At 58.0% G+C, this 57,671-nt stretch carries 45 protein-coding genes, 3 tRNA genes and 1 pseudogene (2 of these 49 cut by a window edge); 27 read left to right on the top strand and 22 right to left on the bottom strand.

Features of this window, described 5'->3' with window-relative positions; translation table 11 throughout:
* Positions 1-81 carry the start of a hypothetical protein gene (locus AC5LBQ_RS00500; protein ID WP_493264297.1) on the bottom strand. 120 nt of this gene lie to the left of the window's left edge, so the window shows 81 of its 201 coding nt (coding positions 1-81); its start codon is at positions 79-81; the stop codon falls past the left edge of the window.
* Positions 74-301, bottom strand: coding sequence for a hypothetical protein (locus AC5LBQ_RS00495; RefSeq protein ID WP_493264296.1), 228 nt, complete (start codon positions 299-301; stop codon positions 74-76). The genes AC5LBQ_RS00500 and AC5LBQ_RS00495 overlap by 8 nt, the downstream gene beginning before the upstream one ends.
* A gap of 32 nt (positions 302-333) precedes the next feature.
* On the opposite strand from AC5LBQ_RS00495, the gene AC5LBQ_RS00490 reads away from it, so the two are divergent.
* Entirely contained in the window at positions 334-795 is a 462-nt protein-coding gene (locus tag AC5LBQ_RS00490; protein ID WP_491680422.1) for an HIRAN domain-containing protein, read from the top strand.
* Here AC5LBQ_RS00490 and AC5LBQ_RS00485 read toward each other — a convergent pair.
* Positions 792-1,013 (bottom strand): hypothetical protein, encoded by a 222-nt coding sequence (locus AC5LBQ_RS00485; protein WP_493264295.1) that lies wholly within the window; start codon positions 1,011-1,013, stop codon positions 792-794. The two genes, AC5LBQ_RS00490 and AC5LBQ_RS00485, sit on opposite strands and share 4 nt — an antisense overlap.
* Positions 1,014-1,116: 103 nt before the next feature.
* Between AC5LBQ_RS00485 and AC5LBQ_RS00480 the strand changes: the two genes are divergently transcribed.
* Positions 1,117-1,431, top strand: a complete 315-nt coding sequence (locus AC5LBQ_RS00480) for a helix-turn-helix domain-containing protein (protein ID WP_493264304.1) — start codon at positions 1,117-1,119, stop codon at positions 1,429-1,431.
* On the opposite strand, the gene AC5LBQ_RS00475 is transcribed toward AC5LBQ_RS00480, so the two are convergent.
* Positions 1,393-1,465 (bottom strand) — tRNA-Lys (locus tag AC5LBQ_RS00475). The genes AC5LBQ_RS00480 and AC5LBQ_RS00475 overlap by 39 nt on opposite strands.
* 132 nt (positions 1,466-1,597) lie before the next feature.
* Positions 1,598-2,098 carry an HIT family protein gene (locus AC5LBQ_RS00470; RefSeq protein ID WP_493264294.1) on the bottom strand — a complete coding sequence of 167 codons (501 nt, stop codon included), beginning with the start codon at positions 2,096-2,098 and terminating at the stop codon, positions 1,598-1,600.
* Between the two features lie 87 nt (positions 2,099-2,185).
* On the opposite strand from AC5LBQ_RS00470, the gene holA reads away from it, so the two are divergent.
* Positions 2,186-3,274 carry a DNA polymerase III subunit delta gene (gene holA, locus AC5LBQ_RS00465; RefSeq protein ID WP_493264293.1) on the top strand — a complete coding sequence of 363 codons (1,089 nt, stop codon included), beginning with the start codon at positions 2,186-2,188 and terminating at the stop codon, positions 3,272-3,274.
* A gap of 43 nt (positions 3,275-3,317) precedes the next feature.
* Here the strand turns inward: holA and AC5LBQ_RS00460 are convergent.
* Together AC5LBQ_RS00460 and AC5LBQ_RS00455 are read right to left on the bottom strand one after the other, a co-directional pair.
* Positions 3,318-3,992: pseudogene (locus AC5LBQ_RS00460) on the bottom strand (ComEC/Rec2 family competence protein); the annotation flags it as partial.
* A 975-nt stretch (positions 3,993-4,967) separates the two neighbouring features.
* A complete protein-coding gene (locus tag AC5LBQ_RS00455) occupies positions 4,968-5,975 on the bottom strand; it encodes a helix-hairpin-helix domain-containing protein (protein ID WP_493264292.1) in 1,008 nt (335 codons plus the stop codon).
* Between the two features lie 180 nt (positions 5,976-6,155).
* Between AC5LBQ_RS00455 and AC5LBQ_RS00450 the strand changes: the two genes are divergently transcribed.
* Entirely contained in the window at positions 6,156-7,631 is a 1,476-nt protein-coding gene (locus AC5LBQ_RS00450; RefSeq protein ID WP_493264291.1) for a hypothetical protein, read from the top strand.
* Positions 7,632-7,639: 8 nt separating this feature from the next.
* Here AC5LBQ_RS00450 and AC5LBQ_RS00445 read toward each other — a convergent pair whose 3' ends face one another.
* The 6 genes from AC5LBQ_RS00445 to AC5LBQ_RS00420 all read right to left on the bottom strand — a co-directional run bounded on the left by AC5LBQ_RS00445 (position 7,640) and on the right by AC5LBQ_RS00420 (position 14,455).
* The gene (locus AC5LBQ_RS00445; RefSeq protein WP_493264290.1) at positions 7,640-8,533 is read right to left on the bottom strand and encodes a metal ABC transporter permease; all 894 of its coding nucleotides are present in this window, start codon (positions 8,531-8,533) and stop codon (positions 7,640-7,642) included.
* A complete protein-coding gene (locus tag AC5LBQ_RS00440) occupies positions 8,530-9,336 on the bottom strand; it encodes a metal ABC transporter ATP-binding protein (protein WP_297346739.1) in 807 nt (268 codons plus the stop codon). Before AC5LBQ_RS00440 ends, AC5LBQ_RS00445 begins: the two co-directional genes overlap by 4 nt.
* Positions 9,333-10,271, bottom strand: a complete 939-nt coding sequence (locus AC5LBQ_RS00435) for a metal ABC transporter substrate-binding protein (protein ID WP_493264289.1) — start codon at positions 10,269-10,271, stop codon at positions 9,333-9,335. Before AC5LBQ_RS00435 ends, AC5LBQ_RS00440 begins: the two co-directional genes overlap by 4 nt.
* Before the next feature lie 89 nt (positions 10,272-10,360).
* Positions 10,361-13,282, bottom strand: coding sequence for a leucine--tRNA ligase (locus AC5LBQ_RS00430; protein ID WP_493264288.1), 2,922 nt, complete (start codon positions 13,280-13,282; stop codon positions 10,361-10,363).
* A gap of 223 nt (positions 13,283-13,505) precedes the next feature.
* Positions 13,506-13,769 carry a 30S ribosomal protein S20 gene (gene rpsT, locus AC5LBQ_RS00425; protein ID WP_295027654.1) on the bottom strand — a complete coding sequence of 88 codons (264 nt, stop codon included), beginning with the start codon at positions 13,767-13,769 and terminating at the stop codon, positions 13,506-13,508.
* A gap of 203 nt (positions 13,770-13,972) precedes the next feature.
* Positions 13,973-14,455 carry a hypothetical protein gene (locus tag AC5LBQ_RS00420; RefSeq protein WP_493264287.1) on the bottom strand — a complete coding sequence of 161 codons (483 nt, stop codon included), beginning with the start codon at positions 14,453-14,455 and terminating at the stop codon, positions 13,973-13,975.
* Between the two features lie 428 nt (positions 14,456-14,883).
* Here AC5LBQ_RS00420 and lepA point away from each other — a divergent pair, with 428 nt between their 5' ends.
* The 8 genes from lepA to AC5LBQ_RS00380 all read left to right on the top strand — a co-directional run bounded on the left by lepA (position 14,884) and on the right by AC5LBQ_RS00380 (position 27,425).
* On the top strand, positions 14,884-16,734 hold the full coding sequence (gene lepA, locus AC5LBQ_RS00415) for a translation elongation factor 4 (protein WP_493264286.1): 1,851 nt from the start codon (positions 14,884-14,886) through the stop codon (positions 16,732-16,734).
* Positions 16,734-17,681, top strand: coding sequence for a tRNA (guanosine(46)-N7)-methyltransferase TrmB (gene trmB, locus AC5LBQ_RS00410; RefSeq protein WP_307741306.1), 948 nt, complete (start codon positions 16,734-16,736; stop codon positions 17,679-17,681). The genes lepA and trmB overlap by 1 nt, the downstream gene beginning before the upstream one ends.
* On the top strand, positions 17,681-18,934 hold the full coding sequence (gene hemW / locus AC5LBQ_RS00405) for a radical SAM family heme chaperone HemW (protein WP_493264285.1): 1,254 nt from the start codon (positions 17,681-17,683) through the stop codon (positions 18,932-18,934). The genes trmB and hemW overlap by 1 nt, the downstream gene beginning before the upstream one ends.
* Positions 18,935-19,064: 130 nt before the next feature.
* The gene (locus tag AC5LBQ_RS00400; protein WP_493264284.1) at positions 19,065-20,504 is read left to right on the top strand and encodes an ATP-binding protein; all 1,440 of its coding nucleotides are present in this window, start codon (positions 19,065-19,067) and stop codon (positions 20,502-20,504) included.
* Positions 20,505-20,806: 302 nt separating this feature from the next.
* On the top strand, positions 20,807-22,099 hold the full coding sequence (locus tag AC5LBQ_RS00395; protein WP_493264283.1) for an ATP-binding protein: 1,293 nt from the start codon (positions 20,807-20,809) through the stop codon (positions 22,097-22,099).
* 85 nt (positions 22,100-22,184) lie between these two features.
* Positions 22,185-22,442 carry a type II toxin-antitoxin system RelB/DinJ family antitoxin gene (locus tag AC5LBQ_RS00390; protein ID WP_282921199.1) on the top strand — a complete coding sequence of 86 codons (258 nt, stop codon included), beginning with the start codon at positions 22,185-22,187 and terminating at the stop codon, positions 22,440-22,442.
* Positions 22,443-22,749: 307 nt separating this feature from the next.
* Positions 22,750-27,303, top strand: a complete 4,554-nt coding sequence (locus AC5LBQ_RS00385; RefSeq protein WP_493264282.1) for a cell wall-binding repeat-containing protein — start codon at positions 22,750-22,752, stop codon at positions 27,301-27,303.
* The gene (locus tag AC5LBQ_RS00380) at positions 27,303-27,425 is read left to right on the top strand and encodes a hypothetical protein (protein WP_307741302.1); all 123 of its coding nucleotides are present in this window, start codon (positions 27,303-27,305) and stop codon (positions 27,423-27,425) included. Before AC5LBQ_RS00385 ends, AC5LBQ_RS00380 begins: the two co-directional genes overlap by 1 nt.
* A gap of 42 nt (positions 27,426-27,467) precedes the next feature.
* On the opposite strand, the gene AC5LBQ_RS00375 is transcribed toward AC5LBQ_RS00380, so the two are convergent.
* Positions 27,468-28,619 carry a hypothetical protein gene (locus tag AC5LBQ_RS00375; protein ID WP_493264281.1) on the bottom strand — a complete coding sequence of 384 codons (1,152 nt, stop codon included), beginning with the start codon at positions 28,617-28,619 and terminating at the stop codon, positions 27,468-27,470.
* Entirely contained in the window at positions 28,616-29,521 is a 906-nt protein-coding gene (locus AC5LBQ_RS00370) for a hypothetical protein (RefSeq protein WP_493264280.1), read from the bottom strand. Before AC5LBQ_RS00370 ends, AC5LBQ_RS00375 begins: the two co-directional genes overlap by 4 nt.
* A gap of 200 nt (positions 29,522-29,721) precedes the next feature.
* Here AC5LBQ_RS00370 and hrcA point away from each other — a divergent pair, with 200 nt between their 5' ends.
* The 8 genes from hrcA (at position 29,722) to ilvD (ending at position 38,739) form a co-directional block, all read left to right on the top strand.
* Entirely contained in the window at positions 29,722-30,759 is a 1,038-nt protein-coding gene (gene hrcA / locus AC5LBQ_RS00365) for a heat-inducible transcriptional repressor HrcA (RefSeq protein WP_282921203.1), read from the top strand.
* A 70-nt stretch (positions 30,760-30,829) separates the two neighbouring features.
* The gene (dnaJ, locus tag AC5LBQ_RS00360) at positions 30,830-31,951 is read left to right on the top strand and encodes a molecular chaperone DnaJ (RefSeq protein WP_297346558.1); all 1,122 of its coding nucleotides are present in this window, start codon (positions 30,830-30,832) and stop codon (positions 31,949-31,951) included.
* The gene (locus tag AC5LBQ_RS00355) at positions 31,948-32,844 is read left to right on the top strand and encodes an RsmE family RNA methyltransferase (RefSeq protein WP_493264279.1); all 897 of its coding nucleotides are present in this window, start codon (positions 31,948-31,950) and stop codon (positions 32,842-32,844) included. The genes dnaJ and AC5LBQ_RS00355 overlap by 4 nt, the downstream gene beginning before the upstream one ends.
* 2 nt (positions 32,845-32,846) lie before the next feature.
* Positions 32,847-33,857, top strand: coding sequence for a PhoH family protein (locus AC5LBQ_RS00350; RefSeq protein WP_491680508.1), 1,011 nt, complete (start codon positions 32,847-32,849; stop codon positions 33,855-33,857).
* Positions 33,858-33,859: 2 nt separating this feature from the next.
* The gene (gene ybeY, locus AC5LBQ_RS00345; protein WP_493264278.1) at positions 33,860-34,312 is read left to right on the top strand and encodes an rRNA maturation RNase YbeY; all 453 of its coding nucleotides are present in this window, start codon (positions 33,860-33,862) and stop codon (positions 34,310-34,312) included.
* An 8-nt stretch (positions 34,313-34,320) separates the two neighbouring features.
* A complete protein-coding gene (locus AC5LBQ_RS00340) occupies positions 34,321-35,601 on the top strand; it encodes a hemolysin family protein (RefSeq protein WP_297590738.1) in 1,281 nt (426 codons plus the stop codon).
* A gap of 42 nt (positions 35,602-35,643) precedes the next feature.
* Entirely contained in the window at positions 35,644-36,651 is a 1,008-nt protein-coding gene (gene era / locus AC5LBQ_RS00335; protein ID WP_493264277.1) for a GTPase Era, read from the top strand.
* A gap of 207 nt (positions 36,652-36,858) precedes the next feature.
* Entirely contained in the window at positions 36,859-38,739 is a 1,881-nt protein-coding gene (gene ilvD / locus AC5LBQ_RS00330) for a dihydroxy-acid dehydratase (protein WP_493264276.1), read from the top strand.
* A gap of 25 nt (positions 38,740-38,764) precedes the next feature.
* On the opposite strand, the gene AC5LBQ_RS00325 is transcribed toward ilvD, so the two are convergent.
* Entirely contained in the window at positions 38,765-39,829 is a 1,065-nt protein-coding gene (locus tag AC5LBQ_RS00325) for a serine hydrolase (RefSeq protein WP_493264275.1), read from the bottom strand.
* A gap of 15 nt (positions 39,830-39,844) precedes the next feature.
* Positions 39,845-42,679, bottom strand: coding sequence for a DivIVA domain-containing protein (locus AC5LBQ_RS00320; protein WP_493264274.1), 2,835 nt, complete (start codon positions 42,677-42,679; stop codon positions 39,845-39,847).
* A 238-nt stretch (positions 42,680-42,917) separates the two neighbouring features.
* On the opposite strand from AC5LBQ_RS00320, the gene AC5LBQ_RS00315 reads away from it, so the two are divergent.
* The gene (locus AC5LBQ_RS00315) at positions 42,918-43,367 is read left to right on the top strand and encodes a ribose-5-phosphate isomerase (protein WP_295028515.1); all 450 of its coding nucleotides are present in this window, start codon (positions 42,918-42,920) and stop codon (positions 43,365-43,367) included.
* Between the two features lie 80 nt (positions 43,368-43,447).
* Here AC5LBQ_RS00315 and AC5LBQ_RS00310 read toward each other — a convergent pair whose 3' ends face one another.
* Positions 43,448-46,243 carry a DEAD/DEAH box helicase gene (locus AC5LBQ_RS00310; protein ID WP_493264273.1) on the bottom strand — a complete coding sequence of 932 codons (2,796 nt, stop codon included), beginning with the start codon at positions 46,241-46,243 and terminating at the stop codon, positions 43,448-43,450.
* On the bottom strand, positions 46,243-47,025 hold the full coding sequence (locus AC5LBQ_RS00305) for a fumarylacetoacetate hydrolase family protein (RefSeq protein WP_307741291.1): 783 nt from the start codon (positions 47,023-47,025) through the stop codon (positions 46,243-46,245). The genes AC5LBQ_RS00310 and AC5LBQ_RS00305 overlap by 1 nt, the downstream gene beginning before the upstream one ends.
* A gap of 630 nt (positions 47,026-47,655) precedes the next feature.
* Between AC5LBQ_RS00305 and gltX the strand changes: the two genes are divergently transcribed.
* From gltX to AC5LBQ_RS00280, 5 genes are all read left to right on the top strand, one after another.
* Positions 47,656-49,209, top strand: coding sequence for a glutamate--tRNA ligase (gene gltX, locus AC5LBQ_RS00300; RefSeq protein WP_493264272.1), 1,554 nt, complete (start codon positions 47,656-47,658; stop codon positions 49,207-49,209).
* A 111-nt stretch (positions 49,210-49,320) separates the two neighbouring features.
* Complete coding sequence (locus AC5LBQ_RS00295) at positions 49,321-50,946, top strand: methyl-accepting chemotaxis protein (RefSeq protein WP_493264271.1); 1,626 nt, start codon at positions 49,321-49,323, stop codon at positions 50,944-50,946.
* A 62-nt stretch (positions 50,947-51,008) separates the two neighbouring features.
* Complete coding sequence (locus tag AC5LBQ_RS00290) at positions 51,009-52,694, top strand: methyl-accepting chemotaxis protein (protein WP_493264270.1); 1,686 nt, start codon at positions 51,009-51,011, stop codon at positions 52,692-52,694.
* A gap of 63 nt (positions 52,695-52,757) precedes the next feature.
* Positions 52,758-52,828: transfer RNA gene (locus AC5LBQ_RS00285), tRNA-Gln, on the top strand.
* A 1-nt stretch (position 52,829) separates the two neighbouring features.
* Positions 52,830-52,905, top strand: a tRNA-Glu gene (locus AC5LBQ_RS00280).
* Between the two features lie 69 nt (positions 52,906-52,974).
* Here AC5LBQ_RS00280 and mcrC read toward each other — a convergent pair.
* From mcrC to AC5LBQ_RS00265, 3 genes are all read right to left on the bottom strand, one after another.
* Positions 52,975-54,072: a 5-methylcytosine-specific restriction endonuclease system specificity protein McrC gene (gene mcrC / locus AC5LBQ_RS00275; protein WP_493264269.1), complete on the bottom strand. Its 1,098-nt coding sequence runs from the start codon at positions 54,070-54,072 to the stop codon at positions 52,975-52,977.
* On the bottom strand, positions 54,069-55,766 hold the full coding sequence (locus AC5LBQ_RS00270) for an AAA family ATPase (protein WP_493264268.1): 1,698 nt from the start codon (positions 55,764-55,766) through the stop codon (positions 54,069-54,071). Before AC5LBQ_RS00270 ends, mcrC begins: the two co-directional genes overlap by 4 nt.
* 98 nt (positions 55,767-55,864) lie before the next feature.
* A complete protein-coding gene (locus AC5LBQ_RS00265; protein WP_493264267.1) occupies positions 55,865-56,593 on the bottom strand; it encodes an IclR family transcriptional regulator in 729 nt (242 codons plus the stop codon).
* Between the two features lie 144 nt (positions 56,594-56,737).
* On the opposite strand from AC5LBQ_RS00265, the gene leuC reads away from it, so the two are divergent.
* Positions 56,738-57,671, top strand: partial view of a 3-isopropylmalate dehydratase large subunit gene (leuC, locus tag AC5LBQ_RS00260; RefSeq protein ID WP_493264266.1) — the 5' portion only. Its footprint extends 467 nt past the window's final position; 934 of the gene's 1,401 nt are visible here — the first part of the coding sequence; it begins with the start codon at positions 56,738-56,740; the stop codon falls past the right edge of the window.

The following is a 57,671-nucleotide window of genomic DNA, read 5'->3' as shown; positions in this document are numbered from 1 at the left end:
CAACCCGGCCAGCCTCTCTACCGCTTCCGGCAGTTCCTGCCTCAAAGTCGCTAAGTCCATGTCCCTCAAAACGTCAGCCACGGCACTCACCCCAAAACTCGGACTCTCCCAGGGCGTCAATAAGCGCATCAACAGCGCCCACGGTCAGCCCGTAAGTATCGCCGAAACGGTCAATCGCAAGACCCCGGCAATGCGCAAGCGCCTCCTGAGCCTCCACTAAAGCCGCCCTCAAATGCCGCTCCACACGACCCACGGCAATGGATTCGTACAACGGAGTTATCATTGCCCCTGTTCCATACATTTGCTTTCCCTTTCGCTGCTATCGTGGGTGTTATGGGTTTTAAAGAATTTGCCGAAAAGGCTGCTAAGACGTCCCTTGATTTGTCTATCAAGGCCGGCAAGGCCGGATTCCAAGCCGTTAAGGATCACCGCGCCCGCGCTCAGGGGTATGACGTCGAGGTGGAAACCGATGGTTTTAACATTGCCGGCGCCACGTTTCACCAAAGCGCGCTTAGAAAATTTGCGAAATGGTGTGGCGTAACCCGTGACGGTTCCCACGTTTCGGTTCAAGTAGCATTGCAACCGGATAAAGGCAACAAAGCCGATAAAGACGCTATTGCAGTTATCAGTCCGAAAACTTCCGAGTTGCTGGGATATGTTCCCCGTGACGTGACGCCAAAAATTTGGGCTGTCGCACCCAAGACCGGGCGCGGGAAAACTTGGCAAATAGTCGCACCAGCCGAAATGTTTTGGTGGGATAACAAGCAAATTTACCTTATTCGGATCTACGCCTAGCACTTCGCACCGTCCGAACTACCAAGCGCCGGAACGTCTACACCCATACGCGCTAAATCGTCAGCCTCGGAAAGCGTCCAGGGGTTTTTCCCGGATATTTTGGCCTGCAAGGTTGAACGATTGATACCGAAGTCGCGCGCGAAAGCGCTGAGACTCTTCCGATGTGTAAAAGCGTAGAGACGGACCGCGTCGCTCACGTACTCATTGATTAGCTTCATGGTTGCCAGTTTTGCACTTTATACGCAAAACTACCTTTAGACACGCCGATGTATTCACAATAAATTCACATTATTTTGCGCGTAGCGTGCTAAACTTACTTACATGACGAACACACTAGCGCCGACAATGCAAACAAGTCTAAACCTTACTTCAATTGCGACCGTGAACATTCGCGCACTTTGCGCCCGTAGTGGCTACTCTGCGTCCGACCTTGCGCGTGCCCTAAAAATGAACCGCACGGCTTTGGGATATCGTTGGCGCGGTCAGACCGATTGGAGACTGGAAGAACTAGAGCAAATTGCCGTTGTGTTTGGAACTACACCGTGGGACTTGATTACCCCGGCGTTCGGGGATAAATGGAACCCAAATACAAAACAGTACGCCATCAGGGACTCGAACCCTGAACCCACTGATTAAGAGTCAGTTGCTCTGCCAATTGAGCTAATGGCGCTTTGCGTTTTTGGCGCGGTTAACTATGCTAACGCTCCGGGCGGGGATTCACAAATTGAATGTGCCCCAACCCGGGGTTTAGCTAGCGCGGATTCGGTGCGTTGCCGCCAGTCCGCTATCTCGCACGGCCCGGCTATCCCAGGGATTCCAAAGATTCGGGGACGTTCGCGCCAAAGCCCAGTTCAATCAGGGCGCCGCGCAGTTTGTCGCAGCTGGCTTTGATAGTGTCCGCAGAGCCCGCCGCTTTGGCATCGGGATGCAGCACCCGCATGGAATCGGTCGGAATGACATGAATATGCAGGTGGGGGACATCGAAACCGGCGACGACAATCAAGGCGCGCGACACGTTGAACGCATCGCGCCCGGCTTGTCCAATAATCTGAGCCACCTGGGACAGGTGCGCAATCAAAGCCGGGTCGGCGTCCAGATAGTTGTCGACTTCCTCACGCGGCACCACCAGCATATGACCGTCACTGCGCGGTTCGATGGTGGCGAAAACGACGCACTGCTCATCTTGCCAGACAAAGTTTCCGGGGATTTCGCCGTTGATAATTTTCGTAAATACGCTGGCCATGAGGCGTTCCTTTCGTTCGCAGAAGTCCGGTCGGGCGGTTTTTGTGTTCAGCGAGCGCATCAGGTGGGGGCGGATAGCCCTCCCGGTGTCGCTCCGCTTTTATAGTAGGGGAATTTTTGTCTCGCGGGGGGCATGTAGAGTTAAAGCGTGGCAACAAAGAAGAATGCTCAGAGAGGCTCCCGGGCTGGTTTCGAGCCGTGGTCGCGCGCGGAGCTGGCTCCGGTGGTGCTGCTGCTGGGCAAACAACGGGTTTTCGCCCAGCGCGCCATAGCCAGCCTGCGCGCTGCGGCCCTGGACAGCGCCGAAAAGGCCGGGGCGATGGAACCCCCGGAAATCACCGAGGTCAACGCCCGGACTTATGAATCGTCCCGCCTGAGCCAACTGACTTCCCCCTCCCTCTTCGGGGGGATGCCGCTGGTCATCGTTCCCGGACTGGAACAGGCCAACGCCGAGTTGCTCCAGGATTTAGAAGCCTACCTAGCTAGCCCAGCGCCGGATGCCTACCTGGTGCTGTGGCACGCGGGAGGAAACCACGGGAAAAAGGTCTTGGACCTGTGCAAAAAGGGTGCCGCGAAAGTCTATGCCTGCGATGAGCTGCGCTGGCCGGAGGAGAAAGCTCAGTTCCTCCAGGCCGAGGCCGGTCGGTTGGGGCGTCCCATCAGCCAGGATGCAGTAGCGGCGCTGGTGGCGGCGCTGGGAGACGAATTCGAGGAATTGCTCTCTGTGACGACCCAGCTGTTGCAAACAGTAGGGGATCCCGCTCAGCCGTTGAGCCTGGCTGAGGTTGATCAGTACCTGCAAGGGCGGGTGGAGGCGACTGGGTTTAATGTCGCCGATGCGGCCGTGACCGGCAATGTTGGCGAAGCGTTGCGCCTGTTGCGCCACGCTTTGGCCACCGGGGTAGCGCCGGTGTTGATTGTTTCGGCGATGGCCACGAAACTCCGCCAGATTTTGACCTCGTTTTCTACCCAGTTGCCTCCAGCGGTAGCGCAGATGGACCTGGTGGACCCGCCTAAGCCCCTGTTCGGGCGCATTGCCCAGGGAATCCGCGCCGTTGCGCCGCGCTGGGACGATGAGCGGCTGGGCTTAGCCATCTTGGCGGTTGCCCGCGCGGACGAAGCGGTAAAAGGGGCTTCGCGGGATCCCGAATACGCCCTGGAAGCCATGGTCTTGGCGGTGTGCCGATACGCCAGCGGCGTGCGCGAGCCAGTTGGGACGCCACCCATGCGAAGCTGAGTGCCACAATCAACAGCCCGGTCACGCCCGCCGCCGGGTTTTCCAACCAGTCGACTTCCGCTCCCGGTCGACTGGCAAAGAACCTGGCCACGCCGGCAATCCACGCGGCAGCCCACCCGGTTACGTGCGCCGTGCCCTGTTCCAATAACCGCACCGGCATCGCAATAACGGCAAATGACGCGGCCGGGAGTCCCGCCAAGGCTGCTAGTGCGACCAGCCCCAGACCTCCCACGGTCACTATGGAGGACACCGCCCCGGTCAACAGGTTCGCTGGCAGGGAGTAAACCTGCAGCTTCCCGCGCATGACCAGCATTAATGGCGCACAAGCCAGCTGCGCACTGAGGGAAACAGCCAGCGGCAGAGCAATCAGGCGCGGCAAAAACCGGGCGCACCAGGCCGCCAAGTATGGCCCGCCGGTCACGATGGCGCCGGTCGCTACTACCGACAGGGCAAAGCCCCAGGAAGTCGCCTGGAATGGCTGCACCAGCAGCATTCCGATGATGGCCGCGGACAGGGAGGACATCGAGCGGGAGGGGCGGGCTATCCCCAGCCCCACCAGTGTCAACACCCCCATCGCCGCCGCGCGGGTGACAGAGGCGGAACCTTCCAGCATGGCCAGGAAAATCCCCATAATTCCCGCTGCCACTACGACTTGCACCCCACGGCGTTTCCGAGCGGTTAGCCCCAGCGCCACGGCCAGCACCACGCTGAGATGCATTCCAGACACGGCAGTCAGGTGTGATAAGCCTGCTACCTGCATAGATTTGCGGTCCAGGGGGTCTTGGACGGCAGTCAGCCCCAGGCTCATCGCCATAATCATTCCCGCCGTTGATTCCGAGAGTCCCGCCGTGGCCTCACTTAGGCGCTGGCGCACCGCGTTGACAAACACAAAACGCCCGGTTGGAGGCCCGATAATTTCAGGAGCGGTCGGAGACTTCGCATAGCCCAAGTACTGGGTGGACAGATCCCGACTGGCCAGGCCGGTGCGCAGACGTACCCACGAACCGAGGGGGATACCTTCCCAGCCAGCCCCCTTGACCTGCAACAGGGCGCGAGTGGGGTAGGTTGAGCCGTGCCAAGTCAGGCGGGTCGCTTTGAGGTCAACACGGTAACTGTCCCTCCAGCTCAGTTTCGGAGTCGAGACAACCTGGGCTTTCACGTCAAAACGGGCGGTTGGGTGAGTGCCAATCACGGCCAGAGCATCGCGCGAACCGAGTTCCAGACGTAGCGCCAGCGTCCCAAAAACGATGGCAATGACCAGGGCGGTAATCAGCAGCGTGGCCAGCCCGGAGCCGCGTGGAAACAGGCGGTGGCGCCGGCGGGCGGGTGTTTCCGTGGCGCGTTTCCCCACGCGAGTGGGCGGTTCCGGGTAGCGATTAACCGCGCAACCAGGCATTTCAAAGTCGCGTTTCCCCACGCGGATGGGCGTGAGCGTGCCACGCCTGCCCCCACGGGCTTGTGACCGGTGCAACCACCCCAACGCACCCGCCGCTACGGCCGCGACCAGGGCAAACCCGACGCTCACCACCAGCGCGACACGCTCCCCGCGGCTTCCCGCCACCAACAGCGCGACCCACAGACTCACCGCCGGAATCGCCAAGCGCAAATCCAGCGGGGCGGGGCGATAGTCCCGGTCGGTGCGCAGCCGCCGGACAATGAACGCTGTTTCGCACTGTGCAGTCATCACGAATCCTCACACGCACACGTGGTCGCGCAGGCGCGCCATCAGCGCCGGGCCGATCCCGCTGACTTCGTCGAGCTGATCCACCGAAGCGAAACGCCCGTTGGACTCGCGGTAATCCAAAATGCGTTGCGCCAGGGCGGGGCCGATGCCGGAAAGGGTCTGCAGAGCGCCCAGGTCCGCCGTGTTCAGGTTCACTTTTTCGCCATCATTCCCCGCTGACTTGGTGCCCGAGCCCGGTGCGCTGCCCGTGTTTCCGCCCGCGCCCGGCGGGGGAGTTTCTCCAGGCCGGACGACATAGATCATTTCGCCATCCGTGAGCGGTCGAGCCAGGTTCAGGGTGCCCAAATCCGCTTCGGGAAGGGCTCCGCCCGCCGCCTCCAAAGCGTCGGCCACTCGAGACGGGTCCGCCAGGTGAACCACTCCGGGGTGGCTCACCGCTCCGGCCACGTGAACCACGACTTCGGCGCCGTTATTGCCAGGAAGATACAGGTGCGGGGCGGCACCCGGCGAGGGCGAAGCACCGTCCTTTCCCGTCGCGGTATTTCCGGACTTCCCCTCAGCCGCAGCCAGCGCGGCACCCGGGCCCGCAGAGCTGCCCGTTTTGGAATCCGTTTTTCCCGTGGCGTCCCCGGACAGCACCCCGTCGGGAGGTGGCGTGGGCGGGGCGGCAAACACCTGCCAACCCACCACCAAAAGCCCGCTTACCAGCATGAACGCCGCAATTAGAGTCGCTACCCGCGGGCTGGGCGCCAGGCGTAACCGCTGCTCGCGCTCGGCGATGGGCCTGACCTGGAGACTGCTTTCAAAGCCCTGAACCAGGTCCTCAGCCCGCCCAGCCAGGTTACCGCGAGTCGGCGGGTTCCCCTCCGCGCCAAAATCGGGGGGTGGCGCGGGATGGCGCGCGGTTCGGTAATCCGGCTCGGCATCGTCCAGATAGCCCACGCCCGCGGCTCTGGCCCGCTCAAAAACACTGGCAGTGAGCCGGTCGCGGTCCGTTTGTCCAAACTTATTTAGCATCCTGGCTGCCTCCTCTATCGTGCCGGGAACTGTCCGCCCCTTGCTTGTGAAACTAATCGCGACCCACCGGCGCGGAAAGTCGAAAATGTTTTACCTGTGGAAAACCCGGAATTGCCCTCCCCTGTGGAAAACTTCTCGAAAGGCAGTTTTTCGTTGCTATAGCCGGGATAAACTGAAGCAGTGAAAAAACAGAAACCGGATTTAAGCGATTCTGCGGCCGCGGTGCGCCAGCCCCGCTTGGTCGAACGCATCATTGGCGCGGTCATTCTGGCCCTGGCGGTGGTGGTGTTGGTGACCGCCACGACACAGTGGCTTGGTGATACCGCCCGGATTCGCAGCAACGCGGAAGTGAAGATAATCACAACCGTCGCCCCATTGAAAGAAGCCTGGACCCTGGCAATGCCCGCGAAAATGAAAGATCCGCGCACGGTGCAGGTGTGGGACTACGCCGATTCCCAAGACTCTTTGGCGGCCCAGGACGCCGCTACCGGTGTGACCGCTAAATTGGCTGAAAACGAACAGCTTGTGCTGGTCAAAGGCACTGATGGCAAGGCTCAAACCCAGGCTATTGCGCTGATAGACGAAACGACTGGCACCGCGAAATGGTCGAAAACCTACGATGACCTGCCCCTGGACTATTGCCTGAAACAGCTGTGGCAGAGCTCGATTACCTGCGAATCGGATGCCGCGAAAAAGGTGGTGCGTATCGATTCCAGCGGCAATGTTGTGGTGGGGGACTTGCCGCAGGGTATTTGGGATTTAGCGACCGGCGAGCACGTTTTGGGAGCCATTTTTGACCAGTTCCTGGTGGTTCCTATCGCGGTTGCGGAAGGAAATTCGGCTGGAGTACAGGCGGTGTACGTCACGCCGGACTTTGCGTGGAAAGGCAAGTTCCCGCTCATGGTGCCAAACGCCCAGGCTGCCCAGCCCCTATCGGTGCAAACTCGGGGGTCGGTGACCTTGCTGGGGGTGACGACTTCGAATCAAGACGGGTCTAACCGGCAAAATACCTGGAGTTATTCCCAAATTATCAACATGAAAATCGGTTCTCTCGACACCTCGAAACTGGGGTCTGCCCCCCAGATTTCCATGTTGGAAGCCGGTTTTTTTGCCTCCGCTGACCCGCAAAGCGCCGCTGAGGTTCATTGGCAAATTCACGGTTCTGACGGTGGTGTAGTGGGGGAGGGCCAGTGCCCCTCTGTAGCCGCTCAAGCCCTGCACGACCAACTGCGCGCCGGGCTGCGGCTGGATACTGACAGTGCTCTGACCGCCTTGAAATCCGGGAAAGTTCCCGTCCTCATGCCCGACCGGACGTATTTCCTGGGTGCGACCGGGGAAACCTGCGCGTCCTGGCCCGGTTGTGCGGCAAAAACCTGGACTACCGGGGACGGCGTGGCCATTAATCTGAAAGCTCCAGGGGCTCCGCTGGCCTCTGACGGGACAAAAGCCGTGTTCACCGAAGGTAACGGCGGGCTTTTGAGCTACGGAGTCGTCGACGGAAAATTCCTCTGGGAAGGCGTTGCCCCACCCTTGAAAGATGCTGCCACCAGCGGGGATATGTTTGTTTTCGGGTCTGGGTTGGGCCAGTTGGCACAGCTGGGCGACCTCAACAAGGGCAGCGCCAAGGCTGTATTGCGCTACCTCACTCTGCCCTAGAGGGTTGCCTAAGAAGCAACCTGTTGAGGTTCCGGGTCAGGGTTGGGTACGGCAGTCTGCGCGCCATGATAGCGCTGTAGCCGCTGCTGCCGAAGCAAATCAACCAGCCAAACGATTAGGAACAACACTCCCTCAAGCAGCACGACCGTGGCTCCTGAAGCCGTATCGAACCAGTAGGAAATATAGGCTCCCAGCACGACGCAGGATACGGAAAGCAAAGGAGCTATCCATAACATAGCGTTGAACCGGTTTGTGAGCAGCCGAGCGGTTGCGCCAGGGGTAATCACCAGTGCCACGATGAGGATTGCGCCCACTGCCTGCATCGCCACCACGACCGTCAAAGAGAGAGCTACCAGCAACAAAGTCGCCAACCAGGTTGTAGAGATGCCGATAGTGTGGGCATGAGTCTTGTCGAAGGCATACAGCACTAAATCCCGCTTTTTGTATAACAACAGCACCAGAGCGAGTGGACTCAATATCAAGACCTGCCACATATCGGCTCTGGTGATACCGAGCATGTCGCCAAACAAAATATGGTGCAAATCGATATGACTGGGGAACAGGCTGATTAGAACCAGGCCGGAGGCAAACATAGTTGTGAATACCACCCCAATAGCTGTGTCTTCCTTGACCCGTCCGCGCCCCCGCACTGCGCCAATCAATCCCACCACCAGCAAAGCTGCCACGAGGGCACCTATTGCAAAAGGCGTTCCCAACAGGTAGGACACGACAATCCCGGGAAGAATTGCGTGCGACAGGGCGTCACCTAACAGTGACCAGCCAATTAGGACCAGCCAGCAGGACAACACGGCACAAACTGCTGCCGCGACTCCGGTGACGATGATGCCGCGAAGCATAAACTGCTGTGTCCACATTTCGATTAAGATTTCATAAAAATTCACTGTCCACCTCCCGACGCGGCGGGATTTAATCCAAACGCTTTCGCGAGATTCTGTGGGTCCAAGGCTCCAGCAGGATTGCCTTGATAAACCACGCGGCGATATAACAAAACCACCTCATCGCAGAGCTTTTCCAAAGAAGCCAAATCATGGGTTGAAACCACCACAGTGGTCCCTTTTGCAGAAATTTTTCGCAGTAAATCAACGATATTGGTTTCTGAGTATTTGTCTACTCCGGCAAACGGTTCATCGAGGAGCAGGAGCGGTGCGCCTTGGGCAATTGCGCGCGCGATAAACACCCTTTTCTTTTGACCGCCGCTCAACGCTCCAATTTGGCGCTGTTGCAAATCTTGCAATTCCACCATTTCTAACGCGGATTGCACCGCTGCCAGATCTGCAGATTTGGGACGACGGGTCGGTCCCATAAATCCATATCGCCCCATCATGACGACTTGGTTTACGTTAACCGGGAAGTCCCAATCGATTTCCTCGTTTTGTGCAACATAACCAATCAGTCGCTGTTTCCGGGCTTGGTTTGCGTCAATTCCGGCAACTTTAATGCTGCCCTTTTGATACGAAACGCTGTTGGTGATGGCTTTGAACAGTGTCGATTTCCCCGATCCGTTCATCCCTACCAGACCACAAATTTGACCGCGCGGCACGGTTAAACTGGCACCTTCCAGTGCCACATTAGCCCCGTAACGAACATGCAAATCTGAGACTTCTAATATAGGTGGGGCTGATTTTGAGCTGGACTCAGTTTCAGACCCGCCTGGCGCTATGCGGTTGTCGAGAGTGTCACTCATTTCTGAGTCAACCCTTGGGTAATCAGATCTGCGTCGTAGCGCAACAGATCCAGATAGGTCGGAACGTCTCCATCTGCGTCTGACAAGGAATCAACATACAATTCCCCACCAAATTTCGCTCCCGTAGCTTCCACAACGGGTCGCATTTTGTCTCCCACGGTGGACTCGCAGAATACTGCGGGAACGTGGTTTCGCTTCACGTAGTCTTCCACTTCCGCTACGCGAGAGGGAGTGAGGGCTCCTTCGGCATTTACGCCCCACAGGAATTTCTCGTTTAGGTTATAGTCCCGAGTCAAATACGAGAAAGCTCCCTCACAGCTGACCAAAGTGCGTTGTGACGCGTCGAGATGAGAAAGAGTGGAGGTGATGTCCTCGCCGACTTTTTCAATCTTGGCGCCATACTGTTCGGCATTTTCCTGGTACTCGGAGCAGTTCTGGGCATCTAAATCGCAGAAGGCTTTTGCCATATTTTTCACGTAGAGGGCGCCGTTTTTCGGGCTCATCCAAGCGTGGGGATTGGGCTTACCCTTGTAGTCGCCTTCGGTTATCGGAATAGGCTCCACGCCCTGCGAAACATTGACCTTTTTGGCATCCAGGTCGGTGGTAAACTTCGTGAACCAGCGTTCCAAATCCAGCCCGTTATTTAAAATCAGTTTCGCTTTCTGCGCCGACTTTAAGTCCGAGGGCGTGGGTTGATAATCATGGATTTCCGCCCCAGGTTTGGTGATAGAGCGAACTTCCAGGTGGTCTCCGGCAACGTTTTGAGCCATGTCCTGCAACACGGTAAATGTGGTGAGGACCAGGGGCTTGCCTTGTGTGGCCGAATCCGAGCTGGCGCTGGGTGTCCCGCTGCACGCGCTGAGAGAGGCTCCCAGGCACAAAATCGCAGCTACAGTCAAGGTTTCTTTAATTTGCTTGTTTTTAATTCTCTTCATGAGCATAGCCTAAGTTAGGTATACCTAACTTTGCAAGCCGGAAACCGTTGAAATCCCGTAATTTAGCGAATTTTTTGTACTGACAAATCCTACAAAACCAGGGACACGAGCTTCGGGGCGCGCACGATAATCCGCTTCGGTTCGCGCCCGTCCAGCAACTTCACCACGGCCGGTTCCGCCAGGACTTTCGCCTGCAAATCCGCCTCGGAAATCTCGGGGTCCACCGACACTTTCGCGCGCACCTTGCCCGCCACCTGAACCACGCAAGTGACCTCCTCAGCCGCCAACAGCGACTCATCGGTCACGACGGGGAACGTGGCACGGGCGATTCCGCCCTGGTGACCCAAGCGCTCCCACAGCTCCTCCGCAATGTGCGGAGCGATGGGGGCAACCATCACGACCAGCGCTTCTGCGGCCTCACGCGGCACCTGGGACAGTCCGGTGAGGTGATTGTTCAGCACAATCATCTTGGCGATAGCCGTGTTCACGCGCAGATTGTCGTATTCCACAGTGACATCGTGAATGGTGCGAGCCAGCACTTTCGCGGTCGCCAAATCCGGGGCGTCGTCGCTGACGGTGAGCGCGCCGGTGTTTTCATCGACGATATTGCGCCACAGCCGCTGCAGGAAACGCTGGGAACCGACCACCGCACGAGTGTCCCACGGGCGGGACATATCCAGCGGCCCCATCGACATTTCGTAAACCCGGAATGTGTCCGCGCCGTAATCCGCGCACATCTGATCAGGGGTGACGATGTTCTTTAGCGACTTGCCCATCTTGCCGAACTCGCGGTTGACGGGCTGGCCCTGCCAGGTAAAGCCGTCCTCTTCGCTGCCCTCCACTTCGTCAGCCGGGACGTATTGCCCGCGCGAATCCGTGTAGGCGTAGGCCTCGATCATGCCCTGGTTGAACAGGCGATGGAACGGCTCTGAACTGGAGACATATCCCAAGTCGTAGAGGACCTTGTGCCAAAAACGCGCGTACAGCAGGTGCAGCACCGCGTGTTCCACGCCGCCCACGTACAAATCCGTGCCGCCGCTGAGGTTGCCCGCTTCGGGACGCGGGCCCATCCAGTAGGCTTCGTTGTCGGGGCTGGCAAAAGCCGTGGGGTTGTCCGGGTCGGTGTAGCGCAGCTCGTACCAGCACGAGCCCGCCCAGTTCGGCATGGTGTTTTGGTCACGAGTGTAGGTCTGCTTGCCTTCGCCCAGGTCCAGCTCGACAGTCATCCAGTCCGTAGCGCGGCCCAGCGGAGATTCCGGGGTGGAGTGGGCGTCGTCGGGGTCAAAAGTCCGGGGCCGGAAGTCCGACACTTCGGGTAGCTCCAGGGGGAGCATCTCCTCCGGCAGGGCGTGAACCCGCCCGTCAGAGCCGTAAACCACGGGGAAAGGCTCGCCCCAGTAGCGTTGCCGGGAAAACAGCCAGTCACGCAGACGGTAGGTCACGGTCTTTTCGCCCCGCCCGGTTTTCGCCAGCCAGTCGCTGATTTTTGCGATAGCCTCGGCCTTGCCCAGGCCGTTCAGGCTGATTTCGCTGTTGGCGGAGTTTTCGATGACGCCGTCGCCGGTCCAGGGTTCCGTCTGTACATCCAGGCCGTCCGGGCCGGAAATAGTTTGGATAATGTCCAGGTTGAACATCCGAGAAAAGGCGTGATCGCGCTCGTCGTGGGCGGGCACAGCCATAATCGCACCGGTGCCGTACCCCATCAAAACGTAATCCGCCACGAAAATCGGCACCAGGGAACTATTGACCGGATTCGTCCCAAAAATGCCGGTAAACACGCCGGTCTTTTCGGTGAAGTCGGTTTCCGCAGTCCGTTCACTGTCGCTCTTTGCGCTGGCTTGCGCCCGGTAGGCCGCCACCGCTGCGCGCGGGGTCGCGTATCCGCCGGTCCACTCCGGGCGGGTTCCCTCCGGCCAAGCGTCCGGCACCTGCAACTCCGCGTCCGCGCAGTCCTCGGCCCCCACCAGCGGGTGTTCCGGGGAAATGACCATGAAAGTCGCGCCAAACAGCGTGTCGGGCCGGGTTGTGAAGACCTGCAACGTCTGCGGCTGCGGCCCTTGACCAGCCTCGACCTGGAAGTTTACGGTGGCGCCAAAGGACTTGCCTATCCAGTTGTGCTGCATGGTGCGGACCTTATCGGGCCAGTCAATCGTGGCTAGGTCCGCATCCAGCCGGTCTGCGTAGCGGGTGATGCGCATCATCCACTGGCGCAGTTTCGTCTTAAACACGGGGAAGTTGCCGCGTTCGGAACGCCCCTCGGCGGTGACTTCTTCGTCCGCCAGCACCGTGCCCAATCCCGGCGCCCAGTTCACCGGCGCGTAAGCCACGTAAGCTAGGCGCTCGGCATCAATGAGTTCCGCCTGTTCCACCGCGGAAAGTTCGGCCCAAGCCCGCCCGTCCGGGGTGGGGCGGGTGCCGTCCTCGTACTGCTTCACAAGGGTGGTAATCGGCCGAGCCGCGCCCTTTCCGGAGCCGTCGCGGCGCGGAGCCTCCGGGTCATACCAGGAGTTGAAAATTTGCAGGAAAATCCACTGGGTCCACTTGAAATAGTCCGGGTCGGTCGTGGCGAAAGAGCGCCGCCGGTCGTGGGACAAACCAATGCGAGCCAGCTGTTTGCTCATGTTGGCGATATTGTCATGCGTGGTGATGGCTGGGTGCTGGCCGGTTTGCAGGGCATATTGCTCGGCGGGCAGGCCAAACGCATCGTAACCCATGGTGTAGAGCACGTTCTTGCCCTGAGCGCGCTGGTAACGGGCCACCACGTCGGTGGCGATATAGCCGAGCGGGTGTCCCACGTGCAGACCTTTGCCGGAGGGGTAGGGGAACATATCGAGGATGAAGTATTTTTTGTGTTTTGCCAGGTCGCCGGCCAAGGAGCCGCTGGGGTTATCCGCGTTAAAAGCGCCGGTTTCGTCCCAAATCCGTTGCCATTTTGCTTCCAGGTCCCCCGCCATCTCAGCCGTGTAGCGGTACTGCGGGGTGTCTGGGGTTTCCGGGGTATTTTCAGCCATTATTCCTCTTCTTTCCGACAATCAACGTATCCAGTTTAGACCAGATGATATACGCGACTTAAACCGATTAGTTTGCGCGCTGTGTTGGGTGCGAACTAACGCCTTTGCAGCATTTTTGTGGCGGGGGTTCGGGACACGCAGCGAGTATCCCCTGACTTTTAGGAGTGGGCAAAAGGAAAACGCCCACCGAGGTGGACGTTTTCAAATAGCTTAGAGAAACCGGTTACTGCATGGCAGCAACGCGGGTGGCCAGCTTGGACTTGCGCTGAGCCGCCTGGTTCTTGTGGATGACACCCTTGGAAGCTGCCACGTCGAGGTGACGGGTGGCCACCTTCAAGTTGGCCTCGGCTGCGGCCTTATCCCCGGCCTCGATAGCCTCGCGGGTCTTGCGCACCAGTGTCTTTAGCTCGGAGCGCACGGCCAAGTTGCGCTGGCGCGCCTTTTCGTTGGTGCGAATCCGCTTTATCTGAGACTTAATATTTGCCAATGTTCTTCCCTCAAAAGTATTGATTTTCGCCGGTTTTGGCGACACACAAGGAAATATCCTACGCCATTTTGCGCCTTATTCGCAAATCGGCTGTGAGAACGATGAGCTAACGGATTCAGGCTACGTCCCACGTTCGTGATGCCGCTCATCACCTAGATGATTTGTGCTGGTTTTCGGTGTCTGCACACCGATACGGGACACGTTCACGAGGGCGTTTCTTGATTGGTTTCAAAAATAACTGCGGCGATGCGGGTGTCATCGTTCGCGATGAACAGTGCTTGTTCTGCCTGAGGAAACAGCGAGGTCGGAAGTCCCACAGTTTGGAGCCCCACACCTGAATCACAGGCCCCGATTTCCGCTAGCCGACGTAATTCGCTGTCGTGCCGAAGCCAAATAGAAACCGGGGAGGGCGAGTCTTGTGCACACCGAAAAGCAATCTGGCGATAAGAGGACTCCTCCTTGACAGGCTTCAAATCCAGGTGCTTATCCGAACGGAATGATGCCTGCGCCAGGAATTGGGTAGGCATCCAACTTTCTTGAACCTCCTGTTTAATGTCGGAAATGGACAGCTTGGGAGCTGCCGCATCACTCGGAGCAGAATCGCGCTGGGAACACCCCGACAAAACAAACGGCATAGCAAAAACTAATAAAACCGCGATAAATGGTTTGGAAGACAGCTTTGACATGGATTCCCCCTAGAGTTTGAGTATGGCGGGTGCATCGCCCGACATAGATAACGAGTGGTGAAGATGCGGGATATATCCTGGCTGGTGTGATAAAACCGGCGTTCCCGTGGCTCTGGGAAAACCCGGTGACCTGCAGCTAAGAAGTGGCTAACGCGTCCTGGTCAGCGAACAATCTCTGCGGCGAGATTAGAGATGTTTCAAGGTAACAGATTCCGCGCCCCTGCGCAATAGTCCAGCAGGCCCAAATTATTCCTGACCGGAGGAACGCCGCACCGGGCAACAACCAGGGTGATTGCCAAAACTTGTGCACGAAAGTCCTCCGGTAAACTTCGTGGCGGGAGACCCAGCCCCTTACAGCCCGCTAAAGATTGGGCAAACGGGGGAAAAATGACAAAATGGAATGTCTAGCGAGAGAGATAAGGAAGTCCATGCCCATTCCTGGTGATGCCCTGTTACAGTCGATTGCGCCCGCCGCTACCGACCCGTCCCTGATTCGTAACTTTTCGATTATCGCCCACATCGACCACGGTAAGTCGACGCTGGCGGATCGGATGCTGCAGCTGACCGGGGTCGTTTCGGACCGTGAGATGCGTGCCCAATACCTGGATCGGATGGACATTGAACGCGAACGCGGCATCACCATTAAATCCCAAGCCGTGCGGATGCCCTGGCAGGTAGGCGACAAAGCCTACGCCCTGAACATGATTGACACCCCTGGTCACGTGGACTTTACCTATGAAGTCTCGCGTTCTCTGGCGGCTTGTGAAGGGGCGGTCCTGCTGGTGGACGCCTCCCAAGGCATCGAGGCGCAAACCCTGGCGAACCTCTACCTCGCCTTGGAGGGGGACTTGACCATTATCCCGGTGCTGAACAAAATCGACCTGCCCGGCGCGATGCCGGAAAAGCACGCCGAAGAACTGGCGAACCTCATCGGGTGCCAGCCCGAGGACTGCTTGCGAGTTTCGGGCAAGACCGGGGAGGGCGTACAGGCCCTACTGGACGAAATCGTCTCCCAGGTCCCCCCGCCCTCCGGACAGCCCGACGCACCAACCCGCGCACTCATTTTCGACTCGGTCTATGACACGTATCGCGGGGTCGTGACCTACGTGCGCGTCATGGACGGCTCGCTCAATGCCCGCCAGCGAATCAACATGATGTCCACCGGCACTACCCACGAACTGCTGGAACTCGGCGTCATCAGCCCGGATCCGATTCCCACAAAAGGTATCGGGGCGGGCGAAGTCGGCTACCTCATTACCGGAGTGAAGGACGTGCGCCAATCCCGCGTGGGCGACACCGTTACTTCTGCGGAAAAGGGCGCTAGCGAACCTTTGCCGGGCTACCGCGACCCGATGCCGATGGTGTTTTCGGGACTGTACCCGATTGACGGGACCGATTTTCCGGTGTTGCGTGACGCGCTGGACAAGCTGAAGCTCAACGATGCGTCCCTGACTTTTGAGCCGGAATCATCGGCCGCTCTGGGGTCGGGTTTCCGTTGTGGTTTCTTGGGTCTGCTGCATCTCGAGATTATTCGCGAGCGTCTGGAACGCGAGTTCGACCTGGTGCTGATTTCCACCGCCCCGAACGTGGAATACGTGGTGGTGGCTGAAGACGGCACGGAAACTCACGTCATGAACCCTTCTGAGTTCCCCGAAGGAAAGGTCAAGGAAGTGCGCGAGCCGGTGGTGGCCGCGACCATCCTGACGCCCTCGGACTTTGTCGGTCCGGTTATGGAACTGTGCCAGGATCGGCGCGGCGCCATGAAGAACATGGAGTACTTGAGCTCCGACCGGGTGGAACTGCATTACACCCTGCCGCTGGGCGAGATTGTTTACGACTTCTTTGATCAGCTGAAATCCCGCACCAAAGGCTACGCCTCGCTGGACTACCACCTAGACGGAATGGCTCCGGCCGACCTGGTGCGGGTGGACATTTTGCTGAACGGGGAACAGGTCGACGCGTTTTCCGCCATCGTTCACAAGGACAATGCCTACAGTTACGGGACCGCGATGGCGACGAAACTGCGCAAACTCATTCCACGCCAACAGTTCGAGGTGCCTATCCAGGCGGCTATCGGCACCCGCATTATCGCCCGGGAAAATATCCGGGCGCTGCGCAAAGACATGCTCGCCAAGTGCTACGGCGGCGACATCAGCCGGAAACGCAAACTGTTGGAAAAGCAAAAGGCCGGCAAGAAACGCATGAAAGCCATCGGGCGCGTTGAGGTTCCCCAGGAGGCCTTCATCGCCGCGTTGTCCAACGAGGAGCCGAAAAAGTAATGGGCAAAACGATTCGAGCCGACGCCCAGTCCGGCGGGGACGACGAAACCCCTGACCGCCAGCGCCCTTATCCGCGGGTCAGAACTTTTGCCCGGCGTGGGGACCGCATGGGCCAAACTTTGGAAAAGACCTTTGAAAAGTACAAAGACGCCTACCTGTTGGACGTTAAACGCGGGGCGGGGCCGACGATGGCGGCCGAGGGGGAGCGCTTGGACCCCCGCGTCGTGTTTGGCCGCGAGGCTCCACTCATTGTCGAGGTCGGCTGCGGTAACGGTGAGCAAATCACTCACGCTGCCGCGCTGCACCCGGAGAACAACTACTTGGGATTTGAAGTGTGGCTGCCGGGGGTGGCGAAAATCGTGTCCTCCGCTGTGCGCAACTACGACGGCCTGCCCAACCTGAAAGTCGCGGACGTCGACGCCCTGCAAGCCTTGCCTATTCTGCTGGGTGAGGCGACGGTGCACGAGATGTGGACGTTTTTCGCTGATCCGTGGCCGAAAACTCGCCATCACAAGCGGCGGCTGGTGGCGCCGGAGTTTGCGGCCATTGTCGCCCGGCTGCTGGAAGACGGGGGGCAGTGGCGCCTGGCGACCGATTGGGACGACTACGCTTGGCAGCAGCGTGACGTGGTTGAGTCCACCCTCGGGTTGTCCAATCCGCACGTTGGCCAGCGTCCCGATGCCAACGATCCACAAGGTCAGCGCGGCGGTTTCGCGCCACGTTTCGACGGTCGGGTGGTGACGGCGTTCGAGCGCCGGGCCGCCCGAGAAGGCCGTGACGTGCATGATTTGTGTGTGGTGCGCCTGGCGCGTGGCTCGGCTGAAGAACGTGAACAGGCCGCGTCGTTCCAGGTGACGGCCCGTTTGGGGCGGGTTAGCGCCACGGAGAAGCCCGCCGAGTCCGGGTTTACGCCCAGCGAGCCGTGGTATGGGGCGGACGAAGCCTGATGAGTTCGCCGCGCACGCTCTGTGCTTACGTGCATGTGCCGTACTGCCTGCGGCGTTGCGGCTATTGCGATTTCAATACTTACTCGAATCTGTCGCTGGGCCCCGGCGTAGGAGGATACGCGGCGGCGTTGCTCCGTGAAGTCGGCCTGTATGCGCCGGATTGTTTCGAGGCTGAGGCGGCGTGCCAGGGCTGCGGTCACCAGGGCGGGGGTCACGAGGGCGGTGCCGGTTGCGTTGGTGCCGGTGGCTCTGGCGCTGTTCCCCAGGACGGCCGCGCCCTGACCAGCGTGTTCTTCGGCGGAGGGACCCCGACAGTCTTACCGGCTACCGATTTGGTGCGGGTCTTGCGTGGCCTGAGCAAAACTTTCGGGCTGGCGCCCGAAGCGGAAGTCACGACCGAGGCAAATCCTGACACGGTGACGCCGCAGTATTTGGAAGCCCTGGCGGCGGGGGGTTTTACGCGGGTGTCTTTTGGAATGCAGTCAGCAATTCCGGCCGTGTTGGCGACTTTGGACCGGACGCATCAGCAAAAGCACCTGGTGGCAGGCGTGCGGGCGGCGCGCGCGCAGGGACTGGAGGTCAGTGTGGACCTCATCTATGGCACGCCGACAGAGAGCTTGGCGGATTGGCGGTCCTCCCTGAATGCCGCGCTGGAACTTGGGGTAGACCACGTGTCCTGCTACGCCCTGGTCATCGAGCCGGGCACCGCGCTGGGACGTGCCCTCGCGCAGGGGGAAATTGCCCCGGTAGACCCCGACGACCAAGCGGATAAATACGAGCTGGCTGATGAGACACTCAGCGCGGCGGGCCTGGAATGGTACGAGATTTCCAACTGGGCGCGTCCCGGCCACGAATGCCGTCACAACCTGGCCTATTGGCAAAACCAGGATTGGTATGGTTTCGGGCCCGGCGCCCACTCCCACCTGGATAGCACGCGCTTTTGGAACCTGCGCCACCCCGCGAAATGGATGCAGTCCCTGCGGGCGGGCCACCGGCCTGTTGATGGCCAGGAAATCATCACCGGCGAAAGCGCCCGCCTGGAAAAACTCCTGTTGAATCTGCGTCTGCGTCAGGGCCTGGATTTGCGTGAATATGCCCGAGAGTTCGGGGTTGACGCGGCGGCGTTGCTTCGTGAGGCGCACGAGTTGGCTGGGGAGGGCTTGCTGACCAGCGGAGCGGATTGGGCGGTGCTGACTCGGCGCGGCCGACTGCTGGCCGACACGGTCATTCAACGCCTGGCGGGGGTGCAATAGGGGGCGCGGCCCGGCTGCGAACGTCCGCGACACACCGCAGTCGAACTTCCCACTTACTTCCCACTTAACTTCCCCAAGTGTTATGTTAAGTGGGAAGTTCGGGTTAAGTACCAGGCGCAAGGGGGCAAAAATGGACGCGGAAGAACTCTCCAGAATCATCACGCAGCTGCGTTTAGTCGGAGCAGATCAACAAAATGTCGAAGTCAAGACCGGGGTAGGCAAGTCGGTTTTAGAGACCCTCAGCGCCTTCGCCAATGCGAGCGGAGGGCTGCTGATTTTCGGACTTTCTGAAACGGATGGCTTCACCCCGGTAGACAATTTCGATGCCCTGTCTGCCCGCAACGCGCTGGTCGATCGTTGCTTGCAGATTACCCCGTGCCTGCGCCCGCAAGTCAACATCGTCCCTTTTGAAAATATCCAGTTGCTGGTCGCCACCATCGAGCCGGTGCTGGCCAGTGAACGTCCCGCATACGTGACCGAGAAAGGCGTGTATCGGGGCAGTTATTTGCGGGTCGGTGATGCTGACCAAGTGATGCGTAACTATGAAGTTGACCGGCTGTTAGAGGAACAGCATCAACCGCTGTGGGACACCGAATACGTGGAGCTTGCAGGCATGGAGGACCTCGACGCGGTGGCGCTGCAAGATTTCTTGACGGGACAAAAGTCTTTACGTCCCAAGACTTTTGCTCAAGGCGCGGAAACCGCCTATGCGCGTCTGCATGTTGCCCAGGGTGGTCACCCTTCTTTGGCTGCGCTGCTGGCTATGGGGGAGTATCCGCAGGAGTTTTTCCCGCGTCTCAATGTGACTTTTGGACTGTATCCGGGCACTTCCAAAGGTGATGTCACCAAGGGTTTGCGCTTACTAGAAAGCGCTAATCTCACGGGCTCTATTCCGGAGTTAGTGGAGGCGGTTATCGGAAAAGTGCGTGCCAATATGCGCACGGGTGCGCTCATCAACGACGTTTTCCGTAAGGAGCTGCCCGATTATCCCCTGGTGGCAGTACGCGAAGCTATTGTCAACGCTTTGTTGCATCGGGACTACTCTCCGACCGCGAGGGGTACGCAGGTGCAGGTCAACATGTTTGTCGACAGGTTGGAAATCACAAGTCCGGGTGGCCTGTTCGGTGGTGTTACGGTGGATTCCTTGGGTAAAGATGGACTGAGTTCGACTCGAAATCAGTGGTTAGCGACTTTTTTGGAAAATGTGAGAACTCCCGATGGGGGATTGGTAGCCGAGAATCGCGGCACTGGTTTCGCCGTCATTGAGCAGTCTCTAGCCGATGCGCTGATGCCTCCGGCAAAAATTCGCGAGAGCCTGACCAGCTTCACCATTATTTTTGAGCGGCGTCATGTCGCCAAGACTGAGACATATGCCAGTGCAAAAGACCATGTGCTCGCTATTTTGAGTTCGCGCACGACTGGCAGTACCACCGAGATCGTTCAGGCTACGGGGCTAAGTCGCACCGCTGTACAGCGGGCAGTCAACCAGCTGATTGAGGAAGGGTTGGTGGAACCGATGGAACCGGCGCGCAGCCCTAAACAGCGTTATCGAACCCTCTCGGTGCGTTGAGAGAAATGCTCTGTGTGGAAGCGCTCTACGGAACTTCCCACTTACTTCCCACTTACTTCCCACTTAACTTCCCCAAGTGTTATGTTAAGTGGGAAGTTCGGGTTAAGTACCAGGCGCAAAGGGGCACCAAAGGCCGGTTGACGTGGTCTTATAGTGTCTGGCAGGGCGCGTCCGCCCGATTGTCCTCGCAGCGTCCGGCGAAAAACTATGGATAAAACTGGCGAAAAACTATGGATAAAACTAGCGAAAAACTATGGATTGGGCTATTCTAAACCTGTAAATCCTTTGATTTGGAGGGAAAAATGCTCACGCCGGATTTTTATCGTCAGCGCTTTGTCGACGAGGAAATTGCTGACCTGCTGAAAAAATTCGGAGCGGTGTGTATCCAAGGGCCGAAGTGGTGCGGAAAGACCTGGTCGTCGCTAAACCAGGCTCGTTCTGTCACTTACCTAGCCGACCCGGCCAACGGATTTTCCAACCGTAACCTTGCGATGCTGAATCCGGAATATGCCTTGGAAGGCGACTCTCCACACTTGATAGACGAATGGCAGGAAGTGCCACAAGTGTGGGACGCTGTGCGTTTTGCGGTAGACAAGACCCCTCGAAAGGGCCGGTTTTTGCTGACGGGTTCGTCAACCCCTTCCCGCAAAGGCGTTCTGCACAGCGGGGCAGGACGCATCGCCACTATCAATATGCAAACTATGAGCTTGTATGAGACTGGCGATTCTTCAGGCCAAGTTTCCTTTGCGGGTCTGTTCGATGGAGATATTCCCACGACGAAAATCGAGGAAAAGAGTGTCGAGGAACTTATCGCATTGTGTGTGCGTGGCGGCTGGCCCGCTGTTCTGGGGGAGGATTCCCAGGACAGCAGTGATACCGCATCGCAATACCTGGAGAGTGTCATCAACGATGATGTCTATCGGGTCAGTGGTACCAGGCATGACGTGAGCAAACTTCGCGCCCTGATTCATTCGCTAGCTCGTAATACGGCTACCACGGTGTCCAATCGGACGCTGCTGGCGGATATGCGCCAGCATGAGGACGTAAACATCCATGAAGGCACCGTGGCTGAGTACCTCAATGTTCTTTCGCAACTCTTTTTGACCTGGGATCAGCCGTCTTTTCATCCAAACTTGCGTTCCTCGCGCCGGGTGCTGCGTGCTCCCAAGCGGCATTTTGCCGACCCCTCTTTGGCGGTTGCGGCCTTGGGGGTTAGTCCCCAGATGCTGTTGCGTGACTTGCAGACTTTTGGTTACGTGTTTGAATCTCTAGTCGAGCATGACCTCAACATTTACGCCCGTGCTTCTCGCGGAAACCTGTACCATTTCCGCGATGAAAAGGGTAACGAAATTGATGCCGTGGCACAGCTTCCTGATGGACGTTGGGGTGCCTTTGAAATCAAATTGGGGATGAATCGAGTCGAGGAGGGCGCCCAGAATCTCAAGCGAATTGCTACCTTATTTGCTAGGGAAATGGAAAAGGATTCCAGCCAGCTGCCGCCTTCGTTCTTAGCGGTTATCTGTGGGACCGGGAATGTCGCGTACACTCGGGCGGATGGGGTGATGGTCGTTCCGTTTACGGCCCTGCGAAACTAAGCCCCGCGTGGTGGTGAGACTTAGCACAGATTCACGAGTGAATTAGTGGTGCGTTAGTTGTATAATAGTGTGCGAGGTGAGTGCAATGGCTACAGCAAATGTGACGATTCGGATGGACGCGGAGTTGAAAGCGGCGATGGAAGAACTTTGCCGCGATCTGGGAATGAACATGACTACCGCATTTACGATTTTCGCAAAGAAAGCGACCGGGGAAAACCGCATCCCGTTCGAGGTCTCACGTCCCGACCCGTTTTATAGTGAGTCGAACCTGCGCAATCTGCGCGATGCAAAGTCTGCGCTGGATGCCGGTGAAGGCGTGGAACACAACCTGATTGAGGCGTGAAGTGTGTCTCACTTGCTTTGCAGCAATCTGAGCGCGGGGCAGGATTTGTTCGGACATGGTGGTCAAGATTTGGTAAAGCAAAAAAAAGATTTGCTCGTTAGCGACCCTGCGACCTGCGCTTTGAGGCGCTGACCTGCAATTATGGAAAATCACTGGAATGTATGCGAGGTTTCGCTGAAATGAGGCCAAAAGGCTCAGAATTGTATGTGTGTAGCCGAACAAATTACTTGAGTGTTCGGAACACTGTGCTGACCCCGTCCGGAAGGGGCAGCGCGCGAATCCATGGATGGTATTCGAGGAGGATAAAGTGGAGACATACAGCCACGTTGTGAAGAAGATGCGCCGCGCGGGCATTGTGGGTCTGTTTGCGGCTGGTTTAGCTTTTGCGGGTGTCGCCCCGGCCAATGCTATTAGCGGGGGGAACTTTCAAACCCAGGACCTGGGTCAAAATGGTCAGGCGGTGGCCCTATTGCAAGTCCCTGTCTCAGGAGCTTCCACTCTTGCGTATCGGAGCTGTGCGGGTGTGCTGACAAAGCCCGATGAAGTGTTGACCTCGAACGACTGTTTCTCGTTCTCGAATGACCCGTACAAGGATGTGTTTAATCGCAAAAACTCCACTATGGAGGCTCTGGCTCAACAGACCGCGCGGATTACCTTCGGTAAGGATGCCGTGAGCAATACGAATGCGGATAAGCGCGTGTATTTCTCCGTGCGTGTCGAACCGTTCAATCCCACCACTCTGGGCTTGGCGGTGGTACAGCTGGATCGTCCGGTAGAGGAAATCACTCCGGTGACGAAAGCTGAGGGCATGGCCAAGGATGGCGACGGCTTGAACATGGTGGGTTGGGAATCGACCGACTTTGTGCCGCATCCGGGTTCGTTCACCAAGAACATCACCAGTTCTGATTTGCGCATCGCCTACTATCTCGGTGGCGGGAAGGGGTACTACAGTTCTCCCCAGTCGTGGCAGACTTTCTTGGATCAAAACAGGACTATCCCGAAGCTGGATATGCCGGGAATTAACGACAAAAACGGGGTAGTTCCGGCTTTTGCCCTAGCGGGATGGCGTCCGGCGAAGGAAGTTAATAAGGAACTCGGTACGCCTGTGCTGACGGGGGACGGTAAACTCCGGGGTATCCTGGTGGGCTACGATGCCGCGGGAGATGCGGTGTTCTTAGATGCCGGTGAACCGAGCATTGCGGATCAGATTTTCCGCGACCACACCCCGCCTGTTTTGGTCAATGCGAAGGACGCTGAAACCGAGTCGGCTCTGGCGACTCAATACAAGAACCTGCGTGACATGCTGTGTTCCGTTCCGGCCAGCGACGTAGAAACCGCTGTGTATAAAGCGGCTGAGGATGAACATGAAAAAGCAGACAAAAAATATTTAGCAGCCGATGGAGCTAAAGCTAAGTATGACGCAGCGAAACCCGATTACGATAACGCAAAAGCAAATTATGAAGCAGCCGAAACAACTTACAATGAGGCAAAATCAACTTGGGATGCCGCCCAAGCGGCATGGGACAAAGCCCAAAAAGACTTTGTTGCTGGTAGCATTGACGCAGCTGCAAAGCAGACAGCTCTGAACGTCTATAGCGCGGCTCGGACTGCGTGGAAGCAGGCGGAAGACACTTTCAAGACAGAGAAAGCTGCTTGGGGTAGGGCAGAATCTAATTTTAAGCCTCTTAAAGAGGCTTATGAGGCAGCAGAAAAAGACTACAATGCCGCCCAAAGAGCTTGGCAGAAAGCAAAAGACGAATATAGTGCCACTGGAAAGAGAACCCCTATCCTGGATAAATTGGATAAGCGCTCGGCTGAAGCAGCGACTGACGCAGCCAATTTGGTCAAAAGCTACAACGAGGCGGTGGGTAATGACCCAGCTTGGGTTTACAAAATCGATCCGCCAGTAACTGACCCCATGCACGCCCCGGTTTATGGCCTTACGACTGTAGACGATCCCCTGTATTTCCCGAATATGGCTACTGACCCAATGACATGGTCACAATACTGCCAGTCAACAGAAGGCGAAGACACCCTCGATATGTCGATGCTGTTCAAGCGTTCCGTGGCTGACCGGGCGGCATACCAGGCCGAAAAGGACAAGATTACCCAGCGTGTCAAGCAAGCTGAGATGGAAAAGAATTTGGCCGACCAGGAATTAGATAAGGCTAAAAAACTGGAGGAAAAGAAACGTCAGCTCTTCAATGTTGATATTGCTGATCAACAGGCCAAGAAAGAGTACGAAGATGCGCAGGCTGCCACGAAGGTAGCTCAGCAAGAAGCTGACGCAAAAACTTCGGCTTGGGAAGTGTTGAAAGACCTGGAAGACCAGATTGTCAAGGGTCTCGATCCGGTGATTTTGGATGCTGAAAACGCTACCAAGAATGGTCTGGCGAATACAGCCAACATGGTCAAAGCTGCTCAGGACAAGTGGATTGGTGAGGACACCGCGAAGCAGAAAGCGTTCGAAGCTGCCTTGGACAAATACCTGGAAGCCAAGAAAAAGAAGTATCTCTATGAAAAGGCTGTAGCTGAAAACGCTGTCATAAAATCTGATAATGCTTCGCATTGCGGTCCCAATCCCACCCAGCCTTCTGAGATTATTTGCGATGCGCCAGACTATCCCAGGCCCCTAGTGCCGGAGAACAAGCTGAGTGCCGCAGAGGAGGAAATCCTCAAGGTAGATCCGAAGGACTCCTACCTTAAACCCGGTGCTGCTGATTCCGAGATGAAACGTGACCTGGCGGGGATTAAGGATTACCTGAACAAGTCAGTACCCATCATGCTGGAATCGCGTTATCAAATTTGGAATATGAAGCGCATGACAGAAATGTTGCAGAAAGGCGAAAGCCTGAACGATGCCGACAAACAGCAGATGCAGCAGGAAATCATCGATATCCTGAAGAAACAGACTGACCTGGGAACCAAGATTCGCACCCAGCACGGCAAGATGCAAGAGTCGTGGAACGAATTGGAGAAGCTCTATGCGTCCCTGCCTCAGGAAGTTAAAATCCAAATGGACAAGAAGGGCTACAAAGAGGCTGTTAAGAAGTACAACGACGCCAAGCTGTCCTACGGGGGTGCCGAATCTGATTTGGCTAACCTGGCTGAAGTGCAAAATGACTTGGCTGACGCAAATACCGCCGCCAAGATGGAATCCCTGTTAAAGAAGGCCGGCAACGCTTACGCTAACTTGACCGACATTCTGCGTTCCTTGGAAGATGCCACGAATGCGCTGGACAAGATTAATAACTACGGTCAAGCAGTGGTGGATGGCAACGTGCCGAAAGACAAGGATCCCGACCCGACTTGGGGCATGACCGAACCACAAAAGAAGGCCTACGAGGAAGCTCTGGCGAAGCAGAAGGCCGCTGAAGAAAAGGCTGCCGCCTTAGAAAAGGCAGAAGCCGATAAGAAGAAGGCCGCCGAAGAAGCCAAGAAGAAGGCGGAAGAAAAGGACAAGAAGGACAAGTCCGAAAAGGACAAGAAGAAGGACGAGCAGGACAAGGAACGTCTGGCTCGGGCGTTGTCCAAGAACACGCTGCGTGCCGATGGTTCTGACCGGGTGCTCACGGCTATTGCCGCTTGGAAGATGGGTAATTTCCCCGGCGACTCGGTAGTCCTGGTGGATGGCAACGTTCATGCTGACGGCTTGTCCGCCACCCCGCTGGCCGCGGCTCTGCACGCCCCGGTCCTGCTGACCACGTGGAAGACCGGCCTGGAACCGGCTTTGCTGGATCAGCTGAAGGTCTCCGGCAAGAAGAACATCTATCTGGTCGGCGGTCAGGTGCCGATGAACCCCTACGATGAGTTCGAACTGAACGAGGCGGGGATGACGGTACACCGCATTGCTGGGCCGGATCGCTTCGGCACTGCTGTGGCGGTGAACCAGATGACCGAACCTTTGGTGGGAGCGGCTCCGAAGAAGCCGTTGAACCTGTACATCGCTGACGGTGTCGGTTTCCCGGATGCGCTGGTCGCCGGGGCGGCCGCCGGACGCACCGGTTCCCTGATGCTGTTGAGCAAGGGAAACACTTTGGATCCGAATACCTTCGGCTATATCTCGGCGTTGGGTCAGACCCGCCCGTTGACGATTACCGCGGTTGGCGGCCCAGCGGTGCATGCCGTTCAGAACACCCCGTGGCCCACAACCATGTCGGTGAACATTAAGCCGGTCATGGGCAAGGATCGTTACGAAACAGCCGCTTTGACTGCTGGTACTCAGGCGGGAACCACCGCGGCGGTGCTGGTCACCGGTCAGAACTTCCCGGATGCTTTGTCCGGCGGTGCTTTGGCCGTGGATCAAAATGCAGCTTTGGTGTTGACCAAGCCTGAGGAACTACCTCCGTCCTCCTACCAGGCACTGCAGCGCTACGGTGCCAATAAGACCATCGTGGTTGGTGGTCCGGGAGCGGTCAGCGCGAAGGTGGCCGAACTGGTCAATGGCGCGGCTCTGGAAAATCCGGATTCCGTCAACGTGACCGGAACGCTGAAGGAACGCGAGGAAGTGAAGGCGGCTGCGGCGGCGAAACTGGCCGAGCTGCAAGAACGGAAACTCGAAGCCATTAAGAAGGGCGATTGGGACACTCTGGCCGAAATAGAGAAGGAGAACCAGAAGGCTCAAAGCGCTTTGAGTCGCTACAGTACTCCGAACCGGGCGGCCGCTGGGACGCGCACTCCGGCCAGTGCTGGAACAAACAACTCTCTGGATTATGTCCAGAGTCTGCTGAGGTCCGGAAACTCGATGCAGGACGTGTTCAATAAGATGGGCGTGAGTTCCATCAGCCAGTTGGCGCACCTGATAAACACGGGTTCTCCAACCGCGGCGAGCATGCCGTATCCTAATCCGACATTCTCCTGATGAGACAGATTATCCGGCCGGGTGGGCAACCATCCGGCCGGATTGCATTTGCCATCATTAGGGGTCACAAGACCGGAATGCTGGTGGTTGGTGCCGGGTTCGCTCCCGGCTTCGTGTGGTAGCCGAGCGTGCGCTGTAGGCGAGTACGCGTTGTAGTCGAGCGTTTAGTCTTTGGTGAGGGGAGAGGGAGTGAGTGGGAACGGCGAGTTGTGAGGCGGCAAAATGCGGGCCAGAATCCCGCCCAGGATGGCCGTGGCCACCAACAGGGAAGTCAGTATAGCGGAGGCCGTTCGCATAGCCACGTCCGCATCAAAAGCCACCAGCAGGAATGGTGCCGTCACCCCTACAGCCAGGGTCGCCCCCGCTTCGGAACCAATGATTTCCCCGGCCACTATGGACAGAACAAGGGTAAAAGCCAGCAATATCATCATGGAGGCCCCGCCTCCGGCCAGGAAGTTGCGGGGAGCCGGCAGGGCGACTTTCAGGAACCCCGCCAGCCACCAGGCTCCGGCCACGGTCGAAGCCACGTAAGCGACAATCAGCAACGCCCGCACTCCGGCGTCCTGTAGCCAGTGTGGACGAGGCGCGCTCAAAAAGGCCGCGACCAGTACCGCAACCCAGACCACAGCGCCCAGTTCCACGATTCCCCACGGCGAAATCAGCAGCAGCAAGAAAGTCACCACAACCATCACAATCGGAAATATGAGTTGACGGAAGGATTGGGCGCGTGAGGACGAACGGCGGGTAGAGCCGTCCTCCGAGACCTCCGCGGTCGCTTTGGCGGTCGTCTTCCAGGATTCCCCGTCCGTGGAACGCATTTTCTTCAAAGTCATCTGGCTAATCTTTGGAGCGGAGAATACCGCCGCACCCCCGGCCAGCAACGCCGTCGGTATCAGCACCAACAGCATCTGGAACAACAGGAAATGGTTGTCAGCATAGACGATAGTTCCGGCCGTGATCAGCAGGGCCACCGTAGTCATCGGCAGTCCTTGAATCGAGTTGCTCCAAGCCTCGCGCCGAGCCGGGGTGACTTGGCGTCCGCAGACTATGTGCAGGGCGGTGAAATATTTCTCCATCAGCCCGGACTCGATGAGAGTTCCGGCCACGCCGCCCCAAATGAGGAGGCCCACAAAATTGAAGTTAGCGAAGGGCGTGACAACGCTCAAACTGGCCGAAAGCAGTGAGTCAGGGCTTGCGGTAACGATAAGGGTGCCGACCAGAGAAGGCAGGCCAAGGGCAAAAATGACGGGCACCCGGGCCAGCAGCAGGACCGCAGCCAGGATGATGACAATCAGGGCGGCAATAGCTCCAGTCATTTGGCGCCTCCTTTCCGCGGGGTTTTCCCTTTGGGGACGATGGTGGGTTTTCCGGTAGTCCCCGGTTTCACGGAGGTGACTTTCAAGCGCTGCGGGGCAGGTTGCGTGCCGCGGGAAGCTCCCGCGGTTTTCACCGCGGTCTTTGCCGCAGATTTTGCCGCAGCCTGTGCCACAGGTTTTGGTTTAGCAGTGGTTCGGGTTGGCTGGCTGGGGCGAGCGCTCATTACCGGCCGAGGTGAAGGCGAACTGACTGAATCATCGGAAAGCGCCTTGAGCAGGAGGACCAGCGAACGAACCCCCAAGACCAATAAAGTTATACCTAAAATCAGTATTGGAATGAATTGAATAGCCAGGGGAATCCCGACAATCATCAGGGGCTGGCCACCCGACACAAAGCAGGCGTAACCGCCGAGGAACAGGATGACCAGGGCAAACAGTATCGTGGCCAGCGATTCCAGCAGCACGCTGAACCGGGGCTGCGCTCCCGAAAAAGCCAGGCGGGGCAATCCCCAGGCCAGATAAGCCCCAATGATTGCGGCCACCGCCGCCCATACCGCCAGCACTGCCGCGTACTGTTCCACCGCCAACATGAGCTTTAAAGCCGGAGAATTCTGATGGTTCAACCAGGTTTCCGGAGCAGCCAGAAACAGCCCGCCCTTTCCTAAATGGGCCCAGCGGGTCACGCCGTGAATAATGGCCAAAACCACAGCCAGCGCCGACAGAACCATCATGGCCAGCCCGGTGTAGTTCAACCAGACGTTTTGCGATGAGGTCGCGGCATCAGCGGAACTGACAGCGGGCGAACTGGCCGAAGGGGCCTGGTTCGCTTCGTTCTGTTGGCTTGCCGCGGGACGGGACGTGCTCGGTTCAGGACGTGAGGAAGATGAAAAATCTGGGCTCATGTTTAGATTTTACAAGGACAAAGGGGGCAAGTGTGGACAAGTGCGGGGAAAACCGCGAGGCTTGCCGGTCTTTTGGGGCGTGCGGTGGGAGTTTTGCGCCGAAGCGGGGTAAGATTAGCAATCGGAGGTTGTGAGTGCTAACGCGAGTTAGTCGGGAAGCTAACGGTTGGACAATCTCAGGGATAGGAACAGGAGGAACGATGGCAGACAAGGCGGCGAATCGACGTCTCGGGGTGCTGCGGGCCATCGTTTCCGACTATGTCGAAACCCAAGAACCGGTCGGCTCAAAGTCCCTGGTAGAGCGGCACTCGCTGGGAGTTTCCGCCGCGACTATCCGCAACGACATGGCCCAGCTGGAGGAAGAAGGCCTGATTCGCCAGCCCCACACTTCTGCGGGACGTATCCCCACCGACAAGGGATACCGCTACTTCGTGGACCAAATCGAGGCTATCAAACCGCTTTCCGCCCCGGAGAGAAAGGCCATTACCGAATTCTTTACCTCCGCGGTGGGGCTGGAGGACGTGATGGAACGAACCGTGCGCCTCTTGGCCCAGATGACGCACCAGACGGCAGTGGTGGAGTTCCCGGCGTTCAACCCCTCCGGGCTGCGGCACCTGGAACTGGTGCGGTTGGGGGCGGGGCCGGACTGCAAAGTGCTGGCCATCATTATTTCCGAAACCGGACGGGTTGATCAGATTCTGGTGAGTCTGCCCCACGAGGTCAGCGAGTCAGATCTCAGTTCTATCGGCACCCCACTCACCGCGGTGTTTTCCCAGTCCGATATTCCTGCGCAACGGGCGGCTTTGCAGGAATGGCTGGCGACTGTGGGCAATCAAGCCCTGCGGGAAAACGCCACCATCTTGGCGCAAAACATTGCCGCCGCCCTGGAACAAGGCGCGGTCGAGACGCGAATTGTGATGGCGGGAATGGCGAACCTGTCGCGTTCCGGGGCGTTTACCGAAACCCTGACCGCCCTGGTGGAAGCGTTGGAAGAACAGGTCGTGCTGCTGAAACTATTCGGTGAAATGCGCGAAGCCGAGCCGGTAAACGTCATTATCGGTGAGGAATCCGGCCACGAGGTGCTGAAAGAAACCGCCATCGTATCCTCCAGCTACGCTCCGGCCGGTGCCGGTCAAGCCCATGTGGGAGTCATCGGACCCACCCGGATGGACTATCCCGGCTCGATGAGTTCGGTGCGGGCGGTAGCGAGGTACCTGTCACGAATCTTAAACCAGTAAATCCAGAGCCACCCGGGGAAACGACCGGGAGACTCGGCCAGACAAATGAGACAAATAGGAAAGAAAAACCTTGAGCGACTACTATGAAACCCTCGGTGTGAGCCGTAACGCTACGCAGGACGAAATTAAGAACGCCTACCGCAAGTTGGCGCGCAAACTGCACCCTGACGTGGCTGGTCCCGAACACGAGGAAGAATTCAAAGAAGTCAGTGCCGCCTATGACGTGCTGGGTAACCCGGAGAAACGCCAGCAATATGACCTGGGCGGTTCCGGGTTCGGATCGGGCGGCTTCAGCGGATTCAACGGGGCGAACGCCGCCGGATTTGGATTTGCCGATATCCTCAACGAATTCTTTAGCGCCGCATCGTCGACCAGCGGCCCCACCCCGCGCGGCGGACGCGGCCAAGATATTCTGACCACGATTGACGTGGAGTTAAAAGACGTCACGTTCGGCACCGAGCGGGAAATTAAAATTAACACCTTCGTGAAATGCAAGACCTGCAAAGGCAGCTGTTGTGCGGTCGGGACTCGCCCGAAAACCTGTTCTAACTGCGGCGGGACCGGTTCGGTGCAGCGCATGGCGCGGTCTTTCCTGGGCCAGGTCATGACGACCGCCCCTTGCGGGACCTGCAAGGGCCACGGCACCATCATCGAGCGCCCTTGTGCGGATTGCTCCGGGGAAGGCCGGGTGCGCGCCACGCGTAACATCAAGGTGGAAATCCCCACCGGGGTAGAAAACGGGACGCGCATTCGTCTGTCCGGCGAGGGCGAGGCGGGACCTGCCGGGGGCACGGCCGGCGACTTGTATGTCGAGATTCACGAGCTACCCCACGAAGTCCTGCAGCGGCGCGGCGATGACCTGCACACTTCCTTGCGAATTCCTATGACCGCGGCGGCGCTGGGGATGGAGTTTTCCCTGGAAACCCTCGATGGAACCAAGAAAATCAATGTTGATGCCGGCTCTCAGCCCGAGTCGGTCATCGTCATGAAGGGTCTGGGTGTCGGTCGGCTGCATCGCCAGGGTCGCGGCGACCTGTATGTACACCTCAATGTCGAAGTTCCCACCGGCCTGGACCAGCGTCAGCGCGAGCTGCTCCGCGAACTGGCGCGGCTGCGCGGCGAGGAATCCCCGGCTCCCACCGAGAGTTCGTCTGGCAATACTGGCGGAGCGCACCGTAAGGGTCGGCAATGACCCGGCAAGCGTTTTGGTTTTCCGGTGAAACCGCTGGGGAAACTGGCGGTTCACTGGCCGCGAATTTTACGGGTTTGGACGGTTATCGCGAGGGCGAGGAAGTTTCCATAGGCGGCGCGGAGGCGCATCATGCCACGGTCAAGCGGCTGCGGTTGGGTGAGGTCGTTGATGTCGTCGACGGGTTGGGCCGGCGTGCCGGGGCGGAAGTCATCGCGGCGGCAAACTCGGGGTTGCAGCTGCGGCTCATTGAGGACGCGGTGCTGGATCCGCAACCGGCTCTACGCATCACCCTGATTCAGGCGTTGGCCAAGGAAAAACGCGATATGCAGGCGCTGGAATCGGCGGTTGAAATGGGGGCATGGCGAGTCATACCCTGGGGGGCCACGCGTTCGGTCTCCCGCTGGGATACCGTACCAAAACGTGCCAAAGGGCGGGAAAAGTGGCGAAACCTAGCGGTTTCCGCGATGAAACAGTCGCGTCAGGCGAGGCTGGCGGAAGTGTCGGAGTACCTGGAGAGCGGTGTAGACATTTCCTCAGAGCGTCGCGGTGGTGAAGCGCGGTGGGCTCGTCCGGTGGTGAAAACGGTTTTCTCTGAGGTTGAGGCGATGGTGCGCGGTGGGGCCGCGGTTTTCGTCCTGCACGAGGTCGCCGAGGAACATCTGGCTGATATGCTGGTTCCCTTGGCACAGCCGGGACAAACCCCCGGTGAAATCGTGGTGATTGTGGGGCCAGAAGGCGGGATTACCGTTCCTGAGCTGGCGGCTTTCATTGAAGCGGGGGCGCGTCCGGCGTTGCTAGGTCCGACTGTGTTGCGCTGTTCTTCCGCCGGTCCCGCCGCGCTGGCCGTCATTCAATCCTGGTTGGGCTCTTGGCGGGATACGGAGAGTAGGTGACCATGTCCCAGAAACGCGCTGCTGTTGAGGTCCCTGACGAAATCCCGATGATTGAAGTCCTCGGGGTCAACGATGCCAACTTGCACCGATGGGAAAATGACTTCCCCACTCTCAACTTTTGGGTGTCCGGGAACCAGATTTTCATTCAAGGCCCTGACACGGACCTGGAGCCTGCTGCCCGGGCCGTACGGGCGCTGTTTACTAAGACACACCCCGAAAAACTAAATATACCGGAATATGGTTTACAAACGAACCGGCATGCCCCCGGCCCTCGCGCGCTGGTGGAACCGCCCACCCGGGCTGCTGACTCCCGGTATCGGGCTGTGTTCGTCAGCCGCGAAAAAGTCATTCGTCCCCAAACGGAGGGCCAAGCCCGTTACGTGAACGACATCAACTCCCACACCATCACTTTTGGAATCGGACCAGCCGGAACCGGCAAAACCTACCTCGCGATGGCTCGTGCCGTAAAAGCGTTGCTAGAAGGGGAAGTGACCCGACTCATCTTGACCCGTCCGGCCGTTGAAGCGGGAGAAACCCTGGGGTTCCTGCCCGGCACCTTGACGGATAAAATCGACCCCTACCTGCGCCCGCTCTATGACGCCCTGCGGGAGATGCTCGATACCGGCACCATCAGCCGCATGATGAGCGACGGTACCATCGAAGTCGCCGCCCTAGCATATATGCGCGGACGCACCTTGAACGGCAGTTTCATCATCCTGGACGAGGCACAAAACACGACCAGCGAACAGATGAAGATGTTCCTGACCCGCTTGGGCTTTGGCTCCAAGATGGTCGTGACCGGCGACATCACTCAGATAGACCTGCCGTCCCGGCAGCCCTCCGGGCTGAAACAAGTCAGCGAAATCCTCAGCGATGTTCCCGACATCGCGTTCAGCTATTTGAGCGCGGCAGATGTGGTGCGTCACTCACTGGTCGGAGAAATTATCAACGCTTATGATTCCTACGAAAGCCAAACCGTATCGCGCCGCCCCCAGAGCTATGGAAGGGAATAACCATGAGTGTGGAAATCAATAACGAAACCGAGTGGGAACTGGAGCTGAGCGAGTTCGTCGACCTCGTGTCCTATTGCCTGGAACAGCTCTATGTGTCTCCCGCCGCCGAGGTCAACATTATGTTCGTGGATATTAAAACCATGACTGACCTGCACGTAAAGTGGATGGATTTGCCGGGACCCACCGATGTCTTGAGCTTTCCGATGGACGAGTTGACACCGGGACGCGAGGGGATGCCTAGCGAAGCCGGGGTGCTGGGGGATATCGTGCTGTGCCCTGACATTGCCGCTGAACAGGCCTGCGATGCCGGACATGCCCCTATTGAAGAAATGTTGCTGCTGACGGTGCACGGACTGTTGCACCTGCTGGGATTCGATCACGCTGAACCGGAAGAAGAAAAAGCCATGTTTACCTTGCAGCGCAAATTGCTGCTGAATTTCCTGGCGAATCGATAGGGGTACGCATGCAGTTTTCCGACGTGGCTGGTGCGGTCCTCACGCTCATCGCGACAGTGTCTTTCGGGCTGGCGGTACCGCTGAGCCTGGGAGAAGGCGCCGTGTCGCGGCTGAGTGTCGCCTCGGCGGAAGACTTAGCCGAAGAAGGCGCGAAACATGCCCGCAAAATTTCTCAGTTAGCCGAGAATCGGCGTTTGGTACTCGCGAGCTTGCGCGCCTGCCGTACTTTCGTGACGACCGCGGCGGTGGGGTGTGGGGCGCTGCTGGGGTCGCAGCTACCTCTCAGCTGGTGGCTAGTGGCGATTCTGGTCGTCGCCGTAGGGACATTTTTGCTGGTGGTATTGACTTTGCCGTGGAACCGTTTGGGGCGGCGCTACCCGAACACGACGGTGCGCTACCTGGCACCGTTCCTGATGACGGCCTGGAACGCGGGCAAACCGTTCGGGATGCTGCTGCGCACCGCGCGGGGGCCCTCGAGCCAGACTGACCAGGAAGCTCGCGATGAAGTCGCCGAGGACCTGCGCGAAATGGTGGACCAGATGGGGGAGCCGGACACCATTGAGGACGCGGACCGCGAGATGATTTGGTCCGTTTTTGAAATGGGGCGAACCCTGGTACGCGAAGTCATGGTGCCGCGCGTAGATATGGTCACGATTGAGTCCGAAAAGACCCTGGACAAGGCGTTGACTTTATTCGTTCGTTCCAGCTATTCCCGGGTACCGGTCATCGGCGAAGATGCCGACGACATCCGCGGAATCCTATACCTTAAAGATGTATTACGGCGCGTCAACTCCGATCCTGCCGCGCGCCAGATGACCGCGGAACAGGCCATGCGAGAAGCCAAGTTCATCCCGGAGATGAACCTGGTCGACGACACCTTGCGGGATATGCAACAGAACAGCTACCACATGGCGGTGCTGGTTGACGAGTATGGCCTCATCGCCGGACTGGTTACCCTGGAGGACCTGGTCGAGGAGGTTATCGGGGAAGTCTCGGATGAACACGACCACGCCGAGAAAGAGCCTGAGTTGCAGCCCGATGGCAGTTGGATCGTTCCGGCGCGGTTTCCTCTGGTCGACCTCAACGATTTGCTGGACACCGAGATTGACGATGAGGACGTGGATACCGTGGGTGGCCTGTTGACGAAAGCGGTCGGGGTGGTGCCGCTGGTGGGGGCTTTTGCATCGGTGGACGGACTGGAACTGCGAGCGGTAGAGGCAGAAGGGCGGCGCCGCCAGGTTTCGGCCATCTCGGTCCGGGTTGTCCCGCCGGTGTTGGATGAGGATTAGCGGTCACGGACAGAACATTCGAAACACAGTAGGATTTACACAATGGAGAGCGTGAATTTTCCGGATATGGATGCGTTGGATGCTGCGGGCGACGAGGGGTCGCCAGACTTGGCGGCGGGGTCGGCGGGGCTGTTCACCCGCGATTGGCCCGAGGACTTTCGTGCCGGGTTCGCCGCCGTCATTGGGCGGCCCAACGTGGGTAAGTCCACTTTGATAAATGCGATGGTGGGGCGCAAGATAGCCATTACTTCGGCTCGGCCCGAGACGACGCGCCGGGTGGTGCGCGGAATCGTGCATCGCCCTGATTTTCAGCTCATCTTGGTGGACACTCCCGGCATTCACCGGCCACGCACCCTACTGGGGCAGCGGCTGAACGACATGGTGGAGGACGCGTTTTCCGAAGTCGACGCAGCAGTCTTTTGCGTTCCTGCCGACCAACCCATCGGCCCAGGCGATCGGCGCATTGTGGACACCCAACTGAAAACCGCGCACTTCCCAGCTATTGCGGTCGTCACCAAAACTGACGTGGCCTCGCGCGAACAGGTCGCCGAGCAGCTTATGGCCGTTTCGCAACTCTATGACTTTGCGGAAATTGTGCCGATTTCAGCCCGGCAGGGCACGCAGGTGCAAACGCTGATTGACCTGCTGGGCCAACGCCTGCCACTGTCGCCGCCGCTGTACCCGCGCGACCAGGTCACCGATGAGGACGACACCGCCATGATCTCCGAGCTGATTCGGGAAGCTGCCCTGGAGAGCCTCAGCCAGGAATTGCCGCACTCCCTCGCGGTCCAGGTCGAAGAGATTATCAAGCAACCGGGGCGTTCCGGCAACGGGCAAATCTGGAAGATTCACGTCAACCTGTTTGTGGAACGCGATAGCCAAAAAGCCATCGTCATCGGGCGCAAAGGCTCTCGGCTCAAAGAAATCGGCACTCAGGCCCGCCCGGAGATTGAAGCCCTGGTGGGGCACCACGTGTACTTGGACCTGCACGTGCGCACTGCCAAAGAATGGCAGCGCAATCCAAAAATGCTGAACCGCCTGGGCTTCTGAGCGTAGCGCCGCTCGCGCGAGGCCACGTTATTGCAACGTTGTAGCCAAGAATAGAAGCGTTACAGAAAGATATACAAAACGCGGTATATTTATTATTCTCTGCGCAACGCCGACTCGGCGAACCGGCCTGACGCCTTTTTCGTCGAACCAGTAGCGGATTATTACAATAACTTGTGAGTATTAAAAAAACTCTTTGAGGAGACAACCATGACACGCAAACTCAACAGTGCAACGTCCACTACCGGGCGGAATATGGCGGGCGCCCGTTCCTTGTGGCGAGCCACCGGCATGAACGATGACGATTTTGGCAAGCCGATTGTTGCTATTGCGAACTCCTTTACTGAGTTTGTGCCCGGTCATATTCACTTGCGGGAGGTCTCGAAGGTCGTGGCCGACGCAGTGCGCGAGGCTGGGGGAGTACCGCGCGAGTTCAACACGATTGCCATTGATGACGGGATTGCGATGGGGCACGGCGGTATGCTCTATTCCCTGCCCAGCCGTGAAATCATTACCGACTCGGTGGAATACATGGTGCGCGCCCACACCGCTGATGCCCTGGTGTGCATCTCTAACTGCGACAAAATCACTCCTGGAATGCTCAACGCCGCGTTGAAACTCAACATTCCCACCGTGTTTGTCTCGGGCGGCCCGATGGAAGCCGGCAAAGGCATTCCGGCCGCGGACATTGTCGGGCCGTCAACAGGGGGGCGGGGCAACCTCATTACGGTTATGAACGCTACCGCCAACGACGACATTGACGACGCGGAACTGCAGCGAGTCGAGGAACTTTCCTGCCCGACCTGCGGATCTTGTTCGGGAATGTTCACCGCGAACTCGATGAACTGTTTGACCGAGGCGCTGGGACTGGCACTCCCTGGCAACGGTTCCACCCTGGCGACCCACGTGGCGCGGCGCGGACTTTTTGCGCGAGCCGGCCAGCTGGTGGTGGCTCTGGCAAAGCGTTACTACGATGACGAGGACGACTCCGTGCTGCCGCGCGCCATTGCGACCCGGGAGGCTTTCGCCAACGCAATGAGCCTGGATATGGCGATGGGCGGTTCCTCGAACACGGTGCTGCACCTGCTGGCGGCCGCCCAGGCAGCCGAACTCGACTTTACGTTGGCCGACATCGCCCAGATTGGGCGCACCGTGCCGACCCTGGCAAAAGTCGCCCCTAACCATAACGACTATCACATGGAGGACGTCCACCGGGCCGGGGGAGTACCGGCGCTGCTGGGCGAACTTGACCGCGCCGGGCTACTGAATCGTAACGTACATTCCGTGTGCTATCCCGACCTAGCTACCTGGCTGGCGGACTGGGACGTGCGCGGCGGCACACCCAGTACGGAGGCCCTCGAACTGTTCCACGCCGCGCCCGGCAACCAGCGCACCATCCACGCCTTTTCCGCCACCGCGCGCTTTGACACGCTGGATACGGACGCGGCGGCGGGCTGCATTCGTGACGTGGCCCACGCCTACGTGGCGAAAGGCGGGCTGACCGTGCTGCGTGGAAACCTGGCTCCTGACGGCGCCATCGTAAAAGCGGCGGGTATTGACCCCGATCTGTTCCACTTCGAAGGCCGCGCTATCGTGATGGAATCCCAGGAAGAAGCGGTAGAAAAAATCCTCGACAAGACCGTGCAGGCCGGGGACGTGGTCGTAATCCGCTACGAAGGACCCGCGGGCGGACCGGGGATGCAAGAGATGCTCTATCCCACGTCTTTCCTGAAAGGCCGGGGCTTAGGCAAAACCTGCGCGCTCATTACTGATGGACGTTTTTCTGGCGGCACCTCCGGGATTTCTATCGGTCACATTTCCCCCGAAGCGGCCGCGGGCGGGCTGATTGGCCTGATTGAGGACGGAGACAAAATCATCATCGATGTAAACCGCGAGGAAATCACCCTGGATGTGCCGGATGATGAAATCGCGCGGCGCCGCCAGGTGATGGAGGCGAGTCCGCACCCGTGGCAGCCGCACCGCAACCGCGAAGTCTCTGATGCCCTGAAACTCTACGGCGCCACCGCCCTGTCAGCAGACAAAGGGGCAGCTCGTGACGTGAAAGGCCTCCTGGCGAAACTTGGGCTTTGATGATGCAGGTCTCGAAACTGAAAATCTAGCCTATAGCGGCGATGAGCTTGTTCAGCACACCGATACCGCCGTCAAAAGAGCCGGCTTGGGCGGCGATAGCGAGAGGCACCCGTTTGCCTTCACTGTTTTGATACCAGCCCATTTGGCGCACCAGGTAGCCTCCGCTCACGCCCGGCCCCCAACCGCCCTTGAACGTGGCACCGGGCAGACTGCCCATTCCCCAGCGTTGGCCGCCGCTGACTTGTCCCATATTGGACACCACCGGACCTGAACCCGCTAAACAGGGCAGTTTCATCATGAACCCCACTTGGGACGCGGTGGTCCAGGGAGTTTGCCCGAAAACTGTGAACCCGGAGCGCAGCCGCACAGACGGGACTGTCGTCGAGTTATCCCCAGCCTGACGTAAAACTTGGGTGACGGCCTGAGCCCGAGCGGCATCACTTGCGCCCAAGGACTGCCACAGCGCCTCAGCGGCACCGTTATCCGACTGACGCAAAGCCGCCGACATGGAGCCCGCCATAGCCCCCGCCTTCCCAGCCTGGGAAACCGCCACAGAAACCGGAACTTTTGACGTCGACCACGCCACCCAGGCTTGTCCAGAACCGGCGGTTTCAATCTTGGAACTGACCGGATCAAACCAGGCAACGGAAATAGTGGCCCCCGTGTCTCGGCCGACTTTTTCAAATGTCGCACGTAATTCCTGGCTGCTGAGCCGTCCGGCGGCGGGAGATGTCAGCGCCGTGCCGTCACAGCCCTGCATTTGGGCAGCAGCAGAAGCCGGGGGGGTGGGAGAATCGCTCGGTCTCGTAGCCTGGTTGGAAGGCGAAACGGAACTGTCGGGAGTAGCTGTCGGAGACTTCGCGTTCGTACCGGCAGAATCCCCCGGCCGTTGCGAGGTGAGGGAAGGACTGGGCGAGGCGCTCACCTGCGGCTGGCGAGCCAGCTGGGTAACGCCCACGGCTACCGCCCCCGCTACCAGGCCTCCCGCCAGCAGGGTTACCCCTAGAGCCACCAAGCCGCGCCGCACCCGGCGGTGCTTCTCACCAGCGGCATCATAGTAGGGATTGTTATGTTTCGGAGTGTAAGACATCAGACTGGCAAACTCTCAAATTTTTGGAATGGTCAAATGAACACCGTCAAAGTCAGAGGAAGCCGAGGTCACCGGGACTTCACGCCCGTCCGGAAGACATACGAATACCTGATCGTCGGCACCTAGCGGCCGTGACGTGGCTACTGTCACCAGGTATCCCGTGGTAATCGACTTGCGGTGCTGCTGGGCTTCGAGTTTCGCAATCGAAGCCGGTTTCACCCGCGAACCACTCTCATCGAGAGCCCCGTACACGGAAGTGAAGGTATCCAAATTCGAACGGTATCCAGCCAAGAAATGCGGGATGAAACGCCCGTCCGGATCGACCTCAGCCAAAGGCTCCTCGCCCTGCAGCATGGGCCGCGGGTTGGAATCCTCCGGGAAAATCGGAGCCGGCTGGCCCTTCGCAGCTTCACCGTCTGCGGACTGGGTATCAACCATCGGGGCGTCCGGCGTGGTATCGGGAACGGACGCGGTATTCTGAGCCGCCAGTTCCTCCAGCTGTGTCGCCGAAAGATGCTCTGAAGCAGTGTCTGGATGGGCCGGCTCGCTCGGCGTGGCCGGGGTGGGAGTCTCGGGGGGCGGGAAATCCGCGTTACTACGGGTCGGCGTCATCAGCACACTCGGCAAATCAGCCAGCTTTGGCTCGGATTCTGCCGGGGAGACCGCCTGTTCGTGTTCGAGTTTTTCGCGAATTTGGCCCAAATCCATCCCCACTCCGGGAGTCGGCAGCGGGGGAGCCACTACGTCAGTCAGCGGAGCCTTTCGGTATTCACCAGGGATGCCGTAGTCAGTTGCGGCGCTGCCCAAATCGTTGACTTCTGCGGGGACCGGCTCGGTCTGCCCCAGTTCCACCGTCTCCAGCTTTGGCATCTGGAAAGTCGACGGGCTAGGCTCGGCAGGTTCCGCTGGGGTAGCGGAAACCTCGCTCATCGGCTGAGGCTGTTCCGTTGCGGGTTCTATTGGGGTTTCAGGGCGAGGAGTCGAAAAGTCCGGTACCGGTTCGTACGCCGAAAAGTCCGGGGTGGCGGGCTGATCTGCCGGGGGGACTGCCGGCGGTTCGGCAGATAGCGATGCCGGTGTGCCTCCCCACTCGTTTGGTGCCAAGCCCTCTGGCTGGTAGGGGTTTGGTGTCTGCCAGGAGTCGGCTGCGGGTTGCTCTGGCATTCCATAAGGTAGCGGGGTAGCCGCGGGTGATTCCGGGAACGCATAAGGGGGTTGCGGGAAGTCGGCGTAGGACTGAGGCGTCGACTCGGGGACAGATTCCGGGGAATAGTATCCGCCAGGATCTGTTGAATCGGGGTAGGCTGGTGCTTCTTCCGGGGCGGTGGGAGCGTAAAAGTCCTCCTGTAAGGCCGCGGAATCAGCCTGGGCATCGGTCGTCTCAACCGGTAGTTCAGGGGCGTCGTCCAGATTGATTTCGTCTGGATAATCATCGCCCAGAGAATCTTCCAGGTCGTAGGACTTTTCCTGGTCAGCGTCAAAGGTTGAATCATAATCCGGAGCTGCCTCAGTTGGGGAAGCCTCGTAACCTTGCGGGTATCCTGCCTGTTCATAGCCCTGAAGATACTCGGAGGGGGTTTCGTCGGGACTCTGGGCGTCCATCGGTGCGGCAGGAGTGACCGGCATGACCATTGTGGTGTCTTCGGGAATAAACGACTGGTTTTCGCCCTCAGTCTCAGGCACATAGCCGTAGCCTTCCGGCGTCTCCATGCCGTAGGGTGAGGCGTATCCGGCCTCGGCGGGATAACCCGGATATTGCTCAGCATTTCCCTGACTGTCCGCCGGGTTTACGGTCATCGGCTGGCCATAAGCGTCATAACCATAGGGCTGGTAAGGGTCATATCCGGCCTCAGGATACGGCTGAGCGGCGGTCGAATCCGTACCTTCCGGCAGTTGTGCGTCTACGGGATATTGCGGGACTTCGCCCCATTCATCGCTCAGTCCCGCAGCGGCTTCGGCCGCGGCAGCTTCGATACCAGGCTCGGCGATCGATTCTGTCGGAGTCTCGACACCCGGTAACGCCTCACTGGCAAAGGTCTGAGCAGCACCGCCCTCGATCGGGGACGAATCCGTCTCCGGAGTCTGGGACACGGGGGACACCGGCGAGTTGAGCGGAGGAAAACTGGGGGAAACGAGAGAACTATCCCCGCCTAAATCACCGTTATGAGGCGAACCGTCCTCATAATCGGTGAACACTGCTTGTTCAAAGGAAACGGGTTGAACAGCGGGAATCGACCCGGTGGGAGTGCCTAAAACGGAAGAACGCACCTCAGATTCAGTGGCGGGTTCGGGCCCGCCAGCGGAAGGAACAGACGGCGCGGAATCAGCGGTTTCCGGCGCGTTTTCCACAGCGGGAGCCTCAAACTGAGCCTCGGAGGAAAGGTCAATCGGGGTTACGGTTTCCTCGCCAGCGGGCTCGGGGTTGCTGGGCAGCTCGCCGGAGGCAGCGGCTTGTTCGGCGGCCTCGGCTTCCAGCGCTGCCCCGTCCACCTGCAATACCTGGTAGCGCTGGTCGGAAGGGGGGATGCCGTACAGCTTTTCGTAAGCCTCCAAAGTGGCGGCGACCTGGTCCAAGTAGTCGTCCACGACGTCTTGGTCGTAGCCCACCCGCATTCGGGTGTAATCGAAGTCGACCTCACGCACGTCCCGGCCGCGGACCGTAATATATGCCAAATCCACCTCGGCCTCGGGCGAAGCATTCAGCGCTTCGTAATATGAGAGGACGCGAACCACTTCATCAAGGTAGTCGTCTATCTGATTCTGGTCGTACCCATCGCGGAACTTTGTCGCAGGGAACTGAGCCGAAAAGATGTCTTCACTGGTCAGCAATTGCGGGGCGTCCTCGCTCATGTGCCGGTCCTTTCCATTCTTCGTCGTCAGCAGCGCGGCCGGCTGCTTTCAAGCAGAGTCGGGTTTTGCGCATACACACTTCAACAGACAATTTTACCTGGAGTTGTGGGAAAACGTTGTCGATTAGGGGGTTTGGGGACGAATTGAGCCTTTTTATGCCGCACCCAGAGAATCTCGCTAGGATATAAATGTTCTTGGCTGTGCCCGGGCGGGCCAGATTCGACACGAAAGGAAAATTATGCGTGTTCACATCGGTACAGACCATGCCGGCTTCGAATTGAAACAGCACTTGGTGACCTGGTTGCGGGACCGCGGCTATGAAGTCGTTGACCACGGACCTGCCGCCTATGACCCAAATGACGACTACCCGGGCTTTTGCATTGCTTGCGCTGAGGGCGTAATGGCAGATTCAGGCTCTTTGGGCATCGTGCTGGGCGGCTCGGGCAACGGCGAACAAATCGCCGCCAACAAGGTGCGCGGAATTCGCGCGGCACTGGTGTGGAACGAAGAAATCGCGAGCCTCGCCCGTCTGCACAACAATGCCAACGTGATTTCCATAGGCGCTCGCCAGCATTCCGTTGAGGAATGCGAACGTTTCGTGGAAGTGTTCCTGACCACGGACTTTTCCGGCGACGAACGCCATCAGCGCCGCATCGGCCAGCTCAGTGATTACGACAACAAGCGGTAGTTTGCGGCGTTAGTTCCGCGTTTTCCCCGAGTCCGGCACTATTTTAGGGCAGGTTTGGCGCTTACGGCGCTATCAACCGTTTAGAGCCGTTCCCACAGCCCCAGCGGCACCCAGATAGGGTGAAACGCCTCGTTGGAGGCTTCGGGGTCCAGCAGCGCATAAAAACCAAAGTCCAGGTCGCCATCTCCGTCAACAATGGTCAGCTCTGCCAGCCACAGATTTTCCGGGATACCCTCGGACGAGATGCCGATACTAGCCGGCAGGTCGGCCTCGGTGGGCTGAGCGATAACGCGGAAATTGCGCTGGTGGCGGGCCTCTCCTACCGTTTCCATGAAGTCGTGGGCGTCCCAGTAGGCGCCGAGTTGTTTGTCCCAGCCGGATTCCGTGATTGGGGGGATTTCCGCCAGAGGCCGGGACACTCCGCCCTGGTCAGAGCGCAGTTTTGTTTCCATTGCGCTGAGCCGCTCGAACTCATCCCCACCCAGCATATCAAGCCAGCTGAACAACTCCCGGTGCAGTTCGGTGCCAAGTTTGGCGGGGTTGAGGCGGTAGTCAAAAGTTCCGTCCGGGCGCTCGCCAAAAGCCAGTTCCGTTTCGTCCGGCCCGCCAGCTGAGGTGGTGCCGTCCAAGTTCGCCGTTTTGCGCAGTTCCGGATTTTCCAGGAACTTCCATTCATCCAGCAGGGACGAGTCGACCCGGTCAATGGTGTCGTTCAGCCAATCCAGCACCTCGATAAACCGTTCGGTTTTCAACGGTTCGGGCACAATCTGGGTCAGTGCGCGCCACGCATCGGACAGGTAGCGCAGCAAAACTCCCTCGGAAAACTCGATTTTCAGGCTGGCTTCGAAAGCCTGGAACGTCTGGCCGGTTTCCACCATCTCGCGGATGATGGATTTCGGGGAAATGAAGTATCCGCGCGCCCACGGGTTCGCTTTGACGTAGGTGTCAAAAGCGGCCTCCAGCTCCTGGCTCAAGGGTTTGGGGTAAGTCGTCCGTTCCAAGGCGGTTTGCCGTTCGTCATAGTCCGCCCCGCTCGCTTTCAGTTCCGTAAAGACCCGGTCTTTCGCGGCGCGTTCCTGGGCGCGCAAGATAGCGTTGGGGTCGTCTAAAACGGACTCCACCACGGAAATCACATCGAGAGTATCCCCGAACGCACCCCCGGCTGCGGACGTATCCGCGCTGGGGGAGTCCGCGTGGTCAGTAAACGCCTGCAAATAATCCAGGGCAAATGGCGCCAAGTCTTGATTCAAGGCGAAAGTCTCGGGCAGGTCTGCTGTCAAAGTCCAGTGCCCGCCCTGCGGACGCCCCTTATCGCAAGCGGAGCCGGAACTGGATTCGCCGCTGTCGCCATGCGCGAGCTGCCCTCCGGAAATGACCTCGGAATCCTCGAGGGATTCCAAGATGTGCTGCAGGGTATCGGCAAAGGGATTGCGGTCCTTTGCCGGCCCGGTGGCACGTAGCACGTTGTGGTTGCGGTACACCAAAGTGTTCAGGTTTTCGGCCTGGTCGCCGGGCTTTTGCAAGGTGTTTAGCACCATCGCGTGCGTAATCTTCCACCGCGGCACCATCGCCTCGGGAGCGCTTTGCGCCAGACGGTTGAACGTCCCTTCTGTCCAGGACGTGCGGCCTTCTGGGGCTTTCTTTTTCTTGATTTTCTCAAGCTGTTTCGCATTCCCCTCCGCTCGGGCGATGGCGATAGCGTTGTCGATTTCCCACTCCGGGGCTTGGGCCACCACGTATCCCACGGTGTCAAACCCGGCGCGACCCGCCCGCCCGGCAACCTGGTGGAACTCACGAGAATTCAGGTGACGTTCCTTGTTCCCATCAAACTTCACCAGGGAGGTCATGACGACGGTGCGGATGGGGACGTTGATGCCGACCCCGAGGGTGTCGGTCCCGGAAATGACCCGGAGCAGGCCGGCCTGAGCGAGTTTTTCGACGAGCCTGCGATAGCGGGGCAGCATTCCCGCATGGTGGATTCCGATGCCTTTCAACAGCAGCGGCTTCAGAGTTTTCCCAAAAGAAGAATGAAACTGTACGGTGTTTACCTGGTCTTTGAGCCGGGCGGCAGTGTCGGGGTCCAGACCCAGACGCAAATCCAGGCTGGCGATTCGCTCGGCTTCTTCCACCGCGGCGCGTTGACTGGGATGCACCACGTAGGCCGGCAGTCGGTCCTGATTGGCCAGACCCTGCAAGATTTTTTCCAGCGGTTCGGCCGCGTAGGACATCTCCAGCGGCACGGGACGTTTCGCGGAATCGAGGACCGCGACTTCACGCCCGGTGACTTCCCACAGATTCTTTGCAAACCACGAAGTATCCCCCAAAGTGGCACTCATCAGCACAAACCTGGTTTTCGTCAGAGTCAGCAGGGGAGCCTGCCACGCCCAGCCGCGCTCCGGGTCAGCATAGTAGTGAAACTCGTCCATCACCACGGTATCGACGTTAAGGTAATCTCCCCAGCGCAGCGCCTGATTCGCGAGGATTTCCGCCGTGGCGCAGATAATCGGCGCATCGGCGTTGACTGAACCGTCGCCGGTGACCATACCCACGTTGGCGGCACCAAACAGGTCCACCAGGTCAAAAAATTTCTCGCTGACCAGCGCCTTTAACGGTGCGGTGTAATAGGAAACGCCGCCCCGGGCTAGTGACCACAAAATCGCGGCCACCCCAATCAGGGACTTACCTGAGCCGGTTGGGGTGGGAGCGATGAGGTGCTTATCCTCCAGAATCAGGCGCTCGGCAGCCTCCTGCTGGTGAGGATACAGCGGGCGGCCGGTAGATTCGGCCCATTCCTGAAACGCGAGCAGAACCTCGACAGGGTCTGTGAGTGCGTCGCGATCTTCCAGGTCGTCCAGCAGTTGATTGAGAGCCTCCATCAGCGGCGCACCGGGTTGCTCAGTTGCCCCAAGCCCTCGATTTCGCAGGTCACAGTGCAGCCTGCGGTGAGCGGGCCGACACCGGCGGGGGTGCCGGTGAGGATGACGTCGCCGGGTAGCAGGGTCATGGCTTGGGAAATGTAGGTCACCAGTTCGCCCACCGGGTGCATCATATTGGCGGTCGTGTCGTCTTGGCGGGCCTCGCCGTCTACTTCGCTGCGGATGCGCAGGTTTTGCACATCGAGGTCAGGGTTCACGGTAATCCACGGTCCGAGCGGGCAAGCAGTGTCAAAACCTTTGGCGCGCGTCCACTGTTTGTCGGCTTTCTGGGCGTCGCGAGCGGAAACGTCATTGCCGATGGTGTAGCCAAACACATAGTCTTTCCAGTTTTCGGGGTTAATGTCCTTCGCGACATGCTTGATGACCACGCCGAGTTCGACTTCATGATCGACATGGTTGGACCACTTCGGCAGGACGATAGGCGCGCCAGGGCCAATGACCGAGGTGTTGGGTTTGATGAACAGAATCGGGGCATCAGGCACGGCCGAGCCGAATTCGCGGATATGTTCCAGGTAGTTTTTTCCGACGCACACAACTTTCGAGGCGGGAATGACCGGGGCGACCAGGCGCACGTCCTCTAGCTGCAAGATCTGGCCGGTCGGAGTGATTTTGTCAGGACTGTACAGGGGGTTTTCCGCCAAGACCGTAATCCGGTCCGTGTCGTCCTCCATCACGCCAAAACCGTAGGTATCGTCGCCTTTATCAAAACGTATAACTCGCATGGGGTCAGTTTATCAACCGCGGAACAGCGCGTCCCATCCGGTGAATGCGCGAGTGCTGGTGGGGTTCGGGCTGGGGTTCATGCTATTTGGTGATTAAATCGGGGTTGCTGGTCTATATGGTCACCTACCCCTGTTTAATCACCGATTTCAATCACGAACTGTTGGGTCGCGGTGGAGGAGCGGATTCGGTCGGGGCGCTTCGTCGCGGGGGCGCTCGCGAGAGGCGGAAGGGGGAGGGCCCCCTCGCGTTTTGCGCGACTATTGTCGCAAAACGCTCACCCCCAGCCTCTCGCTGAGTCGCCCCCCTGCTCCGGTCGTGCCGGATATTCCGAAACTCGGTAACAAACAGCCTCAAAATTCCCCTGCAGCCTGTCTTGCACGAACGACCGATTTCGCTATGCTCAGAGCCTATCGGCAGGAACTAGAATCTCGCTTACCTGCTGGTTTATAAAACCGGGAGTTGATGATGGCCCAGATTCTGGGTTGAAATCGGTCGTTAGTGCAACTATTCCGGAAACCACAGGAAGTTTCACACCTAAACATGTCAGAAATCCGAGGTATAGACACCGGTATTTGGCTCGGAACTGCGGCGCGGTCGCAGTGCTGAAAAAAGCGTTGAGGCGGGGATATATGATTGACTCTGTGATACATACCGAATTGCCTGAAGTCTCTGCAATCCCTGTGCCGCCCGCGGACGGTCCGAAAACCCGTGTGCGGTTCTGTCCTTCCCCGACCGGCACTCCCCACGTCGGCATGGTGCGCACCTGCCTGTTCAACTGGGCTTATGCGCGTTCCCAGGGTGGAACTTTCGTGTTCCGCATTGAGGACACCGACTCGGCGCGCGACTCCGAAGAATCGTTTAACCAGATTCTGGAATCACTGGACTGGCTGGGCTTGGATTGGGACGAAGGCATCAACGTGGGCGGTCCGCACGGCCCCTATCGCCAATCAGAGCGTATGGATATCTATCGCGAAGTGGCTGGTCAGCTCCTGGAAGCCGGCTATGCTTACGAATCTTTCTCGACCCCCGAGGAAGTGGAGGCGCGTCACCGGGAACGCGGCGAGGACCCGAAGCTAGGCTACGACGGCTTTGACCGTGACCTCACTGCCGCTCAGCGCGAGGCCTATATAAAGGAAGGCCGTAAACCTGTGCTGCGTCTGCGAATGCCGGACGAGGACATCACTTTTACCGACCTGGTGCGCGGCGACATTACTTTTAAGGCTGGTTCTGTACCCGACTACGTCATCGTGCGTGCCAACGGCGAGCCGCTTTACACCCTGGTGAATCCGGTGGACGATGCGCTGATGGAAATTACTCACGTCCTGCGCGGCGAGGACCTGTTGTCCTCCACCCCGCGCCAAATCGTACTTTACCGGGCGCTTTACGCCCTGGGGGTGGCGAAGTTCATGCCCTATTTCGGACATCTGCCTTACGTGATGGGCGAGGGGAACAAGAAACTCTCGAAGCGTGATCCGGAATCGAACCTGCTGCTGCATAAACAGCACGGCATTATTCCCGAAGGCCTGGTCAACTATCTGGCGCTGCTGGGTTGGGCCTACGCAGCGGACAACGATATTTTCAGCCGCGAACAAATGGCTCAGGCTTTCGACATTCGCGCGGTAAACCCGAATCCGGCTCGGTTTGACCTTAAGAAATGCAACGCGATCAATGCCGAGCATATCCGCTTACTGGACGCGCCCGATTTTACCCGTCGGACTGTACCTTTCCTGGCGGCAGCCGGTTTTGTCGAGGCGAAGGAATACGATTCCCTGAGTCCCACGCAACGCGCCGTACTGGATCAGGCGGCACCGTTGGCGCAAACCCGCGTCCAGCAACTGGATCACCTCCCGGGACTCATTGGGTTCCTGTTCCGTGATGACGTGGAATATGACGAAAAGGCCGTCGCGAAGCTGAAAGGTGAGCCCGCCGCGATTCTTGAGGTGGCCGCCAAGGCGCTGGAAACCGCTGGTGACCAGGCGTTTGCCGAAACTGAGACGATTCACGAAGTCTTGAACGAGGCGCTCATTGACGGTTTGGGAGTCAAACCGCGCGTAGCTTTTGCGCCGCTGTTCGTGGCCGTTACCGGGACGAACGTATCCATCCCGGTTTTTGATTCCATGCGTATCCTAGGGAAGGAAGAAACCCTGCGGAGAATAAAGAAATTTACCGAATTCTTAGGTTAACTTTCCCCGCAGGGGGAGTTTTTCTTGATAATTCTCTAAAACGCCCTAATTTTCCTTGATATTTTAATATAATTAACTCCGATAGTCCGACACTATCCGATTGACACAGATGTGAATAATCAGGAGTTACAAGTGAAAACGAAGAAGCTTTCTGTCGCTATGAAGACCCACATCATAGCGCTGCTCGCGGCAGTACTGTTGGGTCTGATGCTAATCTACATGATCATTTCGTTACAGGCGTACCGAGGAATATTCCAAACAGAGGTTGCCAGTTTCGATGAAGTAGAAATGGTGGAAGATGCCAGGATTGACTGGTCTAACCTCCGTTCCCAGGACATTATGCTGCTCACCCAGCTGCAATCTGGAAAGATTGGAAACCTGAACAGCTCGGGCGATGCAGTCAACGAGGTTAATGAGCTGCTGGGGAAAGTTAGTGATGGCCTCAGTAACTTGGAAAAAGCCCCTCTGAGCAGTGAACAAAAAGCCTTGGTTGCGGATATGCGCGCCGCTCATGACAGCTATTCCGCCGCTTGGGGTGAGTTCACCCAGAACGCAGCGGGGAACAACGCCCGGGCTTTGGAGGCTTCAAACGTCTTTGGTCAGTTCGAGGAAGAAAACGGTTTCGTTTTTGCGGACAAGTCCCGCGCCCTGCTGGACACTTACGTAGTTGAACGCGAAGATGCCGCACATGCCCGCGCGACAACCGAAGGCACGACCATCATTATTTCAATCGTTATTCTCGTTATCGGGGCAGTGTTGGTTTTCCTGATTGTTCGTCTGTTGGTAGCGCCCATGATCAAGTCGGTCCGCGCCCTTTCCGCGGGGATGGACAAACTCACGGAAGGCGACTTTACCGCCGAGGTGCAGCGTCACAGCAGAGATGAGGTCGGCGATATGGGCGACCACTTCAACGATGCTATGGGTGGCTTACGTCAAAGCATCGCCGTAACCATCGGCGCGGCAGAGAACGTCGGCAAGATTACCGCAGGAATTGGGGAAGGCTCTCGCGAAGCAGTAGGCGCCACCCAGAAAGCTACCGACTACATCAACAGCGGGGCGGCGGCGGCCGAGCAAGTTTCTCGCTCTATTCAAACCGTCGCTGCTGGTGCGGAGGAAATGAGCGTCTCGATTAAAGAGATTTCTTCCAACGCTAACGCGGCCGCTGGAGTGGCCAAGGAAGCCTCGGAAGTCGCCCAGCAAACTAACGAAACCGTGGCTAAACTTGGCGAGTCTTCCCGCGAGGTCGGTGAAGTCATTGAGACGATTACGGCGGTAGCGGAACAGACGAACCTGCTGGCCCTGAACGCGACTATTGAAGCCGCACGAGCGGGAGATGCCGGACGAGGCTTTGCCGTGGTTGCTAGCGAGGTCAAGGACTTGGCGGCGGAGACGGGACGCGCTACTGAGGAAGTCGCCGTCAAGGTCGAACAGATCCAGACCGATACGGAGGCCGCAGTTGCTGCCATCGAAGAAATATCCAACATCATCGCCTCCATCAACGATTACCAGACCACTATTGCGGCCGCGGTTGAGGAACAGACCGCCACGACCAACGAAATGAGCCGGTCGGTTTCGGAGGCTGCTGATGGTTCTACCACCATCGCGGAAAATGTGGCTGATATTGCTCGTAACACCACAAACTTGGCTGAGAGATTTGCTGATGTGGATCAAAAGATGGGTGTACTGGCTACAGAGTCAAACGACCTGGTTACCCGCCTCAATGAGTTCAAGTACTAGGGAGGACGATCGTGACTACGGATTTACAAAGTACAGTGAGCGCGAATACTGGAGAAAAGACAATGAGTGATGCGGCGGCGAAGAATGCTGGTAAAGCGCGGGTTAACGCCAAAGGCAAGAAGATGCGGCGGCTGCCCCTGGTAGTTCAGATAGGCGCCATCGGGGTTGCCGGTGTTGTCGGTCTGCTGGTGATGCTGCTGCTATTCGTGGTGGGTGTACGCATCTATGGCAACTCCACGGAGAGCTATGTAGCTGAACAGAGTCAGGTCGAGGCGGCTCAGGCGATGCACTATGACATGACGCGTTTGATTGCTTCGGAACGTGAATTGAAACGGGTTGGCACCTCCCAGACCATCAGTTCTGAAGCTCGTGAAGCCTCGATGAAGGTGGCCACCGAGAATGTTAAGCACTTCATGGAGCTGACGGATCAGCGCTTGGAGGAAATGTCAAAGATTGACGATCAGACTATCGCGCCGCTGGTGGCTCAGGCTACAGATGTGATGAAGAAGTTTGAAGCTGAAGTCAACCAGATTACCGAACTGGTCAACCAGGGCAAGGGCGAAGAAGCCGCGGCTATTGATGTGCTGGACTTGGCTAATCAGCTCAGCGACCTGGTCCCGCAGATTGCCAACGCGTTGGAATCCAAGATGGACGAGGCAACCGAGCAGTCTGAAGCGGTGTCAACGATTGTCATGATTGTCATGTGCGTCGTTTACCTGGTGGTGCTGCTTCTCGCTCTGCTCATTGGTTTCTTTGTGCGTCGTGTGCTGCGCAAGACCGTGGCGAACACGGGCGATTCCATCGAGTCGCTGTCTAAGGGTGACATGACAGATGAAGCCGAGATGCTAATGAACGATGAGCTGGGCGACGTGGCGATGAAGCTCAACGAGAGTTTGGCAACCCTGCGTCAAGTTGTTGGTTCGGCTGCTACAACGGCACGAAAGGTTAATTCCGTGGCCAAGGAGGTCGGGGACGGCATCGATGAGGGTTACAAGGAGACCGAGGAAGTTATCGCCCAGACTCAGGTTGTGGCTGGCGCGGCCGGCGATGTGACGCAGTCGATTCAGACCGTGGCTGCTGGTGCGGAAGAAATGGGCGCCTCGATTCGCGAGATTTCTTCCAACGCTAACGAAGCTGCCAGGGTGGCTGGGGAGGCTACCGAAGTGGCGCAGCGAACCAGTGAAACTGTTTCTAAGCTGGGGGTTTCCTCGCGCGAAATTGGCGATGTGGTCAACACCATTACCGCTATTGCCGAGCAAACCAACCTGCTGGCCCTGAACGCCACCATTGAGGCGGCTCGTGCCGGGGATGCCGGTAAAGGCTTCGCGGTGGTGGCTGGTGAGGTCAAGGACCTGGCTCAGGAAACCGGTAAAGCAACCGATGACATCACTGCCAAGATTACGGCTATCCAAGCTGATACGGATGGCGCGGTGGCAGCAATCGAAAAGATTTCTGACATCATCAACCAGATTAACAACTACCAGACCACCATTGCGGCGGCCGTGGAGGAACAGACCGCTACGACCAACGAGATGAGCCGTTCTGTGGCTGAAGCGGCGACCGGTTCGGCTTCGATTGCGGAAACCATTTCTCAATATCAAGAGATTGCCCAGGAAGCTGGCAAGGGTGTGGAAACCCTCCAGCATGCCTCGGATGAATTGGTCGAGGCCTCGAAAGAGATGTTCGACAATATCTCGATGCTGGTTTACGAAAAGAAAGGCAACTCTGAGAACTTGCCAAATGCCTAGCTATTAGGGTAACCTTGACACTCGGTGCGAAAATCTCGTCAGGGATTTTTGCGCCGAGTGTTATGGGGTATGGTGTAACGGCAGCACTAGTGATTCTGGTTCACTCAGTCTAGGTTCGAATCCTGGTACCCCAGCGCCCCTATCGTCTAGCGGCCTAGGACATCGCCCTCTCACGGCGGTAACACCGGTTCAAATCCGGTTGGGGGTACCACCTCTTGAAAGAGGTTTTCAAACTTCATGTATGTTTGCCAAGCTGCGCGGTTCTCGCGCAGCTTTTTGGTTATATGCCTCCGCTTGGCTTCGGAGCTGCCTGTTCGGGAAAGAAACGTTCCACGATGCCGTCTAGGCGCGCTCGGATTTCGGCAAAGTCTTGATTCAGATCCAAAGTGGCGACGCTAATGGTGTTACCGCTCATGTTCCAGGTGCTTTCTGCAGGAACTTGCTCGTCAGTCTTGGCGTACAGCAGCATTCCCGAAACCACAGATTCGGACGTCATCGTAGACGCCGTGGCCGTGTAGTTCTTAACGTAAGTGAAAATCTGGTATAAATTCGCGGAGCGGAAGGTATTTTTGTTGAAATACCTGGTCAAAATCTGGCTGTAATATTTGGCGTCAATAATCAGGGTGTGTCCGTGAGTATCCGTCAAGGTGACATCCGAGCGCATCTGGGGCAGCGATGTGTCGTCCGCGCCTGGCTCGAGCGCCCAAGGGACTTGGCTGGCGTTCACCTGTAGGGACGGGTGTTCGCGTCGGAAGTATTCCAACAGGAATTTTTCGTATAGACGGCTCATTTCCTGGTCATCAAGGAACTTTGCGAGCCGGTATTCACCGTGCTGTTCACGCGGCAGCATACCTTCCACAACGAACCGACAGATAGACAGAAGCAGCCGGTAGGACCGGTTGCGGGAGGTCAGAATGAGGGTATTCCACCGAATATTCCGTAAATCGATGGGAGTGACGTTTGAGAAGAACAGCAGGGCGCGTTTCAGTTCCTGGCGCTGTTTTTCCTTCACATCCGCATGTCTCAACAGCAGCTGCGCTGTTGCTGCCAAGACTTGATTGGCGAGGTTATCCGTGGACAGCTTGGCGAAACTGCATGAGATTCGTTGTTTCTGACTTATGCGATTGCGAAGTGTGGCAGGGATGTCAACGCGACCGCGAACAGTGGTGAGATTATCGTGGGTATCCAGGTATTCCCGCGGCAGTCCCTGCTTGATTTGCCGTCCGATTCCCGCAGACAAAATGGCGGCAAACAAGGAATGAATGTTGTCGAACGTTTCTCTGTCAAGGTGGGCGTACTCTCCACGGTTCAGCTCACGATACGCGTAGGACAGCATGTAAAAAATATTTTTTACCAGGATGGGTTCCTTGGTGCTCACGGGATGAGACCTTCCAAACGGGATTTCCATGATTCCAACTTTTCCGGCTCATCAAACCAGTACTCCTCTAGTAGGGGGATGATGTCATATCTTAATACGGCGCGCAGCCATTCGTCTTTTATCTTGTCTTTGCTGGTGCCACACAGGTAGCTGTGACCGATACAGAATCCTTTGCCCAAGGCCGGGTCGCCGGCAATGTCGTGGTTCAGTTCAGCAATGGTTCTGACCACAGTATTGAAGTTCTCGTTCTCTAAGGAGCTTTGATACTGCTGAAAGCCCTCTGAAGCGAAAGCTGGCTTCATCTCAAAGAAACTGAAGCGTCGCCGCAGCGCATAGTCGATCAGAGCGAGACTGCGGTCCGCGGTGTTCATCATCCCGATAACGTAAAGATTCCCCGGTACGCTAAATGGTTCGTCCGTGTAGGCCAAGGTCGCCGGTTTTCCCCGCTTGTCAGCCTCAAGCAACACCAACAGTTCACCGAATATCTGAGAGAGATTGCCGCGGTTAATTTCATCAATGATGAAGTAATACTCGTTGTTGCTATCGGTCCGAGCTAGGTCGCAAAAACGTTTGAAAACCCCGTCTTTCAGGGCAAAACCAGAACCATCAGGCTTGTATCCCATCACGAAATCCTCGTAGGAATAGCTTTGGTGGAACTGTACCAGCTCAACGCGGCTCGAGTCTCGGGTCCCCATCATCGAATAAGCCAGTCTCTTGGCGGCGAATGTCTTGCCCACTCCGGGAGGCCCTTGCAGAATGATGTTCTTTTTCCAGCCGAGAATGCCACGCAAATCTTCGTACTCCTGAGCCCCAAGGTAGACTTCCGAGAGGAAATCATCAGTGGAATACGGTTGAAAATCATTGGGGGCATCATCTGAGTCATCATCGGCTGTGACTACTGCCGTTTGAATCGGGGTTTCGTTCGCTTTCTCTTTCCGTCGTTGATTCTCAGCTTCGGAGCTCAAAAATGCCTCATGCGAAAGTTCATAGAACGTGCGCTGCCGGGATGAGGCGGTTTTCAAGGAATCTGCAATACTGTCGCATATTTCCAGGTATTGGCTGCCGGTGGGCAGGGCGTTATGCTGCTCCTTTATCCTGGATTTAAGAGAACTCTCAAATGTGGATGCCTCGGTGAGATACCAGCGATTCCTGGAGTCTAGGCACATATAGTCGTGTGGCCGTATCCAGTACAGGGCCATCGTCAAATTCCACTTCACAGCAAACTGTTTGCGAACCCGGTCAAAATTTTCAATGAAAGAATCGCGATTCGAGACTGACTTATCCCTCGCGTAATTCAGCGCGGCACAGTACATGAGCCAGAGGTTATCGATGTCCGAAGGCTGGCGTCGCGAGTCATTTTCAAATCCATAGTAGGTGGCCATGGGCGGCATCAGAGTGGAAATTCCATCGAAGTCCTCTACCGGCTGGGCGGCAATGGAAAATTCCTGCGCGAGAGACGCGATGATGGCTTGTCGACTTTGGTCGCTTACCTTTTTGTTGAACAACCCAAATACGGTAAACGGATCTATGTCCGAGGGAACTGGAACCGAGTCCAAGGTAGGTAAGTCCATCCCCAGATTGGCGAACACGGCCTGTAATTTACGGATTAGTGACCCTCTGTCGTCGCGGTAGGTCAGCAGCTGATCCGCGAACTTAGTGTAAAAGTCAATCCATGTGAAATGCTTGTCTCCCATTTTTCATCCTCTCGGTGGAACACTATCTAAAACATAGTTTAGAGATGACCCTGGAGGTGAAAATTTCAGAGTTATTTACGGACCCGAGACCGGCCGGGTTATTCCTCGTCGCGGCGCAGGAATTCGCTCAAGCGGTTGGCGGCGGCAACAACGGCGGTGCCGTGGGTGCGACCGGGCTGGCGTCCCAAGCGTTCGATGGGTCCCGAGACAGATACGGCAGCGACCACACGGCCGGTCGCGCCGCGGACCGGGGCGGACACGGAGGCGACGCCGGGTTCGCGTTCCCCAACTGATTGTGCCCAACCGCGCCGACGGACTTCTGAAAGCATAGTGGCGTTGAAGGCCGCCCCGCGCAGCCCCCGGTGCAGGCGTTCTGGTTCCTCCCATGCGAGCAGGATTTGGGCGGCAGATCCGGCTTGCATAGTCAGGGTCGCCCCCACCGGAATCGAATCGCGCAAACCGATGGGTCGTTCGGCGGCAGCCACACAAATCCGCTGGTCGCCTTGACGGCGATACAGTTGGCAAGACTCGTGAGTATGGTCGCGCAGGGCAGCCAGCACCGGTGCGGCGACACTCAAAAGTCTGTCGTCCCCGGCTGCTCCGGCCAGTTCCGCTAGGCGGGGCCCCAACGTGAAGCGACCTTGGGAGTCCCGGGTCAGGAAACGATGATGTTCCAAAGCCACCGCTAGGCGGTAAATGGTGGGTCGGGCCAAATGTGTGGTGTCCACCAGTTGAGCCAGGGTCGCGGGACCGGCCTCCAAGGTCGAGAGAATCAGTACAGCTTTGTCGAGTACCCCTACACCGGAATTTGCGTTAGACTTGTCCATACCTTGATATTGCCATCTCACAATGTGAAATGCAAGTTGGCTGGTAATAACGGGTAAACATTGATAACAACAGGAAAACCCGCGGAACTCCGCACCGTCCCCAACGGGCGAACGTTCCAGACTGCGCAATGAAAAGAGGCAAAAATGGGTGAGACGCTTGCACAAAAAGTATGGCGCGACCACGTGGTGAAAAAAGGGGAAAACGGAGCGCCGGATTTGCTCTATATCGACCTGCAGCTGTGCCACGAAGTGACCAGTCCGCAAGCCTTTGACGGGCTGCGTCAAGCCGGGCGGAAGGTGCGCCGCCCCGAACTGACGCTGGCTACAGAGGACCACAACACCCCCACACAAGACATTGACCGTCCCATCGCTGACCCGACCTCTGCGCTACAGATTGAAACTCTGCGAAAGAATGCCGCGGACTTCGGACTCCGACTCCACTCCCTGGGCGACGCCGACCAGGGCATTGTCCACGTGGTCGGGCCGCAACTAGGACTGACCCAACCGGGGATGACCGTCGTCTGCGGCGACTCGCACACGTCTACCCACGGGGCTTTTGGGGCGCTGGCCTTCGGAATTGGCACTTCGGAAGTCGAACACGTGTTGGCGACCCAAACCCTGCCGCTGGCTCCTTTTAAAACGATGGCAATCAACGTTTCTGGGCATTTGAAACCGGGCATGACCTCGAAAGACCTGATTTTGGCGATTATTGCGAAAATCGGCACCAACGGCGGGCAAGGTTACGTCCTGGAATACCGCGGCTCAGCCATTGAGGACTTGTCGATGGAAGCGCGGATGACGATTTGCAATATGTCCATCGAGGCCGGGGCCCGTGCCGGAATGATTGCGCCGGACGACACGACTTTTGCGTACTTACAAGGCCGTCCGCACGCTCCCACGGGCGCGGATTGGGACGCCGCCGTGGCGTACTGGCGAACCCTGCCAACCGACGCTGACGCTGTCTACGATGCTGAGGTCGATATCGATGCCGATGCCCTCGAACCGTTTGTGACCTGGGGTACCAACCCGGGCATGGGGGTGGCGTTGAGCGGAGAAGTTCCCGATCCCACCACGCTCA

The organism is Mobiluncus sp. (genome assembly GCF_985070215.1).
This window is presented reverse-complemented; position numbering and strand designations above follow the sequence as displayed.

Bases quoted from the DNA above. Each gene is read 5' to 3' on its own strand.
- AC5LBQ_RS00290 (WP_493264270.1), top strand. From the start codon at position 51,009: ATGAGTGATGCGGCGGCGAAGAATGCTGGTAAAGCGCGGGTTAACGCC.
- AC5LBQ_RS00305 (WP_307741291.1), bottom strand. From the start codon at position 47,025: ATGCGAGTTATACGTTTTGATAAAGGCGACGATACCTACGGTTTTGGC.
- AC5LBQ_RS00470 (WP_493264294.1), bottom strand. From the start codon at position 2,098: ATGCGCTCGCTGAACACAAAAACCGCCCGACCGGACTTCTGCGAACGA.
- AC5LBQ_RS00320 (WP_493264274.1), bottom strand. From the start codon at position 42,679: ATGAGCGAGGACGCCCCGCAATTGCTGACCAGTGAAGACATCTTTTCG.
- hrcA (WP_282921203.1), top strand. From the start codon at position 29,722: ATGGCAGACAAGGCGGCGAATCGACGTCTCGGGGTGCTGCGGGCCATC.
- AC5LBQ_RS00340 (WP_297590738.1), top strand. From the start codon at position 34,321: ATGCAGTTTTCCGACGTGGCTGGTGCGGTCCTCACGCTCATCGCGACA.
- ilvD (WP_493264276.1), top strand. From the start codon at position 36,859: ATGACACGCAAACTCAACAGTGCAACGTCCACTACCGGGCGGAATATG.
- AC5LBQ_RS00490 (WP_491680422.1), top strand. From the start codon at position 334: ATGGGTTTTAAAGAATTTGCCGAAAAGGCTGCTAAGACGTCCCTTGAT.
- AC5LBQ_RS00375 (WP_493264281.1), bottom strand. From the start codon at position 28,619: ATGACTGGAGCTATTGCCGCCCTGATTGTCATCATCCTGGCTGCGGTC.
- era (WP_493264277.1), top strand. From the start codon at position 35,644: ATGGAGAGCGTGAATTTTCCGGATATGGATGCGTTGGATGCTGCGGGC.
- hemW (WP_493264285.1), top strand. From the start codon at position 17,681: ATGAGTTCGCCGCGCACGCTCTGTGCTTACGTGCATGTGCCGTACTGC.
- AC5LBQ_RS00480 (WP_493264304.1), top strand. From the start codon at position 1,117: ATGACGAACACACTAGCGCCGACAATGCAAACAAGTCTAAACCTTACT.
- ybeY (WP_493264278.1), top strand. From the start codon at position 33,860: ATGAGTGTGGAAATCAATAACGAAACCGAGTGGGAACTGGAGCTGAGC.
- AC5LBQ_RS00355 (WP_493264279.1), top strand. From the start codon at position 31,948: ATGACCCGGCAAGCGTTTTGGTTTTCCGGTGAAACCGCTGGGGAAACT.
- AC5LBQ_RS00310 (WP_493264273.1), bottom strand. From the start codon at position 46,243: ATGGAGGCTCTCAATCAACTGCTGGACGACCTGGAAGATCGCGACGCA.
- AC5LBQ_RS00380 (WP_307741302.1), top strand. From the start codon at position 27,303: ATGAGACAGATTATCCGGCCGGGTGGGCAACCATCCGGCCGGATTGCA.
- AC5LBQ_RS00430 (WP_493264288.1), bottom strand. From the start codon at position 13,282: ATGGCTGAAAATACCCCGGAAACCCCAGACACCCCGCAGTACCGCTAC.
- AC5LBQ_RS00265 (WP_493264267.1), bottom strand. From the start codon at position 56,593: ATGGACAAGTCTAACGCAAATTCCGGTGTAGGGGTACTCGACAAAGCT.
- lepA (WP_493264286.1), top strand. From the start codon at position 14,884: ATGCCCATTCCTGGTGATGCCCTGTTACAGTCGATTGCGCCCGCCGCT.
- AC5LBQ_RS00435 (WP_493264289.1), bottom strand. From the start codon at position 10,271: ATGAAGAGAATTAAAAACAAGCAAATTAAAGAAACCTTGACTGTAGCT.
- AC5LBQ_RS00455 (WP_493264292.1), bottom strand. From the start codon at position 5,975: ATGCTAAATAAGTTTGGACAAACGGACCGCGACCGGCTCACTGCCAGT.
- AC5LBQ_RS00325 (WP_493264275.1), bottom strand. From the start codon at position 39,829: ATGTCTTACACTCCGAAACATAACAATCCCTACTATGATGCCGCTGGT.
- AC5LBQ_RS00270 (WP_493264268.1), bottom strand. From the start codon at position 55,766: ATGGGAGACAAGCATTTCACATGGATTGACTTTTACACTAAGTTCGCG.
- AC5LBQ_RS00485 (WP_493264295.1), bottom strand. From the start codon at position 1,013: ATGAAGCTAATCAATGAGTACGTGAGCGACGCGGTCCGTCTCTACGCT.
- AC5LBQ_RS00495 (WP_493264296.1), bottom strand. From the start codon at position 301: ATGTATGGAACAGGGGCAATGATAACTCCGTTGTACGAATCCATTGCC.
- AC5LBQ_RS00400 (WP_493264284.1), top strand. From the start codon at position 19,065: ATGGACGCGGAAGAACTCTCCAGAATCATCACGCAGCTGCGTTTAGTC.
- AC5LBQ_RS00420 (WP_493264287.1), bottom strand. From the start codon at position 14,455: ATGTCAAAGCTGTCTTCCAAACCATTTATCGCGGTTTTATTAGTTTTT.
- gltX (WP_493264272.1), top strand. From the start codon at position 47,656: ATGATTGACTCTGTGATACATACCGAATTGCCTGAAGTCTCTGCAATC.
- AC5LBQ_RS00350 (WP_491680508.1), top strand. From the start codon at position 32,847: ATGTCCCAGAAACGCGCTGCTGTTGAGGTCCCTGACGAAATCCCGATG.
- AC5LBQ_RS00395 (WP_493264283.1), top strand. From the start codon at position 20,807: ATGCTCACGCCGGATTTTTATCGTCAGCGCTTTGTCGACGAGGAAATT.
- AC5LBQ_RS00390 (WP_282921199.1), top strand. From the start codon at position 22,185: ATGGCTACAGCAAATGTGACGATTCGGATGGACGCGGAGTTGAAAGCG.
- AC5LBQ_RS00370 (WP_493264280.1), bottom strand. From the start codon at position 29,521: ATGAGCCCAGATTTTTCATCTTCCTCACGTCCTGAACCGAGCACGTCC.
- AC5LBQ_RS00440 (WP_297346739.1), bottom strand. From the start codon at position 9,336: ATGAGTGACACTCTCGACAACCGCATAGCGCCAGGCGGGTCTGAAACT.
- AC5LBQ_RS00315 (WP_295028515.1), top strand. From the start codon at position 42,918: ATGCGTGTTCACATCGGTACAGACCATGCCGGCTTCGAATTGAAACAG.
- trmB (WP_307741306.1), top strand. From the start codon at position 16,734: ATGGGCAAAACGATTCGAGCCGACGCCCAGTCCGGCGGGGACGACGAA.